Source organism: Methylobacterium longum (assembly GCF_022179385.1).
In the GTDB taxonomy this organism is placed as follows: domain Bacteria; phylum Pseudomonadota; class Alphaproteobacteria; order Rhizobiales; family Beijerinckiaceae; genus Methylobacterium; species Methylobacterium longum.
In genome coordinates, this window is record NZ_BPQS01000008.1 from 1 (window position 1) to 54678 (window position 54678).

Sequence of the window (54678 nt, forward strand, 5' to 3'; positions counted from 1 at the left end):
CGCAAGCACCTTCGTGATCGCAGCCGTCAGCGACGTCTTGCCGTGGTCAACGTGACCAATCGTGCCGATGTTGCAGTGCGGCTTGGTGCGGGAGAACTTTTCCTTGCCCATGATTCCCATTCCTGCGGCAGGGACCACACGGGGGCCCCGGATCCTGGTCGGCCGCCCCGCACTCGGACAGGGGCGCAAAACGCGGTTCGCTTAGAGGGTCGGCCGCCGGGGATCAAGATCCGGGGCGCTCGGGAGCCCCACCTGCGGCGTCGCTGTCAAGCCACACCGCCCGGTCGTGAACCGCCGAGTTAGCAATGCTCAGCAATAATGGGGCGCTTTCAAGCCACAGTGTGGCGCGGAGGGCATAGCGGGATGCGGGCCGCCGAGCTTAACTGTGCCCAACATCGATCAGGCACCGGATCCGCCCCCATGATGAAGAAGCTCCTCCTCGCCAGCGCCGCCACGGCCCTGGTCACGACGGCCGCCTCGGCTGCCGACCTGCCGCGCCGGGTCGCCCCGCCGCCGGTCTTCACGCCGGTGCCGGTGTTCAGCTGGACGGGCTTCTACGCCGGCCTCGAGTCGGCCTACACGTTCACCGACCGCGAGCGCATCACCACGCTCGGCGTTCTCCCGGCCAACGCCCAGAACGTCACGGCCGGCCGTCGTCCGCTCGTGACCTCGACCACGCAGGACGGCTTCGCCAACATCGGCGGGACCGCCGGCTACAACTACCAGTTCACGCCGGGCTCCGGCATCGTGGTCGGTATCGCCAACAGCATCGACTGGACCGACATCACCAAAAACCGGGTCGTGCTCGGCAATGGCAACGTCGCCGGTGGTCCGCCGAACATCAGCCAGTTCCGTTCCAGCCTCGACTGGCTCGGCACCCTGACGGGCCGCGTCGGCTACGCCTTCGACCGCGTCATGGTGTACGGCATGGGCGGCCTAGCCTACGGCGGCGTCTTCCACGCGGCGAACTTCTACCGTCCCGACGGCGCCCTGCAGTTCGTCGGCCGCTACGACGATCTCAAGACCGGCTTCGCCTACGGCGGCGGCATCGAATTCGCCATCCCGACCGACAGCTTCCTGAACACCTTCGCGCTCGGCCGCTACCTCGGCATCAAGTACGACGCCCTGACGCTCAAGGCCGAGTACGTGCACTACGACCTCGGCAGCCAGAACGTGCTGGTCGCCGCCCTCCCGGGCGTCGGCACCGGGTCGTACATCTCGCGCTTCCGGACCGAGGGCAACATCGTCCGCGCCGGCTTCAACTACAAGTTCGGCGGCTTCTAGGATCTTCGCGGCCGGGAGCCGGTCTTCCGGCTCCCATGTCCGGATTTCATGACCAGGGCGGGTGCCGGTAGCGGCGCCCGCCCGTTTTCATGGCGCCCACCCGTTTTCATGGCGCGTACCGAGGGCTGCGAGGCGTCGCCGGGTCCGCCTGCGGCCTCACCAGGCGCGCAGATGCGCCACCAGACGCTCCGCCCCCGCCTCGGGCGTCCCGACATTGTGGATGGTCAGGTCGGCCTCCACCCGAACCGCGCGGGCGAGCCGCGCGGCGAGGTCGCCGTCCGCCGCACGGCCGCGGGCGGCCAGCCGCCGGGCCAGGATGTCGGCGGGCGCCGTGACCTCGACGACGCTCACCCGCGGGCCCGCCGCGCGCGCCTGGGCGACGACGCGGCGCGAGACGTTGCACACCACCACCCGACCCGCATCGGCGAGGCGGCCGGCCTCGGCCGGCAGGGCGTAACCGAGGCCGTGGGCGCGCCAGTTCAGGGTGAAGCGCCCGGCCGCGCAGCCGTCCGCGAAGGCGGCTTCGTCGATCTCGTCGTTGTCCTCGTCGGCCGACGGGGGCCGGGTGACGAGGCGGCGGGGAAAGACGTAGCGCGGATCGTCGGCCAGCGCGGTCCGGGCCAGCCGGATCAGCGTGTCCTTACCGGCCCCGCTCGGGCCGACCACGAGGACGAGGCAGCCCGGCATCAGGACACCCGCCTTCCGGTGCGCCAGACCTCGCGGACCACCGGCACGCCCTCGGCCAGCCGGACCCGCACCAGATCGGCGCGGAGCCCCGGCACGAGGGCGCCCCGATCGGTCAGGCCGGTGGCCCGGGCGGGGTTCGCCGTGACGGCGGCGAGCGCCTCCGGCAGGGTGATCCCGGGGGCCTGCTGGGGCAGCAGGAAGGCCGCCATCAGGAGGCTCGCCGGCACGTAGTCCGACGAGAGGATGTCGAGGTGCCCGGCCTCGGCCAGCGCCAGGGCCGCGACGTTGCCGGAATGCGAGCCGCCGCGGATCAGGTTCGGCGCGCCCATCATGACGGTGATGCCCCGGCCGTGGGCGGCCTCCGCCGCCTCGCACGTGGTCGGAAACTCGGCGAGCCGCACGCCCTCGCCGACCGCCAGGTCGACATCCGCCAGGGTGGTGTCGTCGTGGCTCGCGAGGGGGATGCCCCTCGCGCGGGCGAACTGAACCAGGGCCGGCCGGTTCGCCGCGGTCAGGGCCTGCCCGTCGCGGATCTTGCGCTCCGTGTTGGCGCGGATCTCGTTCATGGGCCGGCCGCCGCGGGTGGCGTAGGTGTAGTACTTCTCCATGTCGCGGAACTGCCGCTGGCCCGGCGTGTGGTCCATCAGCGAGATCAGACCGACGGGGTAGCGGGCCGTGAAGGCCGTCACCGTGTCGAGCACGTCCGTGGAGGGCAATTCGCAGCGCAGATGCGTGAAGTGCTCCGCCCGGAACAGGTCGCCGGCCCGCGCGGTGGCGATGGCGCCGGCAAGCTGCTCCAGCTCGGAGCCGAGGCCGCTGCCGTCCGGATCGCTGCCGGCACGGAGCGAATCGAACACCGTGGTGATACCCGAGGCGGTGATCTGCGCGTCGTAGGCCAGGACGGCGCCGAGCGGGTGCCAGCGGACCTTGGGGCGCGGCGCGTAGTGGCTCTCCAAGTGGTCGGTGTGCAGCTCAATCAGCCCGGGGATCAGGTGGTCGCCGCCGCAATCGAGGCCGCGGGCGGGCGGGCGGCCCGCGCCGATCTCGGCGATCGCCCCGTCCGAGACCGCGAGCCAGCCGCGCTGCACCCGGTCGGGCAGGACCAGGGTCGCGTTCTCGAGGATGAAGTCGTCCATGGGTCCGGTCCTCAGGCTGCCCGGGCTTGCGGCGCGAACTGGGTGACATCGACCACCCGGGTCGCCACAGCGTCGCGCATCTCGCTGTCGTGGAAGATGCCGAGCACACCGGCCCCGGCCTTCAGTTTCTCGCGGACGAGGTCGGCCACCACGGCCCGGTTCCGCGGGTCGAGGGAGGCGGTGGGCTCGTCGAGGAGCAGGAGCGGCCGGTCGGCGATCAACCCCCGAGCGATGTTGACCCGCTGCTGCTCGCCCCCCGAGAAGGTCGCGGGTGGCAGGTCCCAGAGCCGCTCGGGCAGGTTGAGCCGGGCGAGCAGATGCTTCGCACGGGCGCGCGCCGCCTCCTCGGACAACCCGCCCTCGCGGCCGGCCGCCTCGACCACGTCGAGGGCCGAGACCCGCGGGATCACCCGCAGGAACTGCGACACGTAGGCGATGACCCGCGCCCGCAGCGCCAGCACCGCCCGCGGATCGGCGCGCACCACGTCCACCGCGGCCCCGCCGTCGCGGACCAGGATGGCGCCGGCGTCGCAGCGATAATTGCCGTAGGCCATCTTCAGGAGCGAGGACTTGCCCGCCCCCGACGGACCGCCGAGCACCACGCACTCGCCGGGCTCCACCGCGAGGCTGACGCCGCCGACGACCGGCAGCACGATCCCGCCGCGCAGGTGCAGGGTGAAGCTCTTGGCGACGTCCTGGAAGGTGAGGAGCGCGGTCATGCGGCGAGCACCGAGGAGACGAGGAGCTGGGTGTAGGCGTGCTCGGGATCGTCGAGCACCCGGTCGGTCAGGCCGGTCTCGATCACCCGGCCGGCCCGCATCACGGCGATCCGGTGCGACAGGAGCCGCGCCACCGCGAGGTCGTGGGTGACGATGATCACGGCGAGCCCCAGCTCCGCCGAGAGCCGCCGGATCAGGTCGAGGAGCCGGGCCTGGACCGAGACGTCGAGGCCTGAGGTCGGCTCGTCCATCAGCACGAGGCGCGGCCCGGTGACGAGGTTGCGGGCGATCTGCAGGCGCTGGCGCATGCCGCCGGAGAACTGGCTCGGCGGATCGTCCACGCGGCCCGCCTCGATCTCGACCCGGCCGAGCCAGTCCAGCGCCTGGCCACGGATCCGGCCGTAGTGACGCTCGCCCATCCCCATCAGCCGCTCGCCGACATTGCCACCCGCCGAGACCGCCATGCGCAGCCCCTGGCGCGCGTCCTGGCGGACGAAGCCCCAGTCGGTGCGCATCAGCCGGCGCAGTTCGGCGGCTCCCAGATCGGCGAGGGCCCGGGTCCGGCCCTCGCGCATCCGGTAGCGGACCTCACCCGAATCGGGTGCCAATTCACCCGCGAGCAGCGACAGGAGCGTCGACTTGCCCGAACCCGATTCGCCCACGATGGCGAGCACCTCGCCCTCGGTGACGTCGAGGTCGATGCCCGCGCAGGCCAGCCGGCTGCCGTAGGCCTTGGTCAGCCCGTGGGCGGAGAGGAGCGGCGCGCTCATCGGGCCGCCTCGGCGACGCGGGTCTCGCAAATGTCGGTGTCGGAGCAGATGAACATCCGGCCTCCGGAATCGTCGGTGACCACCTCGTCGAGGTAGTGGCCGCTCGCGCCGCACAGCGCGCAGGGCTGCGTGAATTCCTGCACCCGGAACGGATGGTCCTCGAAGTCGAGGCTGCGCACCCGCGTGTAGGGCGGCACCGCGTAGATCCGCCGCTCGCGGCCGGCGCCGAACAGCTGAAGGGCGGGGCAATCGTCCATCTTGGGATTGTCGAATTTCGGCGTCGGCGACGGGTCCATCACGTAGCGGCCGGCGACCTCCACCGGGTACGCGTAGGTGGTGGCGATGTGCCCGTGTCGGCTGATGTCCTCGTAGAGCTTGACGTGCATGGCGCCGTACTCGGCCAGGGCGTGGAGCTGGCGCGTCTCGGTCTCGCGCGGTTCGAGGAAGCGCAGGGGCTCGGGGATCGGCACCTGATAGACCAGCACCTGCCCCTCCGAGAGCGGCGTCTCGGGGATACGGTGCCGGGTCTGGATGATCGTCGCCTCCGCGGTGCGGGTGGTGGTGGCCACCCCGGAGGTCCTGGCGAAGAAGCGGCGGATCGAGACCGCGTTGGTGGTGTCGTCGGCGCCCTGGTCGATGACCTTGAGCACGTCGGAGCGGCCCAGGATCGCGGCCGTCACCTGCACGCCGCCGGTCCCCCACCCGTAGGGCATCGGCATCTCGCGGGACGCGAAGGGCACCTGGTAGCCCGGCACCGCGATGGCCTTGAGGATGGCCCGGCGGATCATCCGCTTCGTGCCCTCGTCGAGATAGGCGAAGTTGTAGCCCGGTTCGCGCTCCGGGCGCTGCGCGATCGCGGCGCTCATTCGGCGGCCTCCTGCATCCCGGCGGCGTCGGATGTCTCCTCGAACGCGGCGCGCAAGCGCCGGACCAGCTCCAGCTCGGCCTGGAAATCGACGTAGTGGGGCAGCTTCAGATGCTCGACGAAGCCGGTCGCCTGGAGGCTGTCGCAATGGGCCAGCACGAATTCCTGGTCCTGGGCCGGACTCGCCACCGGCTCGCCGAGTTCCTCCGCCCGCAGGGCCCGATCCACCAGGGCCATGGCCATGGCCTTGCGCTCGCTCTGCCCGAAGCTCAGCCCGTAGCCCCGGGTGAATTGCGGCGGCGCCGCGCCCGAGCCCTTGAACTGATTGACCATCTGGCACTCGGTGAGCCGGACGCGCCCGAGCGGCACCGCGAAACCCAGCTCCTCCGGCACGAACGCGACGTCGACCGCGCCGACCCGGATCTCACCCACGAACGGGTGGGTGCGGCCGTAGCCGCGCTGGGTCGAGTAGGCGAGGCTCAGGATGAAGCCCTCGTCGCCCCGGGCCAGCGCCTGGAGGCGCAGGGCCCGGTCGGCGGGGTAGTCCACCGGCTCGCGGGTGAGGTCGCCGACCGGCGCGCCGTCGTCTGCGGGCGAGGGCTCGATCAGGCCGTCCTGGGCCAACAGGTCGGTGACCCGCGGGCAGGTGCCGGCATCGGCGCGGGGCTCGGCCTCTGCGGCGGGCTCGCATTCGGATTCGGCGGCCAGCGCGAAGTCGATCAGCCGGTGGGTGTAGTCGAAGGTCGGCCCGAGCACCTGCCCGCCCGGCAGGTCCTTGAACGTGGCCGAGATCCGGCGCTCCACCGTCATGGCGCCGGTCTCGACCGGCACGGAGGCGCCGAAGCGGGGCAGCGTCGTCCGGTAGGCGCGGACGAGGAACACCGCCTCGACCACGTCGCCGCGGGCCTGCTTGAGGGCCAGCGCCGCGAGGTCGGGATCGTAGAGCGAGCCCTCGGTCATCACCCGGTCGACCAGCAGCGCCATCTGCGCGCGGATCTGCGCGACGGAGAGTTCCGGTATCGCGGGGTCGCCCCGGCGCGCCTCGGCGAGGAGCCGATGCGCGTTGTCGATGGCGGCCTCGCCGCCCTTCACGGCCACGTACATGGCTAGGCCTCCGTGACCACGGTGGAGCGCGGCAGGCCGGCGACGCGGCCGGGTGCCGAGAGGATCAGGTCGACACCCAGGGGGAAGTCCGCCCGGTTCGCCGCCAGTTGCGTCGCGAAGGTTTCGGGCAGGGGCGCCAGCGCCATGCGGGCCTCGCCCCGGATGCCCGGTCCCGAGAGGCGCAGCCCCGTCCCGGGGATGAGGGTGTCGAGGGCGAGCACCAGGGTCGTGGAGGTATCGGGATAGGCCGGTGTCCCGGGCGCGAAGCGGCTGAGCGGCGGGCAGCGCGCCGGGTCGCGGATCAGCGCGAAGGCCGCCCGGGCCGGGTCGTCGGTGAGGGGCGCCCCGGTGTGGAAGCGCAGATACGCGGCGACCGCGGGCACCGCCGCCAGCGCCGCGTCGAGCCAGACCGGCGTATCGGCGTCGGTGAGGGTCAGCGCGACGGCGGCGAGTTCCGGCGTCAGGGGCTCCGGCGGCGCCAGGCCGGCAGCGAGGCCGGGAGTCAGCGCCCGCACCTGCCCCGGCCGGGCGAGCACGTCCATGACGGCGCGGAAGGTCCCCTGCGCGTCGTGGACCGGGTCGGCGAGACCGGGAGCCAGCATGCTCAATCCTCCCCGCGGGCGAGGGTCAGGAAGTCGACTCGGGTCGCCGCCGTGCGGCGGGCGGCCTGTCGGCGCGCGGACTCGGACTGTGCGGTGGCTGGCGCCAGGGCCGCCTCGACCCGGCCGCGCCGGGCCGGATCCTGCCAGAGGGCGTCGAGGATCGCGGCGAGGCGGGCTTTCCGGCGGTCGCGGCCGAGATGGTAGGCGAAGCCGGTCCGGCCGCCGTCGAGGCGGATGGCGGCCCGGGTCACGCTGACCTCACCGAGGTTGAAGGGCCGTCCGTCGCCGCCGATCCGGCCCGTGGCCATGACGAGCCCGGTCTCCGCGGGCCGCAGATCCTCGGCCACCGGTGCACCGAGGGCCGCGACAGCCGCTTCGAGAGCGTCGCGTCCGGCTTCGGCGCAGAGCGCCATCACGGCCTGCCGCGCGGCGACCTCGCCGTCCTGCTCCGGGCTCGTCGTCATCGGCGGCTTCCTCCGCATCGCTGTTGTATAGTCGTGTAGACAACTGGCGTAGCGGGGGCAAATGAAGTTTGGATGACAGGATGGATGCGCAGGAGCAGGCACCCGGCCTCGTCCGGGGCGAAGGGCTGACCGCCTGGCGGCAGATCGCCGACGCGCTGAGCGTCGAGATCGCGGCGGGGCGTTACGCGGCCGGGCAGCAATTGCCCACCGAATCCGCGCTGGCGGCGCGCTTCTCCGTCAACCGGCACACGGTGCGCCGGGCGCTGGCGTCGCTGGCGGAGAACGGCCTCGTGCGCGCCAGCCAGGGCCGCGGCACCTTCGTGGAGGGCGCGCCCCTGTCCTACCCGATCGGGACGCGCACCCGCTTCTCCGAGATCGTCGCCGGGGCGGGGCGCGAAGCCTGGGGCGACCTGCTCGCCGCCGCGACCGTTCCCGCCGCCCCCGAGCAGGCGGCGGCGCTGGCGCTGGCGCCCGGCACGCCGGTGCTGGAACTCCTGACCGTCCACCGGGCGGATGGCGCCCCGCTCTCGACGGCACTGACGTGGCTTCCGCTGCCGCGCTTCTCCGGCTTCAGCGAGGCCTATGCCGCGCGCGGCTCGATCACCCGGGCCTTCGCGGCCTGCGGCGTCGCCGACTACACCCGGCTCTCGACCCGCGTCCGCGCCCGCCCTGCGGATGCCGCGGAGGCGAGCCGGCTCGACATCGCGCCGGGGCGCGTCGTCCTCGTGGTGTCGAGCGTCAACGTCGACCCCGCGGGCGCGCCGATCCAGGCGAACCGCACCCTGTTCGCCGCCGACCGGGTGGAGCTGGTGATCGGCGGGTAACGCGGGCGCACCCCCTCCCTTGCCTCGCCGTCATCCCGAGGTGCCGGCGGGAGGCGGGGGCCTCAAGCCAGCCACGTGACCACTGGAGGGCTCCTACAAGGCCAGCTGAGGCGGGCCCCGGATGGGGGCACGGGTAGGGGATACCGCCCCGATCCCCCTTCAGCGCGCGGCCGGCCCGATGATTACCCGGCGCAGGCGGGTCGAGACCCAGTCGATCGCCGCCACGGTGACCAGGATCATCAGCACCAGGAAGGCGACCTGTTTCAGCTCCAGCACCCGGATCAGCTCGGTGAGGTACTGGCCGATGCCGCCGGCGCCGACGATGCCGATGATCGTCGCCGAGCGGGTGTTCGACTCGAAGAAGTACAGCACCTGGCTCGCCAGCACCGGCAGCACCCCGGGGATAAGCCCGAAGCGGATGCGGTGGAGGGTCGAGCCGCCCGACGCGACGACGCCCTCGCCGGCGCGGCGGTCGCAGGTCTCGATCGCCTCGGAGAACAGCTTGCCGAGGGCCCCGACATCGGAGCACGCGATGGCCAGCAGGCCGGCGAAGGGGCCGAGCCCGACGACGTTGATCCAGATCAGCGCCCAGATCAGCACGTCCACCGAGCGCAGGACGTCGAGGCCGCGGCGAAACGCGAAGCGCGCGAACGGGTTCGGCACGACGTTCCGGGCGGCCAGGAACGCCACCGGGAAGGCCAGGATCGCCGCCGTCAGGGTGCCCAGGAAGGCGATGCCGAGCGTCTCGCCCAGCGCGTGCAGGAAGATCCGCAGATGCCCCTCCGGTGACGGCGGCAGCATCAGCATCGCGAAGGTGCCGAGGCGCCCCATCCCGTGGAGGATCCGCGGCAGCGACACGTCGAGGCGCCAGCACGCCAGGGCAGCGAGCCCCGCGACGGCGCCGAGCCCGACGATGAGGCGCGCCCGCGCGGCCCGGTCCGCGCGGAACTGTTCCGGGTAACGGGCGCGCAGCCGCGCGAGGTCGGCCCGGGCGGTCGCCCGCAGGGCTCCGGAGCGGGCCCCGCTCATCGGGCCTGCTCCGGGCCGATCAGCCGGTGGCGGACCCGCTCGGTGGCGAGGTCGATGCAGACCACGGTCAGGATGATCAGCCCGAGGATCGCGCCCACGTCCGCGTAGTAGAAGTTGCGGATTGCGGCCAGGAACTCCTGGCCGATGCCCCCCGCACCCACGAAACCCAGGACGGCCGCCCCGCGCACGTTGATCTCGAAGCGCAGCAGCCCGTAGGAGGCGAAGTTCGACAGCACCTGCGGCAGCACCGCGAAACGAACGGTCTCGACCCAGGAGGCCCCCGAGGCGGACAGACCCTCGACGGGGCGCATGTCGATGTTCTCGACCACCTCGGAGAACAGCTTGCCCAGCGCCCCGGTGGTGTGGATCGCGACGGCCAGCACGCCGACCATCGGCCCGAGGCCGAAGGCGATCACGAAGAGCAGCGCGAACACCACCTCCGGGACGGTGCGGCAGATCTCCAGGAAGCGCTTGGCCAGGATCCGCAGCAGGCGCGACCGCACGAGGTTGGCGGCGGCGACGAAGCTCAGTGCGAAGCCCGCGAGCGCCCCCAGCAGCGTGCCGAGATAGGCCATCAGCAGGGTCTCGCCCAGGAGCGCGAGCCAGCTGGGCAGGCCCCAGTACCAGGCGCGCAGATCCGCGACCGGATGGTCGAGACCGACCGGCGGCAGGATCTGCCGGATGTAGGCGGTGAACTGGCCGATATTCTCAGCGAGGACCAGCGGCCGCACCTCGGCGGCGTAGCCGGCGAGGATCGCCAGCGTCGCCACCACCGCGAAGCCCAGGAGCGTCCGGCGGCGCGCCGCACCGGTCGCCGCCGCGTAGTGGCCGGAGAGGGCGGCCTCCCGCTCCGGCGCCAGCTTCGTCAGGCCGCGCATGGCCGTGTCCCGGTCAGGACTTCTTGCGCTGCTCGTCGTTGAACCGCAGCATGTCGATGATCGGCTGGTAATCCTTGAGCGTCACCGGCTTCAGGCCCTGGTCCTTGCCGTCCGACAGGCGGTCGAAGGCGGCCTTGTCGGCCTTCGGCAGGGCGACGAAGGCCTCCCGGATCTTCGCCTTCAGGTCCTCCGGCAGGGTCGCCAGCATGGTGTAGGGTCCTTCCGGCAGGAAGTCGGACTTGAACACCACCCGGAAGTCGGAATTCTGCATCGGCGTGCCGTCGGGCCGCTTCAGCATGCCCTTCGTGATCATGCGGGTGATGATCGAGTCGGTCTCGGAATTCCAGAGGTTGGCGGCGGCGTCCACCGTGCCCTGAGTCAATGCCAGGACGGCGTTCTCGTGGCTGCCGGCGAAGACGGCCTTGCCGAAGAACCTGTCCACGTCGTAGCCGGCGCGCTTGAGGAAGAAGCGCGGCGCCTGGTTGCCGGAGGTTGAGTTGGGATCGACCAGGGCGAGGTTCCTGCCCCTCAGATCCTCGATCGCCCGGTAGGGGCCGGAGGCCAGCGTGTAGATCACCGAGTAGTAGCCCGCGGCGCCGGTCTCGTGCTGCGGGCTGACGATCGGCTCGACCTTCACGCCGGTCATCGCGGCGCGGGCGACAGAGGCCGGCCCGTAAAAGGCGAGCTGGATGTTGCCGGCCCGCTGGCCCTCGATCACGGCGGCGTAGTCGCTGGCGACCCGCAGCTTCACCGGCACGCCGACCGCCTGGGTCAGGTAAGTCGCCAGGGGCGCGTAGCGGTCGACTGTGCCGCTGGCGTTCTCCATCGGGATCACCGCCAGGGTCAGCTCGGGATACTGCGCCTTCCAGTCCTGGGCGGCGGCCGGCAGGCTGAGGAGGGCGAGCGCCGCGGCGGCGGCGAGGATGCGTCGGGTGATCATCGTGTCGTCCTTCGTGTCGGCGTAGGTCGCGGGTTCGGCCGGCCGGGGCCGCCCAGAGGATTCCCGATCCGTCGTCATCGGGCCGTGGAGGGCCTGGCTCAGGCGCCGAGGGCGGCCTCGCGAACGGGCCGGGCCGGCACGATGCCGAGCCGGCCCGGCATCGCCGCCCGCTGCTCGGCCTCGCGCGCGGCCGAGTCGTCGAGCACTTCGCCGGCCTCCAGGCCGTAGAGCCGGCGGGCGACATCCTCGGTCAGGTCGAACGGGCCGCCCTCGAACACCACCCGGCCTGCGCTGAGGCCGACGAGGCGGTCGCAATAGGCGCGGGCGAGGTCGAGAGAGTGCAGGTTGCACAGGATCGTGATGCCGTAGCGCCGGTTCACGTCCGCGAGGGCGTCCATCACGAGGCGCGTGTTGCGGGGATCGAGGGACGCCACCGGCTCGTCGGCGAGCAGGATCTCGGGCTCCTGCACCAGGGCGCGGGCGATGGCGACGCGCTGCTGCTGGCCGCCCGACAGGCCGTCCGCCCGCTGGCCGGCGAACTCCCCCATGTCGAAGCTCTCCAGGGCGGCGAGGGCCATCGCCCGGTCCTCCTCGGACCAGAGGCGCAGCAGGGACCGGTGGCTCGGCACGTGGCTGAGCCGGCCCATCAGCACGTTGGTCATCACGTCGAGCCGCCCGACGAGGTTGAACTGCTGGAAGATCATCGCGCAGCGGGTGCGCCAATCCCGCAGGGCGCGGCCCCGCAGAAGCGTGACGTCGCGTCCGTCGTGGAGGATGCGTCCGGAACTCGGCTCCGCCAGCCGGTTCACGAGCCGCAGCAGTGTCGACTTGCCGGCGCCCGACCGACCGATCACGCCGACGAAGCTGCCGGGCGTGATCCGCAGGGAGACACCGTCGAGTGCGCGGCGAGCGCCGTACTGGCGCGTCAGATCCTCGATGACCAGCATGCATCCATCCGCTGGGGAAGGGCCGCAGCTAAGCGCGCATTACGCGACGATTGGATGACGCATACAATACACGATATTTTGCCGGCTTAATTGATACGTTCAAAAGTCGGGTCTTGCTTCGTAGCGGCCGAGGAATGCGGCGATCGGAAGCGCGTGGAAGTCCGGAAGCGCCCCGCGCAGGCGCGCGTGTTCTTGCGTTCCACCAGGCGAGGCGTTTCACGCGCGCGGCGACATCCTCGGGAGCGGCCGAGCCGGCATGCCTCGATCCGGGTTCTGGGATCCAGGGCCGGTTCGAGGCCGGGGGCGCGGTCAGCCAAGGGTGCCTTCCTGGGTGCCTTCCTGGGTGCCTTCCTGAGCGTCGTCCCTCGTGTTTTCGAAGGGCAGGCGCGTCAGCAGCCGGAACGGCTCGGATCCGTCTTGCCTCAGGAGGCATACGGCGTCGATCACCAGGGGCCCGGGACCCGCGGCGGCGTAGGCCTCGGTGAGGCGCGCCCGCCAGTCGCCGCGCTCGGCCTCCGGCAGGGCGTCGGTCAAAGTCATGTGGAAGCGAAAGGCCTCGAAGACGTAGGGATAGCCCCAGCGGTCCAGGAGCGCCCGTCCGCGCGGGCCGAGGCGGTCCAGGCGGCGTTTCGCGCGCTCGGCCTCGGTTAACGGCGCGCGGAACCGGTCGAGGGCGGCGACGCACTCGGCCGCGAGCAACGCGAGACCCGGCGGCGGAGACTCGGGTACCAGGGCGAGGAACGGCCCGAGTGCTGCCACCGCCAGAGGTCCCACCGCCACCGGCGGGTGCGCGGTCGCGAGGTCCCGGGCGGCGGCGACGAGGTCGGCCTCCGTGGTGCCGGCGGCGAGGCGGAGCGGCGCCTTCAGGGTCGCGTGGAAGCCGTAGACCCGCGCCCCCGCGGTGACGGCGGCGAGGTCACGCAGACCCGCCGGATGCGCGACCGCATCCCCCGAGACGGTGTCGATGCCGAGCACGGCCCTGCCGAAGGCTTCGAGGCGCGAGCCCGGGGCGGGCAACCAGTAGAGGGCGTAGCGGCGGGTCACGTTTGGCCTCCCGGGCGCCGCGTTCAGGCCGTCGGCGCGTACGGGCGGTCGACGGCTGCCCGGCGCGGGCGCACATCCATGGCGTTGCCCCGCCACACGATGGCGCTCTGCACCCAGGCTCCCAGCCAGATCGCCGGGATCAGGGCGTCGCGCACCAGGAAGGCCGCCAGCATCCGGGGCGAACGGTGCCAGCCCGCGCGGGCGGCGAGCCGGTACTCGGCGCCATAGCACAGGGCGACGAGCCCCGCAGCGCCCGCGATCCCCGCAAGGCTGCCCGCCCAGACCGCCACGAGCAGGGCCGGCAGCAGCACGCCGCTGCCGATCTCCGGCGCGAAGAACAGCGGGAAGGTCACCCGCCGCAGCCGCGCCCAGCGCAGCTGCCGGGCCCAGACCTCCGCGAAGCCGCGCCGCCCGAGCGGCTGCTCGAAGGGGCTGGCCACCAGATGGACGCGCCGGCCAGCGGCACGCACGAGCTTGGTGGCGGCCGCATCCTCGGCGATCTCGGTCGCGAGCGCCTGGAGGCCGCCCCGCTGGTCCAGGAACGCCTTGTGCCAGAGCATGCTCTTGCCCTGGGCGAAGCCCAGCCCGAAGGCCTCGGCGGCATATTGCCAGCGGGCCTGGAGGGTGTTGAGGAAGGCGCATTCCACCTCGGCCATGAGGCCGTCCGGTCGAGCGCCGACGGGCGTGGAGCAGACCAGGCCGGTCCCGCCCCGCCACGCCGCCTGGAGGCGCTGCAGGTAATCGGGCGGCATGGCCACGTTGGAATCGGCCAGCACCACCCAGTCGTGGGCAGCGGAGCGCCAGCCGCGCAGGCAGTTGTTCAGCTTCGGGTTCGCGCTGACCCGCTCGTCGCCGAGGATCAGGCGGGCGGCACGTGCGGGTGGGCGGCGATCAGGCACTCCACCATCGGCAAGATCGGGTCGCCCGGATCGGCCACGCAGAAGATTAGCTCGTAGGCGGGATAGTCGAGGCGGAAGCTCTGGGTCAGCATCTCCTCGCTGTAGGCTTCGAGCCCGCGGAGCGGCCGCACCAGGGAGACGGGCGCCCCCGCCGGAAACCGTGAGGGACCGTGGCTCCTGCCGAGGCGCTGGCCCGCGACCGCGATGCTGCCGATCTGGACGAAGGCCAGGAGCGCGCCGAAGGACAGGGCCGGCACCGTGGCGTCAATCATGCGGATCCCTCGTTCGCTCGTGCGCGAACCGGTGGCTAGCGGCCGGACCGCGTCAGGCGTGTGACAGCCGGCGACAGGGCCGCCGGGACCGCAGCCCCGAAGGCGCGCCGGCAGCCCGGGAGGCCGCGCGCCGTCCCCGGCAGGGCGAGGCCCGGATCCGGGTTCGTCTGCGCCCCCGCGTCCACCCTGGCGGCACCGGGAGCGTAGACCCGCGCGACGCCCGTCAGCGCCGCCGCGCCGTGGGCGATCATCCAGCCGATCCTACGGAAGCCCTGTCCCGTGTGGCCGCCGGGAGCACCAAGGCGCGGGCGGTGCGCGGATCGGGAGCACCGAGCAGGCTGGGCGGTGCGATCCGCCACGCCCGGCGACGGTGCGCCGCGTCACCGGACCGTCATGGCCGCCTCTTAATCCCGGGCGACCATCAGAAATCAGCGCGCGAGGCTTCATGTCCGATTCCGCCGTGATGCCGTCGGGGGTTGCGCGGAGGCGACCGGAGGGCGGCCCGCGGCTCGACCACGGGATGCCTCTGGGGGGCCTCGTCGCCTTCCTGCTCGTCCTGGTGGCAGGGCTCGGCTACGCGGTGGTGAGCCTGATCGCCGACATGAACGCCGTCGGCGAAGCACCGTTGGCGTACGGCGCCTTCGCCCTGCTGGGGCTCGCCCTGCTGATCGCGCTGGCCTTCGAATTCGTCAACGGATTCCACGACACCGCCAACGCGGTCGCCACGGTGATCTACACGCGCTCGATGCCGCCGCTCGTGGCGGTGGTCTGGTCGGGCTTCTTCAACTTCCTCGGCGTGATGCTCTCCTCGGGCGCGGTGGCCTACGCCATCGTGACGCTGCTGCCGGTGGAGCTGATCCTGAACGTCGGATCGGGAGCCGGCTACGCGATGATCTTCGCGCTGCTCCTCGCGGCCATCCTCTGGAATCTCGGGACCTGGGCCTTCGGCCTGCCGAACTCCTCGTCCCACGCGCTGATCGGCTCGGTCCTGGGCGTCGGCCTCGCCAACCAGCTGATGAACGGCGGCGACGGCACCGCGGGCGTCGACTGGGGCCAGGCGCGCAACGTCTTCAAGGCGCTGCTGTTCTCGCCGGTCTGCGGCTTCGTGCTGGCGGCCCTGCTGCTGCTCGCCCTGAAATTCGCGGTGCGCCGCCGGGACCTCTACGAGGCGCCGAAGGGCGATACGCCCCCCGCCCCTGTGGATCCGGGGGCTGCTCATCCTCACCTGCACGCTGGTCTCCTTCTTCCACGGCGGCAACGACGGGCAGAAGGGCATGGGCCTGATCATGCTGATCCTGATCGGCGCCGCCCCCACCGCCTACGCGCTGAACCGCACCATGGCGGACGACACGACCCCCGCCTTCGTGCAGGCCTCCACGGCGGCGAGCCGCGTCTTCGCCGCCCGCGCCGCCGGCGCGCCGGAACCCGAGGCCGCGCCGGCGCGCCGGACCGTGACGGAGGCGCTGAAGACCAAGGATCTCAACCGGCCGCAGGTCTACGCCGCGCTGGCGGCGCTCTCGAACGACATCGCCACCAGCGTCAGGAATTACGGGGCGATCCGCACGGTGCCGGCCGCCCAGACGCAGAACCTGCGCAGCGACATGTACCTCGCCGCCGACGCGGTGCGGCTGCTGCCGGGCGCCGGGGCCGACCTGTCCGAGGCCGACGAGGCGGTGCTGAAGGGCTATTCCAAGCTGCTGAACGCGGGCACCCGCTACATCCCCGGCTGGGTGAAGGTCTGCGTCGCCCTGGCCCTCGGGCTCGGCACGATGGTCGGCTGGAAACGCATCGTCGTGACGGTGGGCGAGAAGATCGGCAAGACCCACCTCACCTACGCGCAGGGCGCCTCGGCCGAGATCGTCGCCGCCGGCACGATCGGGCTGGCCGAACTCTACGGCCTGCCGGTCTCGACCACCCATATCCTCTCGTCGGGCGTTGCCGGGACGATGGCGGCCAACGGCTCGGGGCTGCAGGCCTCGACGGTGCGCAACATGGCACTGGCCTGGATCCTCACCCTGCCGGCCGCCATCATGCTGGCCGCCGGGCTGTTCTTCATCCTGCGCCACGTGTTCTGACGCCGTGAACCCGGTCAGGCGCGCTCGACTGTGGCCGGGCCCCCGCCTCCGACACGGATCATGGCCCTGCCCCCTGAGGCGCCCCTCAACGCCTCAGAAGCTCGCCATCGCCCGCACGAAGGCCAGGCAGGTCCGGCGCGCGGCCGGACTCGCGATCGCTCCGAAGGCGCAGACGAGGTCGGCGACCTGGACGACGGCCGTATCGGGCTGGTCCTCAGCGCGGAAGAAGGTCGCGACCGGTACGCCGAGCGCCCTGGCGACCCGCTCCAGGGTGTCCCGGCACGCCGGAGCCGAACGCAGCTCGGGCGCCGGAGCCTCGACCCGCGAAGATCCGACCGCCACCGTCAGGCGGCCTTGTGACCGAGCTGGATCGCCTTGGCGATCTGCGAGCGCCTGGCGGCGTAGCCGGGCGCGACCATCGGGTAATCGGCCGGCAGGCCGTACTGCGCCCGGTAGCGCTCGGGGGTGAGCCCGTGCGCCGTGAGGTGGCGCTTCAGGGTCTTGTAGGGCCGGCCGTCGATGAAGCTGATCAGCCCGTCCTGCTGGATCGAGGCCGCGACCTCCGGCTGGGCCAGACCCGCCCCGTGAGACGAGCCGGCGCGATCCTTCAGGACCGCGATGGCCGTGTGGACGTGGTCGATCAGCCCCGGAAGGTCCGAGACGCCGACCGCGTTCCGGGACACATAAGCAGCGACGATCGCGCCGACCTGCTGCAACATGAAATGCGGGGGAATTTCTCTCAAGTTGTTCATTTCTCGACATCACTGTTGAAGGATTCAGGTTTGGGCCAACGGCAAGCATCGAGCGATCTGCCCAGGTGCCCGAGGGATTTCAGGCAGACCAGTGCACGTCCGGATCGCACCGGAGGGCACCTTACCTCAAGTTGCCAAACTGGCTTTTCTTGAGTGTGCAGATAATATACAATATGGGATCGGAGGCGTTTGTCCGACGGCGCGAGGTTTTTTGCTCCACGGCGCGATCGGCGGATTATCCGGATTGGTTACTGCGGCGTTCACTGTTTTCCGCCGCGGAGATCGGCATCAGAACCTCAGTTCGGCGATGGCCGACTCCCCTCGAACCCTGGCGGCAGGGATCCGCGCGGGATGCCCCCGCCTCGGGGGCTGCGGATGACCGCCACGCACCGGATTGCCCGGGGGCGATAGCTCCGATGCACCGATCGCCCCCCCTGAAACGCGCGGGCCGGTACTGCGCGGTTCGCCGAACCGTGCCCCGTCATGACATGCCATGCCGGCAGTCATGCGGACGTTCTTTCCGGCCGACATCATTCGCTCCGGATCCCCAGGGCGCGGCAGGCACGTCTCGGACTGCATCTGGAAGCACCGGCCGGAGGCGGAGGCCAAGTGCGTGGCCGATCCCGTCTGCGCCCACCTGCCGATCGGTGGGGTGGCGTGCGGAAGCGGCTTCGCCGGCCCGGTGCTTTTCGTCCACCGTTTCAGAAAGCGGTCGGGCGTGGCGCCCGGGGGCTTCCGGCACACAGCCCTCGCGCGTCCCCGTGACCCGTCGATCCGGGGGCGCCCGCCGCGTTCGTCTCAGATCACCCGATCGCTGCGCCGCAGGCTCGCCGGCATGGCGAAGAGCGCGAGCCCGGCCGCCACGAGGCACAGCACCCCAATGCCGTAGAGGGCCGGCGTGGTCGAGCCGGTCAGGTCCTTCACCCAGCCGACCATCACCGGGCTGACGATGCCGCCGAACTGGCCGAGGGTGTTGATCAGCGCGATGCCGCCCGCCGCGCCGACGCCGGTGACGAGCTTGGCCGGCAGGGTCCAGAAGGTCGGGATCGACGCGACGATGCCGGCGCCCAGCAGCGCGAGCGCAAACATCAGCGGCACGATGTGCTTGTCGAACAGGCCGGCGCCGAAGAAGCCGAGCGCCGCCGCGATGGCGAGGCCTGCGACGAATTTCGGCCGCTCGCCCGAGGCGTCGGAGAGGCGCCCGATCACCATCATGCTGATCGCCCCGCAGATGTAGGGGATCGCTGTGAGGAAGCCGACCGAGGCGGCCTGCCCGCCGCTCGCGGTCTTGATCAGGTCCGGTCCCCAGAAGTTGAGGCCGTAGGAGCCGATCTGGAGCAGGAAGTAGATCAGCGCGATCATCAGGAAGCCGGGTTGCTTGATGGCCCCGAGGAGCGAGTGGTCGCCGATGTCGCGGTTGTGGTGGGCGATGCGGCTCGACAGGAGCGCCTTCTCCGGCTCGGAGAGCCAGCGCGCGTCGGCGATCCGGTCGTCGAGGCGGGTCAGCACGAGCACGCCGAGGACGAGGCAGGGCAGCCCGCCGGCCAGGAACAGCCACTGCCAGCCGGCGAAACCCGCGACGCCGTTGAGACCGCCGAGGATCAGGCCCGCCACCGGCGCGCCGAAGATGCCCGAGAAGGCCGAGGCCACGAACATGAAGCTGGTGATGCGGCCGCGGTGCGAGGCCGGGAACCACAGGGTCAGGTAGTAGAGGATGCCCGGCGCGAAGCCCGCCTCCATGGCGCCGATCAGGAAGCGCAGGGCGTAGAAGTGCCACTCGGTGCGGATGAAGATCATCAGGGCGGTGGCGATGCCCCAGGAGATCATGATCCGGGCGATCCAGCGCCGCGCCCCGACCCGGTAGAGGAACAGGTTCGAGGGCACCTCGAAGATCACGTAGCCGACGACGAACATGCTCGCGCCGAGGCCGTAGGCGACGTTGCTGAAGCCGAGGTCGCTCTGGAGCTGGAACTTGGCGAAGCTGATGTTGATGCGGTCGAAGAACGCGAACATGTAGCAGATCATGATCAGCGGCATGAGCCGCCACGCGACCTTGCGGACGATGCCGTCCTCCGACACCGCATCGACCTCGGCGGCCGCCGGCGACCCCGACAGGGCTGCGGTCATGGTTTCCTCCGTGCTGTTTCTTGGGACGCGTGATGAGCGGTGCCGCTTTCGGACCGGCGGCTTTCCGTGGAAATCCTGGATCCCGCTCGACCCGACCTCGTCGACCGTGACCCTCACCCTGAGGTGCGGCGAAGCCGACCCGAAGGAGCCCTCCGGCCCGACCGCGCGACCCCGGAGGCCTTCGCTGCGCTCCGGCGCCTCAGGATGAGGGCGCGGGGTTGGATTGTGCCGTCGCGGCGCGTGATCGCGGTTGCCAGGATCGAACCGGCTCTCAGGCCGCCCTGGCGGGCGGGGCTGGGTGGAGATCGCAGGGCCGTCCGGCCTTTGCGACCTGGCCGGGGACGTCGTGGCCGACGAGGCGGGGCAGGTCCCGGGACAGGCCGAGCAGCGCGTCCAGGTTCAGTCCCGTCGGTACGCCCATCTCGTGGGCCATGCTGACGAGATCCTCGGTGCAGATGTTGCCGGTGGCGCCCGGTGCGAACGGGCAGCCGCCCAAGCCCCCGAGGGCAGCGTCGAAGCGGCGGGCGCCCGCATCGTAGGCGGCCAGCACGTTGGCGAGGCCGAGGCCGCGGGTGTTGTGGAAGTGAAGCGTCAGGCGCTCGGGGCCGACCAGGGGCAGGATCCGCGCGACGAGTCGCGCCACCTGCCGGGGATTGGCCATGCCGGTCGTGTCGGCGAGCGTCACCCCGTCGACGCCGAGGGACAGGTAGCGCTCCACCTGCGCCACGACCTTGTCGGCCTGCTGGTCTCCCTCGAAGGGGCAGCCGAAGGCGGTCGCCACCGTGGCGTTGGTGCTGACCGGCGCGCCCCGCACCGAATCCATGATCCGCGCGAAGCCGGCGATCGAGTCGGCCGGGCTCATGCCCATGTTGGCATGGTTGTGAGTGTCGCTCACCGAGGCGACGAGGTTGATCTCGTCGACCTTGGCGGCGAGCGCCCGCTCGGCGCCCTTCGGGTTCGGCACCAGGGCGACGTAGACCGTGCCGGGCCGCCGCCGGATCCCGGCGAAGACGTCCGCGGCGTCGGCGAGCGCCGGCACGGCCTTGGGCGACACGAAGGAGGAGACCTCGATCCGGCTGAAGCCGGCCTCGGCGAGGGCGTCGATCAGGCGGATCTTCTCCGCCGTCTCCACAAAGGCGGGCTCGATCTGGAAGCCGTCGCGGGTGGCGACCTCCTGGACGATCAGCGTGTCGCCACTCATGCCACGGCTCCCTTCTCGCGCAGGGCGGCGATGCGCGCCGCGTCGAGGCCGAGTTCGGCGAGCACGGAATCCGTGTGGGCGCCGAGGGCCGGTCCCTGCCAGCGGACTTCACCGGGGGTCTCGGAGAGCTTCGGCACGATGCCGGGCATCTTGACGGCTGTCCCGCCGGGAAGCTCCGCCTGCAGGATCATGTCGCGGGCCTGATAGTGCGGATCGGCCACGATGTCGGCCACCGAGTAGATCCGTCCGGCCGGCACGTCGGCGGCGTCGAGGACGGCGAGCGCCTCCTCGACACTTTTGGTCCTGGACCAGTCCGCGATCGTGCCGTCCAGCATGGCGGATTGCTGCGAGCGGCCGGCGTTGTTGCGCAGGGCCGGATCCTCTGCGAGGTCGGTCCGGCCGATCGCCGTCATCAGGCGGCGGAAGATCGGGTCGCTGTTGCCAGCGATGACCACGTAGCCGCCGTCCCGGGTGGGATACGTGTTCGACGGCGTGATCCCCGGCAGAGCGCCACCTGTGCGGGTGCGGACCTCGCCCAGCAGGTCGTATTCGGGGACGAGGCTCTCCATGACGTTGAACACACTCTCCACCAGCGAGACGTCGATGACTTGGCCCGCACCCTGCCCGGTCTTGACCCGCAGCAGGGCCATCAGCGCGCCGATGACGCCGTGGAGCGAAGCCAGGGTGTCGCCGATGCTGACGCCGACCCGGGCCGGCGGCGCCTCGGGGCTTCCGGTGGTGAAGCGGATGCCGCCCATCGACTCGCCGATGGCGCCGAAGCCCGGCCGGTCGCGGTACGGGCCGGTCTGGCCGTAGCCCGAGATGCGGACCATCACGAGGTTGGGGTTGAGCGCCGAGAGCACGTCCCAGCCGAGGCCGAGCTTCTCCAAGCCGCCGGGGCGGAAATTCTCGACCACCACGTCGGCGCTCCGGGCGAGCTGCTTGACGATGTCGAGGCCTTCCGGGGACTTGAGATTGACGGCGATCGACTTCTTGTTGCGCGACTGCAGGTACCACCAGAGCGAGGTGCCCTCGTGCATCTTGCGCCACTTGCGCAGCGGGTCACCCTCACCCGGGGGCTCGACCTTGATCACCTCGGCGCCGAACTCGGCCATCAGGCGCGTGGCGAACGGCGCGGCGATCAGCTGACCAAGCTCAAGAACACGGATACCGCTGAGCGGACCGGACATTCTCTCCTCCATCTTTATTGATTGTGTGATTACTGCCATTCAGCAATTTAGGTCCAACCGCCATGCACCATCGTGCGTTCGCCGACGGAGAACGCACGCGATCAGCGCGCGGCTGCCCTCAGATGCTCCAGCAGGAGCGTCGCGGCCGGCGTCAGGGGACCGGGGCGGACCACGAGGCGCAGGGTGCGCTGCGCCCAGGGATCCGTCAGGGTGACGGCGGCGAGGCGCATCGGCGGCCCGAGCAAGGCGTAGACATGCTCCGGCACGGTGCCGAGGCCCATCCCGACCTGCGCCATGCGGCAGATCGCGTCGAAGCTCGGAACATGCATGCGCAGATGCAGCGGCCGGCCGAGCCGCCGTGCCTCGTCCCGCAGAGCCCCGTAGATCGAACTCTCCGCGTGCAATCCGACATGGTCGTAGTCGAGGGTCTCGGACAGGGCCACGGCCCCGCGGCCACTCAGGGCATGACCGGCCGGCATCACGAGGACCAAACGGTCGGACCGGTAGGGGTGCGCGACGAGGCTGCGGGTGTCGGTGCCGCCCGCGCAGATGCCGAGATCGGCCAGCCCGTCCTCGACGCCCGCCACGACGCCGCCGCTCGGCCGCTCCTCCAGACCGAGCCGGATCCCGGGCTGCACCGCCAGGAAGGCCTGCAGGTCCTCGGGCAGGAATTCCACGATGGCTGAGAGGTTGGCGAGCACCCGCACGAAGCCGCGCACCCCCCGGGCGTGCTCGGCGAGTTCCAGGGCGATCTGCTCGGCGCTCGCGAGCATCCGCCGGGTGTGGTGGAGCAGCGTCTCGCCCGCGGGCGTCGGGCGCATGCCGCGGGGCTCGCGGGTCAGCAGCGTGCAGCCCAGCGCGTGCTCCAGCTCGGCGAGCCGCTTGCTCACCGCCGAGGGGGCGATCGCGGCCCGTCTCGCCGCGCCGTTGAGTGTGCCCTCCTCGCAGATCGCCGCGAACAGGCGCAGCGTCTTGAGGTCCAGGCGGCTCAGGGTCGCGGCGGCCGGCAGTTCTGCGGGCATCCGGTCTTCCTCTTCGCGGTCGGGACGCGGCCGCCGCTCAGTCCCGGGCCCCGACCGGCTGGCGGTAGGTCCCGTGGCCGAGCTTCGCACCCTGGCGATTGACCAAGCCGAAGCGCATCACCGCCCGCTCCAGGCCGTCGATCGCGTCGACGAGGTGGGTGCGCGCCGCCGCGATGGTGTCCTCCCCCTCCTCGACCGGCGTCTCGGCGAGCTTCACGGCGGCGATGAGGACCCGGTCGCGCTCGTCCTCGAGGCGCGGGTCGCGCTCGACATGGCCGCGGATCTTGGCATCGTAGGCCTCGATGACCGACCAGGGCAGCGCATCCTTGCCGGAGGGCGCCCGGAAGGCCAGCGCGTGGCGCCGCGCCGCCGCCGCGGCAGCCCTGACGTGGTCGGCGAGCTCTGCATCCATCCCTGCATCCATTCCGGATCTCCGCACATCCGCACGCTCCGTGTCGAACGCGGATACATCCGACCCGTTGCCCCCGATCGACGGATGCACCGCCGGTTCGAGGCGAGACCCGGGGAGGCCTTAACCTTGAGCGTTCCGGGACCTATCTCTCGGTTCTGTGATCGATGCACCGGGCGTGACCCGGGCGATAGGGGCCACGACATGATCGCGATGCTGAATGCCGGCGGCCTGCGCCGGACCTCCGGGGCGGCGCGCCTCCTCGGCATGCTCACGCTGATCCTGGCAGCGACCGGGCTCTCGGGCTGCGGAGCGATCAACCAAGTGCCGACCCTGCAGGAGCAGGCGAAATCCTCCTGGAGCGAGGTGCAGAACCAGTACCAGCGCCGGGCCGACCTGATCCCCAACCTGGTCGAGACCGTGAAGGGCTACGCCCAGCAGGAGAAGGACGTGCTGATCGGCGTCACCGAGGCGCGGGCCAAGGCGTCCAGCGTGAAGGTCGACGCCTCGACGGTGAGCGACCCGCAGAAATTCAAGGAGTATCAGGACGCTCAGAACCAGCTTTCGGGCGCCCTTGGGCGTCTGCTGGTGACGGTGGAGAAATATCCGGATCTCAAGTCGAACCAGAACTTCCTGGCCCTGCAATCCCAGCTCGAAGGCACCGAGAACCGGATCGCGGTGGCGCGGCGCGACTACATCACCGCCGTCCAGGCCTACAACACCGAGGTGCGGACCATCCCGGGCCGCTGGATCGCGGCCGTCCTCTACCCCGACGCCAAGCCCATGGAGACCTTCACGGCGACGCCGAACGCCGACCGGCCGCCGAACGTGAAGTTCTAGGTTCGGCCCGTGGGCCGGAGCATCCCCGGGCCGGTGCGGCTCGCCCTGGCGCTCGCCGTCATCGCGGCCTGCCTGGCGGTCTACGCGGTCGGCGCGCGGGCGGCGGAGCTGAGCTTTCCGAAGCTCACCGGCCGCGTCGTCGACGCGGCCGGGATCCTGACACCCGACCAGCGCGGCACGCTCGAAGCCAAGCTGAAGGCGTACGAGGACAAGACCTCCGATCAGGTGGTGGTGGCGACCGTCCCGAACCTCCAGGGCACGAGCGTCGAGGATTACGCCAACCGCCTGTTCCGCGACTGGAAGATCGGGCAGGCCAAGACCAACAACGGCGTGCTCCTCCTCGTGGCGCCGAGCGAACGGAAGGTCCGGATCGAAGTCGGCTACGGGCTCGAAGGGGCGCTGACCGACGCACTCTCCCGGGTGATCATCGCGGGCGCCATCACGCCGCGCTTCAAGACCGGCGACTATTTCGGCGGGCTCGATGCCGGCGTCGACGGCATCCTGTCGATCCTCGCGGGGGACGCGCAGGAGTGGCAGCGCAAGCCGCAGGTCCGCACCGACGAGGTCGATCCCGCGCAGGTGGCGCTGTTCATCGGCCTGTTCCTGATCGTGCTGTTCGTCGCCTGGCGCATGAACCGGACCGGCGGCAGCGCGGGTGGCGGCCGGCGGGGCGGCCGGGGTGGCCTCGGCCGTCGCGGCGGTATCGTGATCCTGCCGGGTCCCGGTTCCGGCGGATGGGGTGGCGGCTTCTCGGACGGCGGATCGTCGGGGGGCTTCGGCGGCGGTTTCTCGGGCGGGGGCGGCTCGTCGGGCGGCGGAGGAGCCTCGGGTGACTGGTAGGCGCGGGGAGGTGCTGACACCCGAGGCGCAGGCGCGCCTCGCCCAAGCGGTGGCGCGGGCCGAGGCCGGTACGTCCGGCGAGATCGTCGTGATGGTGTGCCGGCAGGCGGGAGCCTACCGGTCGGTGGTGCTGCTGGCGGCGCTGGTCGCCGCGCTGATCCTGCCCTGGCCGCTGATCGCGCTGACGGCGTGGAGCGCGGCCTCGATCCTGCTCGCGCAGGCCGCCCTCGTGGCCGCGCTCCTCCTGGCGAGCCAGCAGCAGCCCCTGCGGCTCGCCCTGGTGCCACGCCCCCTCCGCCGCGCCCGCGCCCGGGAGGCCGCCCGCCGCGCCTTCTGCTCCCGCGGCCTGAGCCGGACGCGCGGCCGCACCGGCGTGCTGCTCTACCTCTCGCTCGCCGAGCGGCACGCCGAGATTGTCACCGATCTGGGCGTGCTGGGGCGCATCCCGGGGGATCCCTGGAGCGCAGTTCTGGCCGACCTTGTACAGGCGCTCGGCCGCGGCGCGACCGAGGCCGGGCTCACGGTGGCGATCGAGCGGGTCGGCGCCCGCCTGGCCGAACACCTCCCGGCCGACGCCGACGATCCGGACGAGTTGCCGAACCGGGTGATCGTGGTCGATTGAAGCGCGGTTGCGATCCCGGCCAGCGCGACCTTGGTCGGTGATGCGCCGCCGTTCGGCTTCGCCCCGCTCGCGCGGACGGCGCACCGGGGTGATCGGCCGGACGTCCCGGATCGTCCCGCCTCAGGGACGGATGGAACCGGCTCCGCCGCTCGAAGCCGGCGCGGCCCGCCGCGCCGAAGGCCCGCGGAGGGAGCTCATTGTGCGCCGCCGCACGAAGTGCCGCAGCGCCCGTAACTATGTCGGCGTGGACGCGATTTCTCGTTAAGATCGGCATGCTGCAGCGCCCAAGGCGCGGAGCGCCGCCGTGACGAAGACGCGACGAAGACGTGGAGCAAGGCCGGCCCCGCTGGCCTCGCCCGAGGAGCCCGACATGAAGATCCTGATCGCTGCGACCCCGCTCACCGGCCACGTGAACCCGATGCTCGCCATCGGCCGGGCCGCCGCCGCGCGTGGCGACACCGTCCTGATGCTGAGCGACCCGGCGTTCCGCCCGAAGGTGGAGGCCGCCGGCTTGCGCTTCACCGGCTACCCCGACAACGGGTCCGCCGCGTATCGCGAGACCGAGCTGCCCGCCGGCCCCGAGCGCTACCGGCGCGAGTTCGAGCGGCGCTTCATCGACCCGATGCCCGTTCAGGCCGAGACGCTCCGGCGGCTGATCGCCGACGAGGCGCCGGACGTGATCGTGGCCGGCAGCATGTTCCTCGGCGTACTGCCGCTGCTGCTCGATACGGCCCCGCGCCCGCCGATCGTGACGGTCAACGTCAGCTTCCTGTTCCTGGAGCGTCCCGATTACGCCCCCGTCGGCCTCGGCCTGCCGCCCGCGCGGGATCAGGCCGAGCGCGTCCGCTATGCGGCGCTGAAGGCCGGCATGGACGCGGCCTTCGCCAATCCGGTGCGCGCCTACACGGACGGCCAGCTCGCCCGGCTGGGCCTGCCGCCCTTGCCGGCCTCCCTCCCCCATTCCATCGTCGTCCTGCCGGATCTGTTCCTGCAGTCCACCGTGCCGGGCTTCGAGTACGATTACGGTGCGCTGCCCCCGGGTGTCCGCTTCATCGGGCTGCTACAGCCGCCCGCGCCGCCGGCGCCGCTGCCGGAATGGTGGCCCGAACTGGAGGCAGCGAACGCGGCCGGAAGGCCGGTGGTCCTGGCGACGCAGGGTACCCTCGCCAACGCGGATTTCGGCGAGCTGGTGGAGCCGACGCTCGCCGCCCTGGCCGACCGGGACGACCTCCTCGTCCTGGCCACCACCGGCGGGCGCCCCACCGCGGCCCTGCGCGGACCGATCCCCGCCAACACTCGCGTCTCCGAGTTCCTGCCGTTCCGCGAGCTGCTGCCGCGGGTGAGCGTGCTGGTGACCAACGGCGGCTACGGCAGCGTCTCGCAGGCCCTCGCCGCCGGCGTGCCCATCGTCTCGGCCGGCCTCACCGAGGACAAGGCGGAGGTGAACGCGCGCATCGACTGGTCCGGCGCCGGCCTCAACCTCGCCACCAACGCGCCCAGCGTGGACCAACTCCGAACCGCAGTGACGCGGGTGCTCGATGAGCCCGGTTTCCGGCGGCGCGCCGGAGCGCTTCAGGCGTCCTTCGCCACCCGGGACGCCCTGTCTGGGATCATGACGGCGATCGACGATCTCGGCGCCGCCGGTCCGGTTCGCGGCGTCGGCGCGGGCCTGGCCGTGCCGCTGAGGAGATCGGCGTGATGGCCCATCCCGATCCCGCGGACGACGAGGCGCCCCTGCGCGTCGTCGTCGATCTCAACCTGTGCCAGGGCTACGCGCAGTGCTGCTACGCGGCGCCCGATGCCTTCGTGCTACGCGGACACGAGATCCTGTTCTACAATCCCGCGCCGCTGGCCGGGCAGCGCGGCGCGATCGAGCGGGCGGTCCAGGCCTGTCCGGTCCGCGCCATCCGCATCCAGGCCGGCGCGGATGAGGGAGACGTGCCGTGACCCCTGAGCCAGCCGGCATCGTCGTCGTCGGCGCATCGCTGGCGGGCCTGCGGGGGGCCGAGGCGCTGCGGCGGGGCGGTTACGGCGGCCCGCTGACCCTCGTCGGGGCGGAGCCCTACCGCCCCTATGACCGGCCGCCGCTGTCCAAGCATGTCCTGGCCGGGGAATTGGAGCCCGGGGCGACCCGCCTGCCGGAACTCACCGCCCTGCGGGCCCGGTGGCGCCTCGGGAGCGCCGCGGTGGCGCTCGACCGGGCGGCCCGCACGATCCGGCTCTCCGATGGTTCGGTGCTGGCCTACGACAGGCTTCTCCTCGCCACCGGCGCCGAGGCCCGGCCCTGGCCGGCCGCGGCCGGGGGTGGATTGTCCGGCATCCACACGCTCCGGGGCCGCGACGATGCCACTTCCCTGCGCGCCGCCCTGGTGGCCGGCCCGCGCCGGGTGCTGATCGTCGGCGGCGGCTTGATCGGCTGCGAGGCGGCGTCCTGCCTGCGCGACCTCGGCCTGCCCGTGACCCTCGTGGACCCGAACCCGACGCCCCTGGCCAAGACCCTGGGGACCTTCGTGGGCAGCGTGATCGCCGCGTGCCTGCGCGCGTCCGGCGCGGAGTTCCGCCCCGGCACGATGGTGCGCGCCTTCGAGGGCGACGCGTCGGGCCGCGTCGTCCGCGCCCGGCTGGCGGATGGCAGCGCGATCGAGGCTGATCTCGTCATCGCGGCCCTCGGCGCGACGCGGGCCACCGGATGGCTCGACGGTGCCGGGCTGATGGCGGATCCCGGCGGCGTGACCTGCGACGCGGCCTGCCGGGCCCGCACGGCGGCCGGCGCGGCCTGCCCCGACATCTACGTGGCGGGCGATGTCGCCCGCTGGCCCATCCGGCTCTACGGCGGACGGCTTGTCTCGGTGGAGCACTGGAGCAACGCCGTCGAGCAGGCCGCGCACGCCGCCCGCAACATGCTGGCCCATGCCGATGACCAGCGGCCCTACGAGCATCTGCCGGCCTTCTGGTCGAGCCAGTTCGGAATCAACATCAAGCTCGTCGGCCTGACTGCGGGCGCGGACTCGATCTCGGTCGTGCAGGGCACGCGGGCCTCGCGTCGGTTCCTCGCCGTCTACGGTCAAGCCGGGCGCAGCATCGCGGCCCTGTCGTTCGATCAGGCGCGCTGGCTGCCGGCCTACGCGGAGGCGATCCGGGCCGGCGATCCGGTTCCGCCGATCCTGGGCGCCGCCGACCAGCCCCGGATCGAGACCGCCGCACCCGGTTTCCCGCCGCCGCGCGCCGCCGCTCCGGCGGCGCAGCCCGCCGAGGTCGCGCATGGCTGACGACACCCTCCTCCCCGCCGGCACGGCGTTCCACGCCGCCATGCCCGTCTCCGACACCGGGCCTATCCCCGACACCGGGCCTGTCCCCGACGACCTGCTCTTCGCCGCCGTGACGGACCCGGCCAACCGGGCCGATCCCTACCCGCTCTACGCCCGGCTGCGGGAGCGCCCGGTCTCGCGCCAGCGCGACGGCAGCTACGTCGTCAGCACCCAGGCCGCGATCCGGGCCCTGATCTTCGATCCGCGCCTCAGCTCGGAGGATCTGCCGCCGTTCAAGCGGCCGCGGACCGGCAACCCCCTGCGCGACTGGATCATCAACCCGATCCGCAGCCGCATCGCCACGGCCCATCGGCCGCTGATCTTCCGCGATCCGCCGGACCACGACGTCCTGCGAGCCGCCGTGATGGGCGAGTTCACCATCCCGCGGGTGCAGGGATTGCGCGACCGCGTGGCCCGGGAGGTGGACACGCTCCTCGACGCGTGCCGCGGGCGCCGCGAGATCTGCCTCGTGGGTGACTTGTCCTATCCCCTGCCCGTCTCGGTGATCTGCGAGCTGCTCGGCGTGCCGGAATCCGACGAGCCGCGGTTCCAGTCCTGGGCGACGCAGCTCGCCACCGCGCTGGAGCCCGACGCGCGCCGCGATGTCGAGGCCCGTCGCCACACCGTGGCGGCCTTCGACGCGATCTCCGATTACATGCGTGCGCTCATCGCCGAGAAACGCCGCCACCCGGCCGACGACATGCTCAGCGGGCTCGCCGCCCCGGGGCCGGGCGGCAAGAAGCGGATGAGCGACTTCGACCTGATCTCCACCGCGATCCTTCTGCTGGTCGCCGGCCATGAGACCACGGTCAATCTCATCACCAACGCGATGCTGACCCTCCTCCGGCACCCGCAGGAGCTGGAGCGCCTGCGGGCCGATCCCGAACGGGCCCCGCGGCTGATCGAGGAGGTGCTGCGCTACGAGCCGCCGGTGCATTTCCGGACCCGGAAGGCCCTCGGCGCCATCACCGTCGCCGGCGAGACGATCCCGAAGGGCGCGGCGGTCGTCCTGCTGTTCGCCTCAGCGAACCGCGATCCGGCGCGGTTCGCGGCACCGGACCGCTTCGACCCCGATCGCCCGGACATCGAGCATTTCGGCTTCGGCGGCGGCCTGCATTACTGCGTGGGCGCTCCCCTCGCCCGGATCGAGGCGGAGATCGCGCTGGTGGCGCTGAGCCGACGCCTCGTGGCCCCGAGGCTGATGCGCGATCCGCCGTACCGGTCCGGGGCCTCGCTTCGCGGGCCCGAGGAACTCCGGATCGCCATCGACGCCGTCGCCTGACCGGCACCTCGCGGGCGGGCGCGGCGGGCGTCACCGGTTAAGCATCGGTGAAGGCCGGTGTTTCACGTGAAACATTTGTAAACCCTTGGCCGGCGGCCCCGGCGCGGCGGAGGGCGGATCGCCGACATCGCGCGGCCGAGGCCCGGCCACCCGGGCGCGAACGGATGCCGCACCGCCGGAACTTGGCCATATCGCCGCGCGCTTGTCCTCGGAGGTGGCCGAAACCGGCCACGGCCTGCTGACATTCGGAGATCCTCGCCATGAAGGCATTGTGCTGGCACGGCCGCAACGACATCCGCTGCGACACCGTCCCGGATCCCGTCATCGAGGATGCCCGCGACGTGATCATCAAGGTGACGAGTTGCGCGATCTGCGGCTCGGATCTCCACCTGATGGACGGCCTGATGCCCACCATGGAGAGCGGTGACGTCCTCGGCCACGAGTTCATGGGCGAGGTCGTGGAGGTCGGGCAGGGCTTCACCAAGTTCAAGAAGGGCGACCGGATCGTCGTCCCGTTCAACATCAATTGCGGCGCGTGCCGGCAGTGCAAACTCGGCAATTTCTCGGTCTGCGAGCGCTCGAACCGCAACGCCGAGATGGCGGCCGCGCAGTTCGGCTATCCCACGGCCGGGCTGTTCGGCTACTCGCACCTCACCGGCGGCTACGCGGGCGGCCAGGCCGAGTATGTCCGCGTCCCCATGGCCGACGTGGCGCCCATGAAGGTGCCGGACGGCATGGACGACGAATCGGTCCTGTTCCTCACCGACATCCTGCCCACCGGCTGGCAGGGCGCGGAGCATTGCGAGATCCAGGGCGGCGAGACCATCGCAGTCTGGGGGGCGGGCCCGGTCGGCATCTTCGCCATCCAGTCGGCCCGGATCATGGGCGCCGAGCGCATCATCGCCGTCGAGACGGTGCCCGAGCGCATCGCCCTGGCCAAGAAGGCGGGCGCCACCGACGTCATCGACTTCATGAACGAGGACGTGTTCGAGCGCATCAAGGAGATCACCAAGGGCCAGGGCGCCGACGGCGTGATCGACTGCGTCGGTATGGAAGCCAGCGCCGGCCACGGCGGCCTCACCGGCCTGCTCTCCACCGTTCAGGAAAAGCTCACCGCGACGGAGCGGCCCTACGCCCTGGCGGAGGCCATCAAGGCGGTGCGGCCCTGCGGGATCGTCTCGGTGCCGGGGGTCTATGGCGGGCCGATCCCGGTCAACATGGGCTCGATCGTCCAGAAGGGCCTGACCCTCAAGAGCGGCCAGACCCACGTGAAGCGGTACCTCGAGACGCTGACCAAGCTGATCCAGGAGGGCAAGATCGACATGACGTCCCTGATCACCCACCGCTCCAAGGATCTCGCGGAGGGACCGGATCTCTACAAGGCCTTCCGCGACAAGATGGATGGCTGCGTGAAGGTGGTGTTCCACCTCTGAGCCGGAGATCGGGCCGCCGGACGTAAGGGCGCCTCGGGGCCTTGCCCCGGGGCCGGCATCGGGGTGAACGCGCGGTCGCGGCGTTGACGGATCGCGGTTCCGCGTCGAGAACGGCGGGGGAGTTCGGCCGTGTGATCTCAGACGCTCGAGTCCGGTCGTGGCCGGACCGGCGGGATACGCCATGTGCAATCTCTACAGCCTGCGGACCGGCCCGGCCGACCTGCGCGCCGCCTTCGGGATCGCGCAGGATCACACCGGTAACCTTCCATTGTTGCCGGCTATATTTCCCGACCAGATGGCGCCCGTGGTGACGAGCGGGGCGGCGGGGCGCGACCTCGCCATGATGCGCTGGGGCATGCCGGGTCCGAAGGCGTTCGGCGAGCATCCGGTCACCAACGTGCGCAACGTCGCGAGCCCGCACTGGCGCCCGTGGCTCGGTGTCGCCCATCGCTGCCTCGTGCCGGTTACCGCCTTCAGCGAGTACGCCGACACCAAGCCGCGCAAGACCCCGGTCTGGTTCGCCCTGGCCGCGGACAGGCCGCTCTTCGCCTTCGCGGGGATCTGGCGGCCGTGGACGGGAGTGCGGGGGACGAAGCGTGAGAACCCGGACCGGCTCGCCGAGGAGCACCGGCTGTTCTCCTTCCTGACCACGGAGGCGAACGGTATCGTCGGATCGGTCCATCCCAAGGCGATGCCGGTGCTGCTCACCAATCCGGAGGAATGGGCCACCTGGCTGGAAGCCCCCACCGCGGAGGCCCTCCGCCTGCAGCGTCCGCTGCCGGATTTCGAGATGCTCGAAGTGGCCCGCGGCGCGCGGTCGGACGAACCGGACGGACGCGCCGGGGATTGAGCCGCCCGGGCCCCGTCAGCCGCCGGCCGGATCCGCCGCGGGTGCGGCGGGCGCCTGGTCAGCGCCCCAGCCGCGGGCCCGCCAACGCGTCACGACGGCGGCGTTGAGCCGGGCGATCCGGGCGCGGTGCGCCTCCCAGAACGAGCGCGGAGCCGCCGGAGCGGCGGGTGCAGGCTCCCGATGCGCCGGAACCGAGGCTCTGGCGGCGAGCCGAACCGGCCCGGACCGGGATCCCGGGGCCGACCGGAGCTCGGGATCGGCCAGGATCGCCTGCGCGCGGGCGCAGTAGAGCTGCGACAGGGGCGACATCACCTCCGAACCGTGGCCGGCGCGATACTTCATCAGGGCGCGGCACAGGTCGCCGTCGGCCCGGCGCCAGGCCTCGGTGAGGTAGCGCACGCCGTAGCGGACGTTGACCTCCGGCGCCGCCAGTTCCGCGACCGTGCCACGGAAGCCCAGCATCGCCGCAGTGCTGGGCCGGACCTGCATCAGCCCGACTTCGCCGACGCTGCCCACGACGGCGGGATCGTAGCCGCTCTCGATCCGGGCGACGGCGTCGGCCACGGCGATCGGCAGACCGGTGCCCGTCGCCGCGCGGGCGATCAGCGGCAGGAAGCGGGCGCGCGCATCGGTCACCGGCATCGGCGCGGCGGCCGGCGGGACCGGCGGCAGGGCCGCCAAGCCGAGGGCGTGCACCGCCAGAAAGGTCGCGGGCCGGGCCTGCGCGGGACCGGCAAGGGCCAGCGGCAGCAGGAGGAGACAAGGAACGCGCATCGGCCGCCACGCGGGAAGGGCAGCGGCAAGGGTAAGCCCGGCCTCTCAACGAAGCCTTAGCGGCCCCCGGAGGAACCCTGCCTCGCCCCCGGCGCCTCCGGTGGCACGGGGCGCGCGGCCCTCGGGCGCTCCGCCTCGGCGCAGGACGGGGCGCGGGGATCGGGCGGGGCCGTGTACCGGATGGGTTCCGCGAGCCCGTCTCCGTCACTGAACCGGGCCGCCGTCCCGTGCTTGGAGCAGCCGCAGGGCCTCGCCCAGCACCGCATGCAGATCGGTGACGCCCTGCGGCGAGAGGGGCAGGCCGACGCGCTGGCCGTGGATCGTATCGAGCACCACGACCGCGAGGTCCTCGCCGACCAGCAGGCTGGGCTGCGGCAGGCAGAGCGGGAGGACGAAGTCGCCCTCGGTCTCGCCCAGGACATCCACCGCGTCGGTGGCACGGAAGGGCGGTTTCGAGCCGGTCATCGCAACCTGTCCTCGCGTTCCTCTCCGCTGCGTCGGGTGGCGGCTCCGCCACGGGGCGCGGCTACGGGCGGTCCTGCCGGGGCACGCGCAGGCTTCGCACCGTGAGCGTGTCGATCTCCAGCGCCCCCACCGCCAGCGATCCCACCCGCGCGCGGCCCACCGAGAGGCGGCCGATCGCGAAGGCACCCACGGCCACCGCGCCCAGGGCAGCGACCCCGAGCGCCAAGGCTCCCACAGCCCCCGCTCCCATGGCCCCCGCTCCCATGGCCCCGGCTCCCATGGCCCCGGCCCCGACAGGGCCCGCCCCGAGGGTCCTCGCGCCGCGGAGCGCCACCGGCTCGGTCGGCATCGCGCCGTCCGCCGCCGGAATCCTCGATGCACGCATGTGGGCTCCCTCGCGACTCGCCCCCGCCTCCCTATACCCCACGTTAACCGCGTTTTCACGCCGCGGGCGGACGATCCAGCCCTGTCCGGACCAGGCGTCCGCAACCCGAAAGGACGCCGATCATGCAGCACCTTCTACCGGCCTTCACGATCTTCACCGTCGGCTGCGTGCTGATCTACGCCGGGCGCGCCTACGCCCGGGTGACCACGGTGCTGCTCTCGACCACCGCGCTGATGCTGAGCCTGACCCTCGGCACCGTGCTGTGTCAGCGAATCGGCCTGCCCTCGGGCTCCGCCGAGGCCGGCGCCCCGTTCTGGCCGTCAGCCGGCAAAGCGAATCCTTAGGCGATCCGCGGCCTTTCGTTGGTCGATCGAGAGCGCCGCGGGCGGTCGGCGTCGGCGGTCGTGGCCCCCGGCGTCCGGCCGGCCGGCATGCGGCCGAGAGGCGGGGCGGGCCGCGGTCGCGGCGCCGGGCCGGGAGCACCGGGGCCCGCGGTGGGGCACGGCGACGAAGGCCGGCGCGTTGCCGCACCGGCTCGCATCGGCGTCGCCCGACAGCTCGGCACGCGCCGGGGTCAGGGCCAGACGCGCAGCGCCACCGGGCGGCGGAACAGGTCGCGATCCGAGGTGATCGTGCAGCCCTCGACGCGCAGGCTCGCGTAGGTCAGGAGCGCCGCGTCGCCGACATCGTCGAAGTTGCGCCCCGTCGCGTCCGGATCGAGGAGCGACGGGTAGGCGATGAGCGGGCTCCTGGCGGTGCAGGGATCGTCGTAGAGCGTGGCACCTGCGACCAGCAGGCGCGGAGTGTCCCAGGTGATCAGGTCGCGGGAGGACGTCCAGTAGAAGCCGGATTCGGCGAAGCCGTCGCCGGCCTTGGCCATGAACACGGCGATCCAGGCCCCCGAGCCGCGGTGGCGGACCACGGCCCCGACAGGCCCCGGGAACGGTCCGACCGGCCGGCAGGTGGCCGGGCTCGCGCGGGTGGCGAGATAGGGGTCCGGGAAGGCTGCTGTGAAGCCCGTGCCGGTCCAGGCGCGCCAGCGGGTCGGGTCGGCGGGATCGTCGCTGCGGAACAGGCAGAGTCCCGCCTCCTGATCGCTGCCGGGGCGGGTCCAGCCCGTGGTCGAGGCGAGGAAGTACCGCCAGCGCCCGTCCGCCACGATGTTGGAGGGGTTGAAGAAACCCCGGTGATGGCCCTGGTCGACCTCCTGCCGGAACGGGGCCGCGGCCACCACGGCGGGCGGGGTCTTGCGCGTGAAGCTGCGCCCCCCGTCCACGGAGGCGGCGGCCGTGATCGTGTTGTACCAGCAGGCCATGTAGGTCCCCGCCTTGCAGCGGCCGGGATGCTCGTTGGCCTGGTACTCGTGGTGGAGGAGCGCGGCCACGCGGACACCGTCCTCGGTCCAGGTGGCGGTGATCCAGGAGCGGTCGTCGTAGGCCGCCGGATCGGATTTCTCACCGGACTCGAGCACCACCGTGCAGTCGAGCTTGAGATGGCCGAGATCCGGGCCGCGCAGCGCCCGGTTGCGGTAATGCATGCCGTAGAGCGCCACCGCCCCGGAGGCGTCCCGGAAGGCGCGCGCGGACGCGTCCGGGACATCGGCTCCGTCGCAGGCGTCGCGGCCCGCCTTGAAGATGAGGGTGGGCGGCCCGACCAGGGTCAGGGCGGAGAGCGGCGGATCGGGCGCGGCTCGGGCCGGGAGGGCCAGAAGGAGGGCTGGCGCCAGCCACCGAGCCACGCGATCGAGGCGCGATGCCCGCCCTCCCCCCTCAGCGGCGGAGGGCTTCCCCTGCCGCGGGGGGAGAGAGCCGCGCGGAGCCGCTCGCTCCGCACGGGCCAACGGACATGCGTAAACACCGTGCCCCCCGGCTGGGGGCGACAGCGGCGCGTGCCATCTCCGGAAGATCCAGTCCGCCCAGTCCATGGCCGCCATCCGGCTGCGTCCCGGCCACGCCTGGACAAACGGGGCGAGATTCGCTTGAGAATTCTTACAGAGTGCTTGCCGCCCGGCGGCCCGACCGAAAGTCCCCCATGCTGCTCCTGATCCTCGGGCTCGTGCTGTTCCTCGGCACGCACGCCTTCTCGATGGCCCGCACCCGGCGCGCCGAGATCGTCGGTCGGATCGGCGAGGGCCGCTACAAGCTCGGCTACACGGCCCTGTCGCTGCTGGGGCTGGTTCTGATCGGCGTCGGCTTCCACGATTACCGGCTCAACGGCTACATCCCGGTCTGGGACCCGCCGGTCTGGACGCGCCACCTCGCCCTGACGCTCGTCTGGCTGGCCTTCGTCAGCCTCGCCGCCGCCTACCTGCCGGGTCATATCCGCGCCAAGGCCAAGCACCCGATGCTGCTGGCCGTGAAGATCTGGGCGACCGCGCACCTCCTGGCCAACGGCGATCTGGGCTCGATGCTGCTGTTCGGCGGCTTCCTGGCCTGGGCGGTCTCGGCCCGGATCAGCGCCAAGCGCCGGGCGCTGCCCGCAGGCGCGGTGGCGGCCCAGCACGGCGGCCCCGCGGTGGCGCCCCAGGGCTGGCGCAACGACATCCTGGCGGTCGTGATCGGCACGGCCGCATGGTTCGTCTTCGCCCGCTACCTGCACTACCCGGTGATCGGCGTCCCGGTCTGGCCGGGCGTCAGCTGAGACGCCGCCTGTCGCCAACCCGGCGCCCGTGTGTTAGGCGCGGGGCTCAACCGAGGTACGAGGTGGCCCGCCGACCCAGGCGCGCCGGGATACGATGGCCGAGAACAACGAGTTCCTTCGCGAGGTCGACGAGGATTACCGGCGCGACCGGATCCTCCAGATCTGGAAGCGCTACAGCGGCGTGATCATCGCGCTGGCCGTGCTGCTGGTGGCGGGCGTCGCGGGCTGGCGCTACTGGCAGAACCAGCAGCGCGTGGCGGCCGAGACGGCCTCGGTGCAGTTCGACGACGCCAACCGCCTCGCCAAGGACGGCAAGGCCGCGGAGGCCGACAAGGCCTTCGACGCCCTCGAGGCGCAGGGCCCGGCGGGCTACCGCCTGCTGGCCCGGTTCCGCGCGGCGGCCGAGGCCGGCAAGCGCGACGCGGCGGCCGGTGCCAAGGACTTCGACACGCTCGCCGACGATTCCGGCCTGGGCGACGGCCTGCGCGACCTCGCACGGCTGCGCGCCGCGCTGCTGCGCCTCGACGGCCCTAACCCCGATCCGGCCCTCGCCAACCTCCAGGGCCTGGCCGCCGGAACGCCGTTCCGCCACACCGCCCGCGAGATGCTGGGCCTCGCCGCCCTGAAGAAGGGCGACTTCGAGGATGCCGGCCGCTGGTTCGATCAGATCGTGGCCGATCCCGAAACCCCGCGGAACCTGCGCGAGCGCATCGAGGTCTACGCCGCGATCGTCGCGGGCGGCCCCGTCACGGTGACCGAGGCCAAGACCGAGGCCGCGGCCCCGCCCCCACCGATCACGCGTTGATCCCCGCACGAACCGCTTAGAGAACGACCATGGACATGCCGACCGTCGCGATCGTCGGACGGCCGAACGTCGGCAAGTCGACCCTGTTCAACCGCCTCGTGGGCAAGAAGCTCGCGCTGGTCGACGACCGCCCGGGCGTCACCCGCGACCGGCGCGAGGGCGACGTGACCTTCGGCGGCCTCCAGTTCCGGGTGATCGACACCGCCGGGCTCGAAGAGGCGGACGCCCAGACCCTCACGGGCCGGATGCGGATGCAGACCGAGGCCGCGATCCTCGCCGCCGACGTGGTGCTGTTCGTGATCGACGCCCGCGCCGGCGTGCTGCCGGCCGACCAGCCCTTCGCCGAGCTGGTGCGCCGCGCCGGCAGCCCGGTGATCCTGATCGCCAACAAGGCCGAGGGCGGCGCCGGCCTCGCCGGAGCCTACGAGGCCTTCACCCTCGGGCTCGGCGACCCGATCCCGTTCTCCGCCGAACACGGCGAGGGCCTGGGCGAGCTGCACGAGGCGCTCAAGGGCGCCCTGCCCCCGCGCGAGGACGACGACGAGGAGGAGGACGCGGACGCCCCCGGCGGTCGCGCCCTGAAGGTCGCCATCGTGGGCCGCCCGAATGCCGGCAAGTCGACGCTGATCAACCGGATGCTCGGCGAGGACCGGCTGCTCGTCGGCCCCGAGGCCGGCATCACCCGCGATTCCATCTCCCTCGACTGGGAGTGGCGCGGGCGCCGCATCAAGCTGCACGACACCGCCGGCATGCGCCGCCGCGCCCGGATCGACGACAAGCTGGAGAAGCTCGCGGTCTCCGACGGGTTGCGCGCTGTGCGCTTCGCCGAGGTGGTGGTGGTGCTCCTCGACGCCACGATCCCGTTCGAGAAGCAGGATCTCACCATCGTCGACCTCGTCGAGAGCGAGGGCCGCGCCCTGGTGATCGGCCTCAACAAGTGGGATCTGGTGGCCGACCAGCCCGGCCTGCTCAAGCAGCTGCGCGAGGATTGCACCCGGCTGCTGCCGCAGGTGCGCGGCGTCGCCGTGGTGCCGCTCTCGGGGCTGGCCGGCGACGGCGTCGACAAGCTGATGCAGGCGGTGGTGCAGGCCGCCGAGGTCTGGGATACCCGGATCTCGACCTCGCGCATCAACGACTGGCTGAGCGAGGCGACCTCCCGCAACCCGCCTCCGGCGGTATCGGGCCGGCGGATCAAGATCCGCTACGCCACGCAGGTGAAGAGCCGCCCGCCGCACTTCGCGCTGTTCGGCAACCAGCTCAACGCCCTGCCGAAATCCTACACCCGCTACCTCGTGAACGGCCTGCGCGAGGCGTTCGAGCTGCCGGGCACGCCGATCCGGCTGTCGCTCCGGACCTCGCAGAACCCGTTCGACAAGGGCTGAGCGGCCTCCGCCCGACGGTGGCAGCGTCCAGCCGGCCCGAGCGAGGCCGGGCGGGACCTGCCCTACCGCGCCGCCGCGGCGATCCAGTCCACCGCCGCCGCCAGCGCGGCGCGCTCGTCTCGGCCGTCGGCAAGCGCCGCCTCGTACGCGCCGATTTGCCCGTCCGCGCTCGTGCCCTCGGCGACGATCCTCCGGGCACGGCCCACCTCGGCGGCGCAGCCGAGGGCGTCCGCGTCCTCCGCCACCAGGGCGAGCACCGCCTCCAGCACCTCGGGGAACGGCACCGCCGCGCCCCGCGCCTCGTCGATCAGCGTCGCCTGCACGCCGCTGTGCTGGGTCCGCCACAGGTTCTCCGAGGCCAGCGCCCGCGAGACGCCGTCGAGGCCGGCATGGAGGTCCGGCCGGCGCACGCACAGGCGCACGAGGCAGCGGAACAGGGCGGCGATGCACAGGGAATCGTCGAGCCGCGTGCAGGCATCGGCGATGCGCAGCTCCAGCGTCGGGAACTTGATCGACGGCCGCAGCGACCACCACAGGAAGCTCGCATCCGCGATCGCGCCCGAGCGGGTCATGATGTCGACGAACCGCGCGTGGGCGGCGGCGTCGGCGAAGATCTCCGGCAGGCCGGTGCGGGGCAGTTCACCGAAGACGCTGAGCCGGTAGGCCCTCAGGCCGGTCGCCTCGCCCTGCCAGAACGGCGAGGAGGCCGAGAGGGCGAGCAGCAGCGGCTGGAACGGCAGCAACCGGTTCATCAGGTCGACGCGGGCCTCCGGGTCCGGCACCTCGACGTGGACGTGCATCCCGCAGATCAGCGCCCGCCGGGCCGCGATGCCGACATCCGACAGGATGCCCTGGTAGCGCGCGCCGTCGGTGGCGGTCTGGCGGGCCCAGCGCGCCAGGGGATGGGTGCCGCAGGCCAGCAGGCTCAGGCCGTGGTCGGCGGCGATCCCGGCGAGCCGCGCCCGCTGGCCGCCGAGATTCGACCGGGCAGCCTGGGCGTCGGTGAGCGGCGGCGTGCAGACCTCGACCTGCGCGGCGACCAGCTCGCGCCCGGTCTCGGGCAGCTCCGCCTCCACGCGGGCATGGAAGGCGGCGAGGTCGCCGCGCGGCGTGCCGCGGGTCTCGGCATCGGCGAGGAAATACTCCTCCTCGATGCCGAAACGGTAGCTGTGGGCGCTCATCCTGCTCTCCGGGCACTGACCGCTACGACATAGGGACCGCGCATGGGGTTTCGACGGGTCGCGGCCGCTTCCTCTCGCATCGGTCCGAAACCGGGATCGCCCCGGACGATCCCGCATCCGGCCCGGGATTCCGTCACGGACCCTGAAACTTCCCGGCCCGCCATCCCCGTAGAGGCCTGCGACGCCCATTCGGGTGCTCTGTACGGGAGCCAACATGTCCAGAACGCTTCGTCGTCTCGCCTTCGGCCTCGGTCTCGCCGCCGCGGTTGCGACCCCCGCCCTCGCCAAGAACCCGATGGTGGGCGGCGCGCCGATGTACGCCAGCAAGACCATCGTCGAGAACGCGGTCAACTCGAAGGATCACACCACCCTGGTGGCCGCCGTGAAGGCCGCCGGCCTCGTGGACACCCTGTCGGGACCCGGTCCCTTCACGGTGTTCGCGCCGACGAACGCCGCCTTCGCCAAGCTGCCGCCGGGCACGGTCGAGACGCTGGTCCAGCCGCAGAACAAGGCGCAGCTCACCAGCATCCTGACCTATCACGTGGTGCCGGGTGTCTACACGGCCAAGGATCTGATGGCGGCGGCCCGCCAGGGCGGCGGCCAGGCCGAGCTGAAGACCGTTCAGGGCGAGCCGCTCACGGTCACGACCCGGGGCAAGAAGGTCATGGTCACCGACGCCAAAGGTAACACCGCGCTGGTGACGACCGCCAACGTCATGCAGTCGAACGGCGTGATCCACGTGATCAACGGCGTGCTGCTGCCCTGACGCGATCCGGGGCGGCCCGTCCTCCGCCCCGTGAGGTCCCCGCCCCCTCCGGCCAAGCCGGAGGGGGCATCGGCGGTTCGGCACCGCCGCTCAATCGCAGGTTTAATCGCGGATCAGGCGGCCCGAATAGATGGCCGGGCCGGTCGGCTTTCCGTCCGGCGCCCCGCCTTTCGGCTCGACCGTGACCGCGAAGGTCGCGGTCTCGGTGCGGGTGCGCAGGGCTGCCGGGATCGGCAGACGCGCCGTTTCGCCCGGGACGAGGCCGAGGGATTGCGGGGCCGCCCCCGCGTCGATGTACCAGAGCTCGAGGCTCCGCTCGGGCGGCGTCTCGGCCGCGAGGCTGCGCACCTGCACGACGCCCGCCCGCAGATCGACGCGCACGATGAGGGCCGGGAGCGTCCCACCCCGGTCGACGACGGCCAGATAGTGGGGCGGCTCCCGGAGCGCCGCGGTGCCCCCGGCGGCGATCCAGAGCGCGAGGCCCGCCGCGAGGGCCGCCGCGGTCGCCGCGGTCATCCGCCAGCGCCGGACCCTGCGCTCCAGGCGGACGATCCGGTCGCCGGCGGCGACGGGATGGGCGGGGACGGCATCGGCGTCGACGGCCGCTCCGGCGGCCGGACGGATCCTGGCCGCGATGGCTGTCCAGAGCGCGGGATCGGGCGCGACGGCCGGTATCGTGGCGGCGAGGGGTGCCAGCCGCGCCTCCCAGGCCGCGACCGCGCTGCGCAGATCCGCCCGCGCCTCCAGCGCCTCCGCGAAGGCGGCGCGTTCGTCCGGCGACAGAGTGCCGAGGACATACTCGCCCGCCGCGAGGTCGGGATCGTCCTGCCAGTCGGGCGGGATGCCGGATCCGCTCATGGGGTCTCCAGGCAGGTGCGCAGGCTGAGCAGACCCCGGCGGAGCCAGGTCTTGATCGTGTTCACGGGCCGATCGAAACGCGTGGCGAGTTCCTCGCGGGACCAGCCCTCGCAATAGGCGAGGACGAGGCAATCGCGCTGGGGCATGGCGACCTGATCGAGGCACTGGGCCAGGGCATCGCGCCGGGCGAGATCGGCCTCCCCGTCGCTCGTGTCGGCCAAGCGCTCGAACCAGCCGTCCTCGGCCTGCGTCAGGCGGGCGGACCTGTCCTGTCGCAGGCGGTCGATCGCCCGGTGGCGAGCGATCGCGATGAGCCAGGGAAGGGGTGCGCCGGCCAGGGGATCATAGCTGCCGGACCGCTGCCAGATGCGCACGAACACCTCCTGCAGCGTGTCCTCGGCGGCGGCTCGGTCCTTCAGGATACGGAGGATGATCCCGAGAAGTTTCGGGGCGGTCGCATCGTAGAGAGCCTGGAGTGCGGCGCGCTCCCCCCGGGCGACACCCTCGATCAGCCGTGCGAGATCCGCTTCGCGTTGCGCGCTCCCCAAGGCCTCGTCCCCCCAGACGGCGCCGTTCTGCCGATGCGCCGGCCGCCCAAGCCAGACCATAGCCTGATTTCGTCCTGAACCGGGAGGGGGGGGCGGACCGTTCTCGCCGACCGGCCGCTCAGGCCCCCCGCAGCGGCCCGCCCACCAGCCACGCGGGATCGAACCAGCGGTCGGCCTCGCCGTCGTAGGGCAGGCGCGTGATATCCCAGTTCTGGATGTACTTGGCGTAGACGTTCCACACCGCGATGCCGCCGCCCACGAAGATCCGCCGGCCCGGATAGCGCTTGAGCACCTGCTCAGGATCCTCGTGGCTGCGGATCACGTCGATGGTGCGGTCCCTGAAGGCGAAGTCGGGTACCGAGGCCACGGTCTTCGGCCCGGCGATCAGCACGTGGCCCATGGTCAGCGCGAAGAAGCGCGTCACGTCCTCCACGAAGAGGGGATCGGTGTTGCCCTCCCAGGGCAGGTGGCCGTTCAGGCCGAGCTGGCCCCGCAGGCCGATCGCACAGATGCAGCGGACGTCGATCATCGTGAACCCTAAACCCTGCGGGCTGCGCCCGCGACCCGCCGGGGCCGCAGACCCCCTTCACTCGGGCGCGCGGAAACTCAGCACCCGGTCGGTGGGGAAATCATAGAGCTTGCCGGTCTCCGTCCAGGCCGGGGCGGACAGCCGCACGAAATGGGGTGCGAGATCCTCCGGCGTCCGGAGCGTCTCGGGATCCTCGCCCGGCATGGCCGAGCGGCGCATGCCGGTGCGCAGCGGGCCCGGGTTGAGCAGCATGGCCTTGATCGCCGTGCTCTCGTTCTCGGCCGCGTAGGTGCGCACCAGCGCTTCCAGAGCGGCCTTCGAGACCGAGTACGGTCCCCAGTAGGGCCGGCACTTCGAGGCCGCCCCCGACGAGACGAAGATCGCCCGCCCGGCATCCGACATGCGCAGCAGCGGGTCGAGGGACCGGATCAGGCGCCAGTTGGCGGTGACGTTCACGTCCATCACCTGCCCCCAGATCTTCGGGGTGATGTGGCCGATCGGCATGAGCGCGCCGAGGATGCCGGCATTGGCGATCAGGATGTCGAGCCGCTTCCAGCGCGCGTTGATCGCCGCGCCGAGGCGGTCGATCGCGTCGTAATCGGCGAGGTCGAAGGGCACGAGGGTGGCGCTGGAGCCGGCCGCCCGCACGGCATCGTCCAGCTCCTCCAGGGCGCCGACCGTGCGCGCCACCGCGATCACGTGCGCCCCCGCTTCGGCAAGCGCCAGGGCGGCGGCGCGCCCGATGCCGCGGGACGCGCCGGTGACCACCGCGACGCGGCCTTCCAGGGGTTTCTGAGTCTCAGCCATGGCGTGGATCTAGCGCAGTTCCGCCTGCGGGGGATGGCCGACCGCGGACGGAATCCGCAGATCCGTCAATCCGCCTCGGCCAGCATGGCGAAGCGCTTCGGGCCGGCGATGGACAGGTCGGTCAGGCCCGTGGGGTAGTCGCCCGTGAAGCAATGGTCGGTGTATTGCGGGCAGGCCGTGTCCCGCGCCTCCTCGCCCATCGCCCGGTAGAGGCCGGGGATCGACAGGAAGGCGAGCGAATCGGCGCCGATATACTTGCGCATGCCCTCGAGATCGTGGGTCGCGGCGAGGAGCTTTTCCCGCTCAGGCGTGTCGATCCCGTAGAAGTCCGGGTAGGTGATCGGTGGCGAGGCGATCCGGAAATGGACCTCCGTGGCGCCGGCCTCGCGCATCATCCGGACGATCTTCACCGAGGTCGTGCCGCGCACGAGGCTGTCGTCCACGAGGACGATGCTCTTGCCCTCGATGGCCGCCCGGTTGGCCGAGTGCTTCATCCGCACGCCGAGTTCGCGCACCGACTGGGTCGGCTGGATGAAGGTCCGGCCGACATAATGGTTGCGGATGATCCCCATCTCGAACGGGATCCCAGTCTCCTGCGAGAAGCCCAGGGCCGCCGGCACGCCGGAATCCGGCACCGGCACGACGATGTCGGCGGGCACCGGCGCCTCGCGGGCCAGTTCCCGGCCGATCGACTTGCGCACCGCGTAGACGCTCTTGCCGTTCACCACCGAATCCGGCCGGGCGAAGTAGATGTATTCGAAGATGCAGGGCCGCATCGGCACCGCGTCGGCGAAGCGGATCGACTCGACCCCTTCCTCGGAGATCACCACGATCTCGCCGTTCTCGATGTCGCGCACGAAGCGGGCGCCGATGATGTCGAGCGCGCAGGTCTCCGACGCCAGCATGTAGCGGCCGTCGAGTTCGCCCAGCACCAGCGGGCGGATGCCGAGCGGGTCGCGGGCGCCGATCAGCTTCTTGTTGGTGAGCGCCACGATCGCGTAGGCGCCCTGGATCGCCTGCAGGGCGTCGATGAAGCGCTCGATGATCCGCGGCTTCCGGGAGCGGGCCGCGAGGTGGAGGATCACCTCGGTGTCGGAGGTCGATTGCGTGATCGCGCCGTCGCGCACGAGGTCGCGGCGGATCGACAGGGCGTTGGTGAGATTGCCGTTGTGGGCGACCGCGAGGCCGCCGCTCGCGAGCTCGGCGAAGAGCGGCTGCACGTTGCGCAGGATCGTCCCGCCGGTGGTCGAGTAGCGCACGTGCCCGATGGCGGTGCGGCCCTTGAGGCGGGCGATGGTCTCCCCGTCCGAGAAGGAATCGCCCACGAGACCGGGGCGCCGCTCGGAATGGAAGACGGAGCCGTCGAAGGAGACGATGCCGGCCGCTTCCTGGCCCCGGTGCTGGAGCGCGTGCAGCCCGAGGGCCACGATGGCGGCGGCCTCCGGATGCCCGAAGATGCCGAAGACGCCGCATTCCTCGCGGAGCGTGTCGCCGTCGAGATCGAAATCGGCGCTGGGATTGGCGGCGTGTGACATGAGGCGGTCGATCACTCACAGGTCCCGGCGGCGACGGGCCGGCGCGCCGGTCGTCGCGGATACAATCCGTTCGTCACCGGAACCGCTATCTAGGCGCTTCGCGTGCGTCGACCTACGGCGAATACCGCAGATCAGCGTCGCGTCGGGGTCGGCGCGGTCTCGGTCCGGCGCTGGGGCGCCGCGTCGGTCTCGGCAGGGGCGTCGGCGGCCTCGTTGGGCGGCGTGGCGACCTTCGGCTTCTTGAACTGCTTCAGGAAGCCCTCGGGATTCTCGGGGAGCTGCGCCACCAGGGCATCGCCGGACTTCTCCAGCATCGGGCGCGTGCGGGCCTGGGCAGCCCAGTCCGGCACCTTGCCCTGCACCAGCCACGACAGGAACACCCAGCCGATCACGCAGATCAGGAAGCCGCGGGCCGCCCCGAACAGGAACCCGAGGGAGCGGTCCACCGCGCCGATGCGCGAATCGAGGACGACGTCGGAGATCTTCACCGTGATGATCGACACGATGATCAGCGTGCCGAGGAAGATCGCCGCGATGGAGGCGACCAGCGCGACGGTGTCGCTGTTCACGTGCTGCTTCACGGTGGGAAGGAGCATCGGGTAGAGCGTCCACGCCACCGCGGCGGCCGCCACCCAGGCGACGATCGCCAGCACCTCGCGGGTGACGCCACGCACGGCCGCGAGCAGCGCGGAGACCGCGACGATGCCGAGCACGACGAGATCCAGGACGGTAAACGGCATCGTTGAGCTTTTGGTACCCGAGGGGATGGCGCGTCGGCCGTGCGGCTCCCCCGGACCGCGGTGGATTTATACCAAGCCGAACCTCGGCCGTCACCCTGCGACCCGCGCCTCATCCTGCGCCTGTGCCGTCGATGCATCAGCCCGCCGGCGGCGCAGCCCCCGCCCGGCGTGCAGACCAGCCCGCGCGCGGCCCGGCTCCACCCGGACGGCGTCCCGATGATATGGGTCCGGCTTGTGCTTCCGGGCCCCCGGTGGCGAGCGGAGAGAGGCGGTCTGCGTGGCTGAGGCCGGACCCATGACGGAGATCGGTGCCCATGGGGCCCGGCTGACGATCGACCTGGGGGCCATCGCCGCCAACTGGCGGATCCTGGCCGAACGGGGCGGCACCGCCTGCGCCGCCGTGGTGAAGGCCGACGCCTACGGGTGCGGCATCGGGCGGGTCGGGCCCGCCCTGTGGGCGGCCGGCTGCCGGACTTTCTTCGTCGCTCACCTGTCCGAGGGGATCGCGGCCCGGGCCTTCCTGCCGGAGGCCGCCATCTACGTGCTGAACGGCTTGGCCCCCGGTGCCGCCGCGGCCTTCGCGGCGCACGGGCTGCGCCCGGTCCTCGGCAGCGCGGAGGAGCTGTCGGACTGGGCGGCGGTCTCGGCCGGCCGCCTGCCCGCGGCGCTCCACGTCGACACCGGCATGAACCGGCTGGGCCTGTCGGTCCCGGAGGCGCTGGACCTCGCGGCCGACCCGCGGATCGCGGCGTCGGGCATCGACCTGATCCTCAGCCACTTCGTCAGCGCCGAGGAGCCCGCGGATCCGGTCAACGCCCGGCAGATCGCCGATTTCGCCCGCGTCCGCGCGGCCTACCCGACCCTGCGGGCCTCCCTGGCGAACTCGTCGGGCGTCTTCCTCGACGGCGCCCGGCACGACCTCCTGCGGCCGGGCTACGCCCTGTTCGGCGGCAACCCGACGCCGGGCGCCGCGAACCCGATGCGGCCGGTGGTGCGGCTGGAGGCGATGATCGCCCAGGTGCGCGCCGTCGCGGCCGGCGCCACCGCCGGCTACAACGGCCGCTGGACCGCCCCCGCCCCGGCCCGCCTCGCGACCCTGTCGCTGGGCTACGCCGACGGCTTCCCCCGGGCGATCAGCGGGCGCGGACAGGCGCTGGTCGGCGGGGTCCCGTGCCCGATCCTCGGCCTCGTCTCCATGGACCTGATCATCCTCGACGTCACCGCGGCCCCCGCGGCGCGGCGGGGCGCCGAAGCCGTTCTGATCGGCGACAGCCTCGACCTCGACGCGGTCGGCCGCGCCGCCGGCACGATCGGGTACGAGATCCTCACGGGGCTGGGTTCTCGTTATGTTCGGACTTATGTAGAGTCCCGCTGACGCGTCCGTCACGCGGTTCCCTTGACGGCGCGACGCCCGAACCCGGACCTGACCGCTCCATGGCCAAGATCCACCAGACCTTCGTCTGCCAGTCCTGCGGGGCGGTCTACAACCGCTGGCGCGGGCGCTGCGAGGCCTGCAACGGCTGGAACACGATCGTCGAGGAGGCGCCCTCGGCCCCCGGCCAGTCGGGCCCGGCCGCGACCCGGCCGTCGCGCAACCGCGGCCGCGTGTTCCCGCTGGAGGGCCTGACCGGCGAGGCCAAGGAGGCGCCGCGCATCCCCTCGGGGATCGGCGAGCTCGACCGGGTGACGGGGGGCGGCTTCGTGCGCGGCTCGGTGATCCTGCTCGGCGGCGATCCCGGCATCGGCAAGTCGACGCTGCTGATGCAGGCCTCCGCCGCCATGGCGGGCACGGGCGAGCGGGTCGCCTACATCTCGGGCGAGGAGGCGGTGGGGCAGGTCCGCCTGCGGGCCGAGCGGCTGGGCTTGAGCGCGCTTCCGGTGCAGCTCGCCGCCGAGACCAATGTCGAGGACATCGTCGAGACTCTGAGCCAGGGCCGGCCGCCGGCGCTGGCGATCATCGACTCGATCCAGACCATGTGGACCGAGACGGTGGAATCGGCCCCCGGCACCGTCACGCAGGTGCGCTCCTCGGCCCAGGCGCTGATCCGCTTCGCCAAGACCACCGGCACGGCGGTGATCCTGGTGGGCCACGTCACCAAGGACGGGCAGATCGCCGGCCCCCGGGTGGTGGAGCACATGGTCGACGCGGTCGCCTCCTTCGAGGGCGACCAGGGCCATCATTTCCGCATCCTGCGCGCCGTGAAGAACCGCTTCGGGCCCACCGACGAGATCGGCGTGTTCGAGATGACCGATGCAGGCCTCGCCGAGGTGCCGAACCCCTCGGCGCTGTTCCTGGCGGGGCGCGACCATCAGGCCGCCGGCACGGCGGTCTTCGCCGGCATGGAGGGCACGCGGCCGCTGCTGGTGGAGATCCAGGCGCTGGTGGCGCCCTCGTCGCTCGGCATGCCGCGCCGCGCGGTGGTCGGCTGGGACCCGAACCGGCTGTCGATGGTGCTGGCGGTGCTGGAGGCCCATGGCGGCATCCGGCTCGGCACGCACGACGTGTACTTGAATGTCGCCGGGGGCCTGCGCATCACCGAGCCGGCGGCCGACCTCGCGGTGGCGGCGGCGCTCGTCTCGTCGCTGTCGGGGGCGGTGCTCCCGCCGGAGACCGTGTATTTCGGCGAGATCGGCCTGTCGGGGGCGATCCGGCCCGTGGCGCAGGCCGGGGCCCGGCTGAAGGAGGCCCAGAAGCTCGGCTTCGCCAAGGCGCTGATCCCGCAGGGGCGCGGCGAGGGCGACAAGGCGCTCGCGGTGGAGACGCTGCGCCACATCGCCGACCTCGTGGCGGGGATCAGCGCGGGCGCGCCGCGGAAGGGCTCCGGCCAGCGCGGACGGCAGCCGTCACGCTACGCCGACGAGGAGGTGTGAGCGCTCCGTCGCGGCTGCGCTCGCGCTGACCGAGGGAGCGGTCAGCCCCCCGTCACGCTCATGTGCCGCGGCACGGCGGCCGGGCGCTGGCGCTCGATGACGAAGTCGTGCCCCTTGGGCTTGCGGGTGATCGCCTCGACCACGGCCGCGGCCAGCACGGCATCATCCGGCGAGGCGCGCATGACCCCCCGGAGATCGGCCGAGTCTTCCTGGCCGAGGCACATGTAGAGCTGGCCCGTGCAGGTCAGGCGCACGCGGTTGCAGCTCTCGCAGAAATTGTGGGTGAGCGGCGTGATGAAGCCGAGCTTCCCGCCCGTCTCCTCGACGCGCACGTAGCGCGCCGGCCCACCGGTGCGGTCGGGCAGCGGCGTGAGGGTGTAGCGGCTCTCCAGGCGCTGGCGCGCCACCGACAGGGGCAGGAACTGGTCCGTGCGGTCGGCCTCGATCTCGCCCAGCGGCATGACCTCGATCAGCGTCATGTCCATGCCGAGGCCGTGGGCCCAGGCGATCATGTCGGGGATCTCGTCGGCGTTGAGGTCGCGCAAGGCCACGGCGTTGATCTTGACCTTCATCCCGGCGGCCCGCGCCGCAGCGATGCCGTCGAGCACCACCTTGAGGTCGCCCCGGCGGGTGATGTCCCGGAACTTGTCGGGGTCGAGGGTGTCGAGCGAGACGTTGATCCGGCGCACGCCGAGGCTGGCCAGCTCGTCGGCGTAGCGGGTGAGCTGGGTGCCGTTCGTGGTGAGCGTCAGCTCCTCCAGCGCCCCCGAATCGAGGTGCCGGGACAGGCGGCGGAACAGGTGCATGATGTCGCGGCGCACCAGCGGCTCGCCGCCGGTGATCCGAAGCTTGCGCACGCCGCGGGCGATGAACACGCCGCAGAGCCGGTCCAGCTCCTCCAGGGTCAGCAGGTCGCGCTTGGGCAGGAACTGCATGTGCTCGGACATGCAGTAGGCGCAGCGCAGGTCGCACCGATCCGTCACCGAGATGCGCAGGTACGAGATCGCCCGCTGGAACGGGTCGATCAGCGGCGCCGGCCCGGAGGGCATGCCGGCCGCGAACGATTGCGGCGTCAGGGAGCTGTCATCGCGCATCGTCCGGCATATGATGCCCCGGACGGCCGTGGGCAAGCAGGTGCCGGGCCGCAGCCCCAGATTGCGTGAGGAGTGTGACCCGTGACCGAGGATCTGTGGCCGACCGAGATCCGCCTGTCGGCCGACCGGCGGGTGCTCAACGTCGCCTTCGAGGACGGGGCGCGCTACGCCCTGCCGGCCGAGTACCTGCGGGTGTCGAGCCCCTCCGCCGAGGTGCAGGGCCACTCGCCCCTGGAGCGCAAGGTGATCGGCGGCAAGCGCGCCGTGGCGATCCTGGCGGTGCAGCCGATCGGCAACTACGCGGTCAAGCTCGGCTTCGACGACATGCACGACACCGGCATCTACGGCTGGGGCTACCTGCACGCGCTCGGCCGCGAGTACGAGACCCGGTGGAGCACCTACCTCACCGAACTCGCCGAGCGCGGCCTCGACCGCGACACGGCGCGGCAGGCGTCTGCGAAATCGGGCGGCGGCTGCGGCTCGGGCTCGTGCGGGTGCCATTGACGGCAACGACGCGCCGACGCCGGTGACCCGGTCGGGCGGACCCTTTCCCCGTCGCGGCTCTGGCTGAGGTGGGCGGCATGACGGAGCGTCCCGAGAGGGCCGTCGCACGGGCGCCGGCTCTGCCGTCCGAGGCGCAGGACGATCCGGCCGACACCCGGCGGCTGCGCGACCGTCGAGGCGATCCGGGCGATCGGATGGAAGCGCGGCCCCTGCGGCCGCGCCGCACCGCCGAGGCGGTCGCCGGCGAATCCGACTTCGGGCCGGCGGACACGGCGGCGTCCGCTCCCCGGGGCACCCGACGCGTCCGGAGGCGCATCCGAGGCCGTCCCCGGCTCCCTCCGGTTCAACCCCGAAACGGCCGGCTCACGAGCCTCGGCCGCGTGCGGCGCCCGGCGGTGCGTCCGGTTCCCCACCCGATCGGCCACGCGGCCGACGACGACGCGCTCATCGGCGCCGCCCCCCCGGCGGGGTGCCCGCCCCCATCATCCCCGGCCGGAACGCCGCGACGGCGGCGGGGCCGGTTCTTGCATCGCAACCCCGGTCACCCCGCCGCTCCGGAGCCGCCATGGCCTTCGCCTGCACCATCCCCGCGACCCCCACGATCCAGCAGGACGACGCCGCCGTGCGCATCACCCGCTGGGACTTCCCGCCGGGTGCCGTGACCGGCTGGCACGAGCACGGCTGGCCCTACTTCGTGGTCATGCTGGTGGACGGGATCCTCCGCGTCCACGACGGCGCGGCCGTCAGCGAGACCGCCCTCGCGGCCGGTCAATCCTACATGCGCCCGGCCGGCATCCGGCACGACGTGATGAACGGCTCGGACCATCCGATCGCCTTCGTGGAGATCGAGGTGAAGCGGCCGGACACGCTGGTGACCCTGCCGGGCCCCTGAACGCGGAAGGGCCGGCCTCGCGGCCGGCCCTTCCGTCGAAGCCCGAACTGAAATCAGCGCTGGACGACGACCTTCGTGCCCACCTTGGCGTGGGTGTACAGGTCCATCACATCATCGTTGGTCATGCGGATGCAGCCCGACGACACGGCCGTGCCGATGGTCTCCGGCTCGTTGGAGCCGTGGATCCGGTAGATTGAGCCGCCCAGGTACATGGCGCGGGCGCCGAGCGGGTTCTCGAGGCCGCCCTTCATGTAGCGCGGCAGGTCGGGCCGGCGCTTCAGCATGGTCGACGGCGGGCGCCAATCCGGCCACTCGCGCTTCATCGTGATGGTCTGCACGCCGCCCCAGGTGAAGCCCGGACGGCCGACGCCGACGCCGTAGCGGAGGGCCTGACCGCCGCCCAGCACGTAGTAGAGCCGCCGCTCGGCCGTGGACACGACGATCGTGCCGGCGCCGTACGGGCCGCTATACGCCACGGTCTCCCGCGGGATGGCCGACATCTGCGGCACCGCCGCGTCGGCGCTCAGCGGGTCGGCCGGGTTGAGCGAGGCGTTGGCCACCGGCACCGCGACGGTCTCGACGGCCTGCGGGCGCACCCGCACCGTGAGCGCGTCGTTCAGCGGCTGGCGGGTCAGCGGATCGATCTCGTAGGCCAGGGCCGGCGCGGCGCACGCGGCCGCGCCGAAAAGCCCGATCAGGGCGGGGAAAATACGACGCATCAAAGCCTCTCGGGCAGGCGCGGATTATGGCGGGAACGCGGCGAATACCGGGGCACGATGCCGTGCCGATCCTCGCCAAGGGGTAAACGCTCGCGCCCCAAAGCCAAGCCTGAAACCGCCCCCCTGGGGCGGTTCCGGAAACCCGTGACTCGATGGCAACACTGTGGCAGCTTGGCCGTAACACCCGGGATGATTTCCGTTGATCTCGGAGATCCGGCCCGTCGACTTGGAGGCGCGAGCCGCCCGTCAGGCCTCGTCCGCGGCGAGCCAAATGGCGGGCTCCCGGGGCACCGGACGGAGCGGCGTCGGGACGGCCGGCAGGCCGCGGATCTGGGCGAGTTCGGCGAGTTCCGGCGCCTGGGCGGTGTCGTCGGCGTTCAGGAACAGGCCCCGGGCCCGGGCGGCACGACCGAGATCGGCCCGGCTGGTCCAGACGCTCTGCGCCGGGCTGGTGAGGAGTGCCAGGGCCAGCGGCGCCAACCAGAGGGCGAGCCACGCGTCGCCGACCAGCACCAGGGCCAGGCAGATCAGCCCACCGACCACGACGGCGTCCGCCTGGAGCCGGAAGGCCTCGGACCACGAGACCTGCCGGTCGTCGCGGTCCTGCGTTTCCCAGCGCACCACCCGGCCCAGGAAGGTCGAGACCACGGCGCCGGCGGTGAACAGGGTCAGGACCGGCCACAGGATCACCCACGCGGCCTGCTCCAGGGCGGCGCTGACCAGCAGCGCCCGGGTGCCGCCGAACGCGGCGCGGCGCTCCGGCGAGGCCAGGACGTGGCCGAGGCTGAGGAGCTTCGGCAGCGCCAGGACGGCGACGCTGAGGGCGGCCAGCGCGTGGGCGGCGGCGCCCTGCCCGGTCAGGCCGTAGGCCAGGAGGCCGAGATCCCCGGTCCGTGCGGCCCGCCAGGCGGCGAGGCCGAGGAACGCGATCCAGAGCGGCAGCATCCCGTAGGCGAGGATACCGACCAGGAGATGCCAGCGGCTCGCACCGTGCAGGCCCGCCCAGGGCAGCACCCGCAGGTGCTGGAGGTTGCCCTGACACCAGCGGCGCTCGCGACCGAGCAGATCGACCAGGTTGGTGGGCATCTCCTCCCAGGTGCCGCCCATCTCGGGCAGCAGCCGCACCTCCCACCCGGCGCGGACCATCAGCGCGCCCTCGACGATGTCGTGGCAGAGGATCTCGCCGCCCAGCGGCTCGCGGCCCGGGAGCTTCGGGAGCTGGGCGTTCTCGGCGAAGGCCTCGATGCGCAGGATCGCGTTATGGCCCCAGTAGCTGCCCTCCGGCCCCTGCCAGGTCTCCAGGCAGCGCAGCGCCAGCGGCGCGTAGAGGCGGACGGCGAATTGCTGGATGCGGGCGAACAGGGTGTCGCGGCCGGCCGCGTACGAGACTGTCTGGATCAGGCCGGTGCGCGGGCTCGCCTGCATCAGCCCGACGAGGCGGTTCATGGCCGCGCCGGTCATCAGGCTGTCGGCGTCCAGCACGATCATGAAGGCGTATTCGCCGCCGTGGCTGCGGCAGAACTCGCCGATGTTGCCGGCCTTGCGGCCGACATTCTCGGTCCGGCGCCGGTAGCGGATCCGCGGCAGGGCCGGATCGACCGCCGCCCAGGCCTGGATGCGCGCGTGTTCGTGCTCCTCCACGGCGGCGATCGCCCCGTCCCGGGTGTCCGAGAGGACGAAGATGTCGATGTCCGCGGCGCCGGCCTGGGCCAGCGACCGGGCCATCACCCGGAGGCGGGCGAAAACCGCGACCGCGTCCTCGGCGTGGATCGCCACCACGGCCGCGGTGCGTCCTTGGCCGGTCGACGCCAACGCCGCCTCGGGTCCCGGATCCTCGGCGCGCCGCTCCAGGGCCGATTTCGCCCGGTCGGCCAGCAGGTCGGCCACGAGCCCGTAGACGTACTGGCAGGCGATGAAGGCCTGCCAGCCCATGACGAGGCTGAAGAGGACGAGCACCGCCCAGGCGAGGGGACTGACGCCCGCCGGGTAGGCCAGCGCGGCGAGCCACGCGAGGCCGCCCGCGACGACGAGGCTCGGGATCGCCAGGGCGAGGCGCCGGGCGCGCAGGACGCGGCCGGGTCGCGCGCCGCTCCAGATCTCGCGCAGGGTCGCGGGGTCCGACGGATCAGATCGGGACGGACCCGCGTTCCGGTGCGACCGCTCGGCGGAGGAGGTGACGCGTGACGACATGGCGCGAGGAACTCGACCGTGGAAGGCTGCCGGCCGCCCCGCCGCCTGAGGCCGGGAACCGATGACCGTGGATACCGATATGCGGGGTGAGGACACGCAGCCGACCCGGCCGCATGGGCAGCCGGAAGCCGAACGGATCAATCCCCCCTCCCGGCGCCACGTGCTTCGAACGGTTCTGGCCGCGACTGCCGGTACGGTGTTACCTAGCGCGGCCGATCTGAATGGGTCCAGAACGTGGGCCGGGTCGGCGCTTCAGCCGCAGGCCGGCGCGATGACCTTCGAGATCCTGTCGGCCGAGGCGGCACGGATGGCTTCCGCGCCCTACACGGCGCCGGCCGAGGACCTGCCGCCCGCGCTCGCCGCCCTCGATTACGACGGCTACCGTGCCGTCACCTTCCGGCCGGCCGAGAGCCTGCGCCTCGGCGAACACTTCAGCGCGCAGCTGTTCCATCGCGGTTTCCTGCAGCGCAAGCGCGTGGCCCTCCACCTACAGCCGCGCAGCGGCCCGGCCCGGCCGATCCCGTACGAGAGCCGGCTGTTCGACCTGGGCGCGGGGCTCTCCGGCCAGAGCTTCGCGC

General features: G+C 72.1%; 57 protein-coding genes and 2 pseudogenes (1 of these 59 only partly in view). 22 read left to right on the top strand and 37 right to left on the bottom strand.

What is annotated here, in order from left to right; genetic code table 11:
• Window positions 1-111, bottom strand: a 111-nt coding sequence (locus MFF58_RS09500; RefSeq protein WP_238197723.1) for a GTP-binding protein, incomplete at its 3' end; no start/stop codon positions are given.
• 309 nt (window positions 112-420) lie between these two features.
• On the opposite strand from MFF58_RS09500, the gene MFF58_RS09505 reads away from it, so the two are divergent.
• Entirely contained in the window at window positions 421-1284 is an 864-nt protein-coding gene (locus MFF58_RS09505; RefSeq protein WP_238286871.1) for an outer membrane protein, read from the top strand.
• A gap of 156 nt (window positions 1285-1440) precedes the next feature.
• On the opposite strand, the gene phnN is transcribed toward MFF58_RS09505, so the two are convergent.
• From phnN to phnG, 8 genes are read right to left on the bottom strand one after another with little or no spacing between them, the layout of a single operon-like run.
• Window positions 1441-1971 (bottom strand): phosphonate metabolism protein/1,5-bisphosphokinase (PRPP-forming) PhnN, encoded by a 531-nt coding sequence (phnN, locus tag MFF58_RS09510; protein ID WP_238286872.1) that lies wholly within the window; start codon window positions 1969-1971, stop codon window positions 1441-1443.
• A complete protein-coding gene (locus tag MFF58_RS09515; RefSeq protein ID WP_238286874.1) occupies window positions 1971-3107 on the bottom strand; it encodes an alpha-D-ribose 1-methylphosphonate 5-triphosphate diphosphatase in 1137 nt (378 codons plus the stop codon). The genes phnN and MFF58_RS09515 overlap by 1 nt, the downstream gene beginning before the upstream one ends.
• An 11-nt stretch (window positions 3108-3118) precedes the next feature.
• Window positions 3119-3826, bottom strand: coding sequence for a phosphonate C-P lyase system protein PhnL (phnL, locus tag MFF58_RS09520; protein ID WP_238286875.1), 708 nt, complete (start codon window positions 3824-3826; stop codon window positions 3119-3121).
• Entirely contained in the window at window positions 3823-4596 is a 774-nt protein-coding gene (gene phnK, locus MFF58_RS09525) for a phosphonate C-P lyase system protein PhnK (protein WP_238286876.1), read from the bottom strand. The genes phnL and phnK overlap by 4 nt, the downstream gene beginning before the upstream one ends.
• Window positions 4593-5462 (bottom strand): alpha-D-ribose 1-methylphosphonate 5-phosphate C-P-lyase PhnJ, encoded by an 870-nt coding sequence (locus MFF58_RS09530; RefSeq protein ID WP_238286877.1) that lies wholly within the window; start codon window positions 5460-5462, stop codon window positions 4593-4595. The genes phnK and MFF58_RS09530 overlap by 4 nt, the downstream gene beginning before the upstream one ends.
• The gene (locus tag MFF58_RS09535) at window positions 5459-6565 is read right to left on the bottom strand and encodes a carbon-phosphorus lyase complex subunit (RefSeq protein ID WP_238286878.1); all 1107 of its coding nucleotides are present in this window, start codon (window positions 6563-6565) and stop codon (window positions 5459-5461) included. The genes MFF58_RS09530 and MFF58_RS09535 overlap by 4 nt, the downstream gene beginning before the upstream one ends.
• A gap of 2 nt (window positions 6566-6567) precedes the next feature.
• Window positions 6568-7167 carry a phosphonate C-P lyase system protein PhnH gene (phnH, locus tag MFF58_RS09540; RefSeq protein WP_238286879.1) on the bottom strand — a complete coding sequence of 200 codons (600 nt, stop codon included), beginning with the start codon at window positions 7165-7167 and terminating at the stop codon, window positions 6568-6570.
• Window positions 7168-7169: 2 nt separating this feature from the next.
• Complete coding sequence (gene phnG / locus MFF58_RS09545; protein ID WP_238286881.1) at window positions 7170-7631, bottom strand: phosphonate C-P lyase system protein PhnG; 462 nt, start codon at window positions 7629-7631, stop codon at window positions 7170-7172.
• Window positions 7632-7711: 80 nt separating this feature from the next.
• On the opposite strand from phnG, the gene phnF reads away from it, so the two are divergent.
• The gene (gene phnF, locus MFF58_RS09550; protein WP_238286883.1) at window positions 7712-8455 is read left to right on the top strand and encodes a phosphonate metabolism transcriptional regulator PhnF; all 744 of its coding nucleotides are present in this window, start codon (window positions 7712-7714) and stop codon (window positions 8453-8455) included.
• Window positions 8456-8614: 159 nt separating this feature from the next.
• Here phnF and phnE (MFF58_RS09555) read toward each other — a convergent pair whose 3' ends face one another.
• The 7 genes and pseudogenes from phnE (MFF58_RS09555) to MFF58_RS09585 all read right to left on the bottom strand — a co-directional run bounded on the left by phnE (MFF58_RS09555) (window position 8615) and on the right by MFF58_RS09585 (window position 14715).
• Window positions 8615-9484, bottom strand: a complete 870-nt coding sequence (gene phnE, locus MFF58_RS09555) for a phosphonate ABC transporter, permease protein PhnE (RefSeq protein WP_238286884.1) — start codon at window positions 9482-9484, stop codon at window positions 8615-8617.
• Entirely contained in the window at window positions 9481-10362 is an 882-nt protein-coding gene (gene phnE, locus MFF58_RS09560; protein WP_238286885.1) for a phosphonate ABC transporter, permease protein PhnE, read from the bottom strand. Before phnE (MFF58_RS09560) ends, phnE (MFF58_RS09555) begins: the two co-directional genes overlap by 4 nt.
• A gap of 13 nt (window positions 10363-10375) precedes the next feature.
• Window positions 10376-11302 (bottom strand): phosphonate ABC transporter substrate-binding protein, encoded by a 927-nt coding sequence (gene phnD, locus MFF58_RS09565; RefSeq protein WP_238286886.1) that lies wholly within the window; start codon window positions 11300-11302, stop codon window positions 10376-10378.
• 98 nt (window positions 11303-11400) lie between these two features.
• On the bottom strand, window positions 11401-12249 hold the full coding sequence (gene phnC / locus MFF58_RS09570; protein ID WP_238286887.1) for a phosphonate ABC transporter ATP-binding protein: 849 nt from the start codon (window positions 12247-12249) through the stop codon (window positions 11401-11403).
• A 309-nt stretch (window positions 12250-12558) separates the two neighbouring features.
• Complete coding sequence (locus MFF58_RS09575; RefSeq protein WP_238286888.1) at window positions 12559-13293, bottom strand: DUF1045 domain-containing protein; 735 nt, start codon at window positions 13291-13293, stop codon at window positions 12559-12561.
• Between the two features lie 23 nt (window positions 13294-13316).
• Window positions 13317-14464, bottom strand: a pseudogene (locus tag MFF58_RS09580) (ceramide glucosyltransferase).
• A 35-nt stretch (window positions 14465-14499) separates the two neighbouring features.
• Complete coding sequence (locus MFF58_RS09585; RefSeq protein WP_238286889.1) at window positions 14500-14715, bottom strand: hypothetical protein; 216 nt, start codon at window positions 14713-14715, stop codon at window positions 14500-14502.
• 194 nt (window positions 14716-14909) lie between these two features.
• Between MFF58_RS09585 and MFF58_RS09590 the strand changes: the two are divergent.
• Window positions 14910-16539: pseudogene (locus MFF58_RS09590) on the top strand (inorganic phosphate transporter).
• 93 nt (window positions 16540-16632) lie between these two features.
• On the opposite strand, the gene MFF58_RS09595 reads toward MFF58_RS09590, so the two are convergent.
• From MFF58_RS09595 to MFF58_RS09625, 7 genes are all read right to left on the bottom strand, one after another.
• Entirely contained in the window at window positions 16633-16881 is a 249-nt protein-coding gene (locus MFF58_RS09595) for a hypothetical protein (protein WP_238286890.1), read from the bottom strand.
• A gap of 2 nt (window positions 16882-16883) precedes the next feature.
• Entirely contained in the window at window positions 16884-17291 is a 408-nt protein-coding gene (locus MFF58_RS09600; protein WP_238286892.1) for a Ros/MucR family transcriptional regulator, read from the bottom strand.
• A gap of 798 nt (window positions 17292-18089) precedes the next feature.
• Complete coding sequence (locus tag MFF58_RS09605) at window positions 18090-19418, bottom strand: MFS transporter (protein WP_238286894.1); 1329 nt, start codon at window positions 19416-19418, stop codon at window positions 18090-18092.
• Between the two features lie 271 nt (window positions 19419-19689).
• Window positions 19690-20619, bottom strand: a complete 930-nt coding sequence (locus MFF58_RS09610) for a hydroxymethylglutaryl-CoA lyase (protein WP_238286896.1) — start codon at window positions 20617-20619, stop codon at window positions 19690-19692.
• Window positions 20616-21809, bottom strand: a complete 1194-nt coding sequence (locus MFF58_RS09615) for a CaiB/BaiF CoA transferase family protein (protein ID WP_238286898.1) — start codon at window positions 21807-21809, stop codon at window positions 20616-20618. The genes MFF58_RS09610 and MFF58_RS09615 overlap by 4 nt, the downstream gene beginning before the upstream one ends.
• Before the next feature lie 101 nt (window positions 21810-21910).
• A complete protein-coding gene (locus tag MFF58_RS09620; protein ID WP_238286900.1) occupies window positions 21911-22831 on the bottom strand; it encodes a LysR substrate-binding domain-containing protein in 921 nt (306 codons plus the stop codon).
• Window positions 22832-22868: 37 nt separating this feature from the next.
• The gene (locus MFF58_RS09625; protein ID WP_238286902.1) at window positions 22869-23243 is read right to left on the bottom strand and encodes a hypothetical protein; all 375 of its coding nucleotides are present in this window, start codon (window positions 23241-23243) and stop codon (window positions 22869-22871) included.
• Between the two features lie 201 nt (window positions 23244-23444).
• On the opposite strand from MFF58_RS09625, the gene MFF58_RS09630 reads away from it, so the two are divergent.
• The 9 genes from MFF58_RS09630 to MFF58_RS09670 all read left to right on the top strand — a co-directional run bounded on the left by MFF58_RS09630 (window position 23445) and on the right by MFF58_RS09670 (window position 32415).
• On the top strand, window positions 23445-24080 hold the full coding sequence (locus MFF58_RS09630; RefSeq protein ID WP_373323313.1) for a LemA family protein: 636 nt from the start codon (window positions 23445-23447) through the stop codon (window positions 24078-24080).
• 9 nt (window positions 24081-24089) lie between these two features.
• Entirely contained in the window at window positions 24090-24920 is an 831-nt protein-coding gene (locus MFF58_RS09635; protein ID WP_373323314.1) for a TPM domain-containing protein, read from the top strand.
• Window positions 24910-25542: a TPM domain-containing protein gene (locus MFF58_RS09640; RefSeq protein WP_238286904.1), complete on the top strand. Its 633-nt coding sequence runs from the start codon at window positions 24910-24912 to the stop codon at window positions 25540-25542. Before MFF58_RS09635 ends, MFF58_RS09640 begins: the two co-directional genes overlap by 11 nt.
• Before the next feature lie 370 nt (window positions 25543-25912).
• Window positions 25913-27241 (top strand): nucleotide disphospho-sugar-binding domain-containing protein, encoded by a 1329-nt coding sequence (locus MFF58_RS09645; RefSeq protein WP_238286905.1) that lies wholly within the window; start codon window positions 25913-25915, stop codon window positions 27239-27241.
• Entirely contained in the window at window positions 27241-27489 is a 249-nt protein-coding gene (locus MFF58_RS09650; protein ID WP_238286907.1) for a ferredoxin, read from the top strand. Before MFF58_RS09645 ends, MFF58_RS09650 begins: the two co-directional genes overlap by 1 nt.
• Window positions 27486-28811, top strand: coding sequence for an NAD(P)/FAD-dependent oxidoreductase (locus tag MFF58_RS09655; protein ID WP_238286909.1), 1326 nt, complete (start codon window positions 27486-27488; stop codon window positions 28809-28811). The genes MFF58_RS09650 and MFF58_RS09655 overlap by 4 nt, the downstream gene beginning before the upstream one ends.
• Before the next feature lie 40 nt (window positions 28812-28851).
• Complete coding sequence (locus MFF58_RS09660) at window positions 28852-30132, top strand: cytochrome P450 (protein WP_238287146.1); 1281 nt, start codon at window positions 28852-28854, stop codon at window positions 30130-30132.
• Window positions 30133-30392: 260 nt separating this feature from the next.
• Window positions 30393-31565 (top strand): zinc-dependent alcohol dehydrogenase, encoded by a 1173-nt coding sequence (locus MFF58_RS09665; RefSeq protein ID WP_238286910.1) that lies wholly within the window; start codon window positions 30393-30395, stop codon window positions 31563-31565.
• A gap of 181 nt (window positions 31566-31746) precedes the next feature.
• Window positions 31747-32415: an SOS response-associated peptidase gene (locus tag MFF58_RS09670; protein WP_238286911.1), complete on the top strand. Its 669-nt coding sequence runs from the start codon at window positions 31747-31749 to the stop codon at window positions 32413-32415.
• A 15-nt stretch (window positions 32416-32430) separates the two neighbouring features.
• Here the strand turns inward: MFF58_RS09670 and MFF58_RS09675 are convergent, their stop codons facing one another.
• The 3 genes from MFF58_RS09675 to MFF58_RS09685 form a co-directional block, all read right to left on the bottom strand.
• Window positions 32431-33189, bottom strand: coding sequence for a lytic transglycosylase domain-containing protein (locus tag MFF58_RS09675; RefSeq protein ID WP_238286912.1), 759 nt, complete (start codon window positions 33187-33189; stop codon window positions 32431-32433).
• A 204-nt stretch (window positions 33190-33393) separates the two neighbouring features.
• Window positions 33394-33654 (bottom strand): hypothetical protein, encoded by a 261-nt coding sequence (locus MFF58_RS09680; RefSeq protein ID WP_238286913.1) that lies wholly within the window; start codon window positions 33652-33654, stop codon window positions 33394-33396.
• Between the two features lie 61 nt (window positions 33655-33715).
• Window positions 33716-34039 carry a hypothetical protein gene (locus MFF58_RS09685; protein ID WP_238286914.1) on the bottom strand — a complete coding sequence of 108 codons (324 nt, stop codon included), beginning with the start codon at window positions 34037-34039 and terminating at the stop codon, window positions 33716-33718.
• 122 nt (window positions 34040-34161) lie between these two features.
• Here MFF58_RS09685 and MFF58_RS09690 point away from each other — a divergent pair, with 122 nt between their 5' ends.
• A complete protein-coding gene (locus tag MFF58_RS09690; protein WP_238286915.1) occupies window positions 34162-34383 on the top strand; it encodes a hypothetical protein in 222 nt (73 codons plus the stop codon).
• 230 nt (window positions 34384-34613) lie between these two features.
• Here the strand turns inward: MFF58_RS09690 and MFF58_RS09695 are convergent, their stop codons facing one another.
• Window positions 34614-35777 (bottom strand): hypothetical protein, encoded by a 1164-nt coding sequence (locus MFF58_RS09695; protein ID WP_238286916.1) that lies wholly within the window; start codon window positions 35775-35777, stop codon window positions 34614-34616.
• A 293-nt stretch (window positions 35778-36070) separates the two neighbouring features.
• Here MFF58_RS09695 and MFF58_RS09700 point away from each other — a divergent pair, with 293 nt between their 5' ends.
• The 3 genes from MFF58_RS09700 to der all read left to right on the top strand — a co-directional run bounded on the left by MFF58_RS09700 (window position 36071) and on the right by der (window position 38866).
• The gene (locus MFF58_RS09700; protein ID WP_238286917.1) at window positions 36071-36679 is read left to right on the top strand and encodes an NnrU family protein; all 609 of its coding nucleotides are present in this window, start codon (window positions 36071-36073) and stop codon (window positions 36677-36679) included.
• Between the two features lie 94 nt (window positions 36680-36773).
• On the top strand, window positions 36774-37484 hold the full coding sequence (locus MFF58_RS09705) for a tetratricopeptide repeat protein (protein WP_238286918.1): 711 nt from the start codon (window positions 36774-36776) through the stop codon (window positions 37482-37484).
• Window positions 37485-37513: 29 nt separating this feature from the next.
• Window positions 37514-38866 carry a ribosome biogenesis GTPase Der gene (der, locus tag MFF58_RS09710; protein WP_238286919.1) on the top strand — a complete coding sequence of 451 codons (1353 nt, stop codon included), beginning with the start codon at window positions 37514-37516 and terminating at the stop codon, window positions 38864-38866.
• Window positions 38867-38928: 62 nt separating this feature from the next.
• Here der and MFF58_RS09715 read toward each other — a convergent pair whose 3' ends face one another.
• Window positions 38929-40047, bottom strand: a complete 1119-nt coding sequence (locus tag MFF58_RS09715; protein ID WP_238286920.1) for a carboxylate-amine ligase — start codon at window positions 40045-40047, stop codon at window positions 38929-38931.
• Window positions 40048-40261: 214 nt separating this feature from the next.
• Between MFF58_RS09715 and MFF58_RS09720 the strand changes: the two genes are divergently transcribed.
• A complete protein-coding gene (locus tag MFF58_RS09720; RefSeq protein WP_238286921.1) occupies window positions 40262-40813 on the top strand; it encodes a fasciclin domain-containing protein in 552 nt (183 codons plus the stop codon).
• Between the two features lie 102 nt (window positions 40814-40915).
• Here the strand turns inward: MFF58_RS09720 and MFF58_RS09725 are convergent, their stop codons facing one another.
• The 6 genes from MFF58_RS09725 to MFF58_RS09750 all read right to left on the bottom strand — a co-directional run bounded on the left by MFF58_RS09725 (window position 40916) and on the right by MFF58_RS09750 (window position 45830).
• Window positions 40916-41671 (bottom strand): anti-sigma factor, encoded by a 756-nt coding sequence (locus MFF58_RS09725; RefSeq protein ID WP_238286922.1) that lies wholly within the window; start codon window positions 41669-41671, stop codon window positions 40916-40918.
• Window positions 41668-42219 (bottom strand): sigma-70 family RNA polymerase sigma factor, encoded by a 552-nt coding sequence (locus tag MFF58_RS09730; protein ID WP_238286923.1) that lies wholly within the window; start codon window positions 42217-42219, stop codon window positions 41668-41670. The genes MFF58_RS09725 and MFF58_RS09730 overlap by 4 nt, the downstream gene beginning before the upstream one ends.
• A 118-nt stretch (window positions 42220-42337) precedes the next feature.
• A complete protein-coding gene (locus MFF58_RS09735; protein WP_238286924.1) occupies window positions 42338-42748 on the bottom strand; it encodes a dihydrofolate reductase in 411 nt (136 codons plus the stop codon).
• A gap of 57 nt (window positions 42749-42805) precedes the next feature.
• Entirely contained in the window at window positions 42806-43555 is a 750-nt protein-coding gene (locus tag MFF58_RS09740; RefSeq protein WP_238286925.1) for an SDR family NAD(P)-dependent oxidoreductase, read from the bottom strand.
• Window positions 43556-43620: 65 nt separating this feature from the next.
• Window positions 43621-45090 carry an amidophosphoribosyltransferase gene (purF, locus tag MFF58_RS09745; protein ID WP_238287147.1) on the bottom strand — a complete coding sequence of 490 codons (1470 nt, stop codon included), beginning with the start codon at window positions 45088-45090 and terminating at the stop codon, window positions 43621-43623.
• 131 nt (window positions 45091-45221) lie between these two features.
• Entirely contained in the window at window positions 45222-45830 is a 609-nt protein-coding gene (locus tag MFF58_RS09750; protein ID WP_238286926.1) for a CvpA family protein, read from the bottom strand.
• Between the two features lie 295 nt (window positions 45831-46125).
• Between MFF58_RS09750 and alr the strand changes: the two genes are divergently transcribed.
• On the top strand, window positions 46126-47205 hold the full coding sequence (gene alr, locus MFF58_RS09755) for an alanine racemase (RefSeq protein WP_238286927.1): 1080 nt from the start codon (window positions 46126-46128) through the stop codon (window positions 47203-47205).
• Window positions 47206-47264: 59 nt separating this feature from the next.
• A complete protein-coding gene (radA, locus tag MFF58_RS09760; RefSeq protein WP_238286928.1) occupies window positions 47265-48701 on the top strand; it encodes a DNA repair protein RadA in 1437 nt (478 codons plus the stop codon).
• A 41-nt stretch (window positions 48702-48742) separates the two neighbouring features.
• Here radA and moaA read toward each other — a convergent pair whose 3' ends face one another.
• Entirely contained in the window at window positions 48743-49795 is a 1053-nt protein-coding gene (gene moaA, locus MFF58_RS09765) for a GTP 3',8-cyclase MoaA (protein WP_238286929.1), read from the bottom strand.
• Between the two features lie 81 nt (window positions 49796-49876).
• On the opposite strand from moaA, the gene MFF58_RS09770 reads away from it, so the two are divergent.
• Both MFF58_RS09770 and MFF58_RS09775 read left to right on the top strand, forming a co-directional pair.
• Window positions 49877-50299 carry a gamma-butyrobetaine hydroxylase family protein gene (locus tag MFF58_RS09770; RefSeq protein WP_238286931.1) on the top strand — a complete coding sequence of 141 codons (423 nt, stop codon included), beginning with the start codon at window positions 49877-49879 and terminating at the stop codon, window positions 50297-50299.
• A 565-nt stretch (window positions 50300-50864) separates the two neighbouring features.
• The gene (locus tag MFF58_RS09775) at window positions 50865-51191 is read left to right on the top strand and encodes a cupin domain-containing protein (protein ID WP_238286933.1); all 327 of its coding nucleotides are present in this window, start codon (window positions 50865-50867) and stop codon (window positions 51189-51191) included.
• A gap of 53 nt (window positions 51192-51244) precedes the next feature.
• Here MFF58_RS09775 and MFF58_RS09780 read toward each other — a convergent pair whose 3' ends face one another.
• Window positions 51245-51910, bottom strand: coding sequence for a L,D-transpeptidase (locus MFF58_RS09780; RefSeq protein WP_238286935.1), 666 nt, complete (start codon window positions 51908-51910; stop codon window positions 51245-51247).
• Between the two features lie 246 nt (window positions 51911-52156).
• Window positions 52157-54100, bottom strand: a complete 1944-nt coding sequence (mdoH, locus tag MFF58_RS09785; RefSeq protein WP_238286937.1) for a glucans biosynthesis glucosyltransferase MdoH — start codon at window positions 54098-54100, stop codon at window positions 52157-52159.
• Between the two features lie 271 nt (window positions 54101-54371).
• On the opposite strand from mdoH, the gene MFF58_RS09790 reads away from it, so the two are divergent.
• Window positions 54372-54678: the start of an OpgD/OpgG family glucan biosynthesis protein gene (locus MFF58_RS09790; protein WP_238286940.1), read on the top strand. The gene runs 1208 nt beyond the window's last position; the window shows 307 of its 1515 coding nt (coding positions 1-307); the start codon lies at window positions 54372-54374; the stop codon falls past the right edge of the window.

Excerpts from the sequence above, each read along its gene's own strand:
- MFF58_RS09530 (WP_238286877.1), bottom strand. The coding sequence starts at position 5,462 with ATGAGCGCCGCGATCGCGCAGCGCCCGGAGCGCGAACCGGGCTACAAC.
- phnN (WP_238286872.1), bottom strand. The coding sequence starts at position 1,971 with ATGCCGGGCTGCCTCGTCCTCGTGGTCGGCCCGAGCGGGGCCGGTAAG.
- phnF (WP_238286883.1), top strand. The coding sequence starts at position 7,712 with ATGGATGCGCAGGAGCAGGCACCCGGCCTCGTCCGGGGCGAAGGGCTG.
- MFF58_RS09715 (WP_238286920.1), bottom strand. The coding sequence starts at position 40,047 with ATGAGCGCCCACAGCTACCGTTTCGGCATCGAGGAGGAGTATTTCCTC.
- phnG (WP_238286881.1), bottom strand. The coding sequence starts at position 7,631 with ATGACGACGAGCCCGGAGCAGGACGGCGAGGTCGCCGCGCGGCAGGCC.
- MFF58_RS09780 (WP_238286935.1), bottom strand. The coding sequence starts at position 51,910 with ATGCGTCGTATTTTCCCCGCCCTGATCGGGCTTTTCGGCGCGGCCGCG.
- purF (WP_238287147.1), bottom strand. The coding sequence starts at position 45,090 with ATGTCACACGCCGCCAATCCCAGCGCCGATTTCGATCTCGACGGCGAC.
- MFF58_RS09685 (WP_238286914.1), bottom strand. The coding sequence starts at position 34,039 with ATGCGTGCATCGAGGATTCCGGCGGCGGACGGCGCGATGCCGACCGAG.
- phnH (WP_238286879.1), bottom strand. The coding sequence starts at position 7,167 with ATGCTGGCTCCCGGTCTCGCCGACCCGGTCCACGACGCGCAGGGGACC.
- MFF58_RS09735 (WP_238286924.1), bottom strand. The coding sequence starts at position 42,748 with ATGATCGACGTCCGCTGCATCTGTGCGATCGGCCTGCGGGGCCAGCTC.
- MFF58_RS09670 (WP_238286911.1), top strand. The coding sequence starts at position 31,747 with ATGTGCAATCTCTACAGCCTGCGGACCGGCCCGGCCGACCTGCGCGCC.
- radA (WP_238286928.1), top strand. The coding sequence starts at position 47,265 with ATGGCCAAGATCCACCAGACCTTCGTCTGCCAGTCCTGCGGGGCGGTC.
- alr (WP_238286927.1), top strand. The coding sequence starts at position 46,126 with ATGACGGAGATCGGTGCCCATGGGGCCCGGCTGACGATCGACCTGGGG.
- MFF58_RS09750 (WP_238286926.1), bottom strand. The coding sequence starts at position 45,830 with ATGCCGTTTACCGTCCTGGATCTCGTCGTGCTCGGCATCGTCGCGGTC.
- MFF58_RS09720 (WP_238286921.1), top strand. The coding sequence starts at position 40,262 with ATGTCCAGAACGCTTCGTCGTCTCGCCTTCGGCCTCGGTCTCGCCGCC.
- MFF58_RS09535 (WP_238286878.1), bottom strand. The coding sequence starts at position 6,565 with ATGTACGTGGCCGTGAAGGGCGGCGAGGCCGCCATCGACAACGCGCAT.
- MFF58_RS09505 (WP_238286871.1), top strand. The coding sequence starts at position 421 with ATGATGAAGAAGCTCCTCCTCGCCAGCGCCGCCACGGCCCTGGTCACG.
- MFF58_RS09775 (WP_238286933.1), top strand. The coding sequence starts at position 50,865 with ATGGCCTTCGCCTGCACCATCCCCGCGACCCCCACGATCCAGCAGGAC.
- MFF58_RS09650 (WP_238286907.1), top strand. The coding sequence starts at position 27,241 with ATGGCCCATCCCGATCCCGCGGACGACGAGGCGCCCCTGCGCGTCGTC.
- MFF58_RS09665 (WP_238286910.1), top strand. The coding sequence starts at position 30,393 with ATGAAGGCATTGTGCTGGCACGGCCGCAACGACATCCGCTGCGACACC.
- MFF58_RS09625 (WP_238286902.1), bottom strand. The coding sequence starts at position 23,243 with ATGGATGCAGAGCTCGCCGACCACGTCAGGGCTGCCGCGGCGGCGGCG.
- MFF58_RS09610 (WP_238286896.1), bottom strand. The coding sequence starts at position 20,619 with ATGAGTGGCGACACGCTGATCGTCCAGGAGGTCGCCACCCGCGACGGC.
- MFF58_RS09615 (WP_238286898.1), bottom strand. The coding sequence starts at position 21,809 with ATGTCCGGTCCGCTCAGCGGTATCCGTGTTCTTGAGCTTGGTCAGCTG.
- phnE (WP_238286884.1), bottom strand. The coding sequence starts at position 9,484 with ATGAGCGGGGCCCGCTCCGGAGCCCTGCGGGCGACCGCCCGGGCCGAC.
- MFF58_RS09630 (WP_373323313.1), top strand. The coding sequence starts at position 23,445 with ATGATCGCGATGCTGAATGCCGGCGGCCTGCGCCGGACCTCCGGGGCG.
- MFF58_RS09700 (WP_238286917.1), top strand. The coding sequence starts at position 36,071 with ATGCTGCTCCTGATCCTCGGGCTCGTGCTGTTCCTCGGCACGCACGCC.
- MFF58_RS09740 (WP_238286925.1), bottom strand. The coding sequence starts at position 43,555 with ATGGCTGAGACTCAGAAACCCCTGGAAGGCCGCGTCGCGGTGGTCACC.
- MFF58_RS09645 (WP_238286905.1), top strand. The coding sequence starts at position 25,913 with ATGAAGATCCTGATCGCTGCGACCCCGCTCACCGGCCACGTGAACCCG.
- MFF58_RS09690 (WP_238286915.1), top strand. The coding sequence starts at position 34,162 with ATGCAGCACCTTCTACCGGCCTTCACGATCTTCACCGTCGGCTGCGTG.
- der (WP_238286919.1), top strand. The coding sequence starts at position 37,514 with ATGGACATGCCGACCGTCGCGATCGTCGGACGGCCGAACGTCGGCAAG.
- MFF58_RS09725 (WP_238286922.1), bottom strand. The coding sequence starts at position 41,671 with ATGAGCGGATCCGGCATCCCGCCCGACTGGCAGGACGATCCCGACCTC.
- phnK (WP_238286876.1), bottom strand. The coding sequence starts at position 4,596 with ATGAGCGCGCCGCTCCTCTCCGCCCACGGGCTGACCAAGGCCTACGGC.
- MFF58_RS09675 (WP_238286912.1), bottom strand. The coding sequence starts at position 33,189 with ATGCGCGTTCCTTGTCTCCTCCTGCTGCCGCTGGCCCTTGCCGGTCCC.
- MFF58_RS09680 (WP_238286913.1), bottom strand. The coding sequence starts at position 33,654 with ATGACCGGCTCGAAACCGCCCTTCCGTGCCACCGACGCGGTGGATGTC.
- phnL (WP_238286875.1), bottom strand. The coding sequence starts at position 3,826 with ATGACCGCGCTCCTCACCTTCCAGGACGTCGCCAAGAGCTTCACCCTG.
- mdoH (WP_238286937.1), bottom strand. The coding sequence starts at position 54,100 with ATGTCGTCACGCGTCACCTCCTCCGCCGAGCGGTCGCACCGGAACGCG.
- phnE (WP_238286885.1), bottom strand. The coding sequence starts at position 10,362 with ATGCGCGGCCTGACGAAGCTGGCGCCGGAGCGGGAGGCCGCCCTCTCC.
- phnD (WP_238286886.1), bottom strand. The coding sequence starts at position 11,302 with ATGATCACCCGACGCATCCTCGCCGCCGCCGCGGCGCTCGCCCTCCTC.
- MFF58_RS09705 (WP_238286918.1), top strand. The coding sequence starts at position 36,774 with ATGGCCGAGAACAACGAGTTCCTTCGCGAGGTCGACGAGGATTACCGG.
- MFF58_RS09515 (WP_238286874.1), bottom strand. The coding sequence starts at position 3,107 with ATGGACGACTTCATCCTCGAGAACGCGACCCTGGTCCTGCCCGACCGG.
- moaA (WP_238286929.1), bottom strand. The coding sequence starts at position 49,795 with ATGCGCGATGACAGCTCCCTGACGCCGCAATCGTTCGCGGCCGGCATG.
- MFF58_RS09620 (WP_238286900.1), bottom strand. The coding sequence starts at position 22,831 with ATGCCCGCAGAACTGCCGGCCGCCGCGACCCTGAGCCGCCTGGACCTC.
- MFF58_RS09585 (WP_238286889.1), bottom strand. The coding sequence starts at position 14,715 with ATGATCGCCCACGGCGCGGCGGCGCTGACGGGCGTCGCGCGGGTCTAC.
- MFF58_RS09660 (WP_238287146.1), top strand. The coding sequence starts at position 28,852 with ATGCCCGTCTCCGACACCGGGCCTATCCCCGACACCGGGCCTGTCCCC.
- phnC (WP_238286887.1), bottom strand. The coding sequence starts at position 12,249 with ATGCTGGTCATCGAGGATCTGACGCGCCAGTACGGCGCTCGCCGCGCA.
- MFF58_RS09600 (WP_238286892.1), bottom strand. The coding sequence starts at position 17,291 with ATGAACAACTTGAGAGAAATTCCCCCGCATTTCATGTTGCAGCAGGTC.
- MFF58_RS09605 (WP_238286894.1), bottom strand. The coding sequence starts at position 19,418 with ATGACCGCAGCCCTGTCGGGGTCGCCGGCGGCCGCCGAGGTCGATGCG.